Origin of the sequence: Cesiribacter andamanensis AMV16 (genome assembly GCF_000348925.1) — a bacterium.
In the GTDB taxonomy this organism is placed as follows: domain Bacteria; phylum Bacteroidota; class Bacteroidia; order Cytophagales; family Cyclobacteriaceae; genus Cesiribacter; species Cesiribacter andamanensis.
Map to the genome: position 1 here is coordinate 1 of NZ_AODQ01000027.1, position 42275 is coordinate 42275.

General features: G+C 54.8%; 35 protein-coding genes and 1 tRNA gene. 22 read left to right on the plus strand and 14 right to left on the minus strand.

Translation table 11 applies throughout. The features are described from left to right. Positions 1 to 90 precede the first annotated feature (90 nt). Positions 91 to 1479 carry a T9SS type A sorting domain-containing protein gene (locus ADICEAN_RS06985; RefSeq protein ID WP_009194862.1) on the plus strand — a complete coding sequence of 463 codons (1389 nt, stop codon included), beginning with the start codon at positions 91 to 93 and terminating at the stop codon, positions 1477 to 1479. A gap of 22 nt (positions 1480 to 1501) precedes the next feature. Here the strand turns inward: ADICEAN_RS06985 and rfaD are convergent, their stop codons facing one another. Beyond that, entirely contained in the window at positions 1502 to 2467 is a 966-nt protein-coding gene (gene rfaD, locus ADICEAN_RS06990) for an ADP-glyceromanno-heptose 6-epimerase (protein WP_009194863.1), read from the minus strand. 161 nt (positions 2468 to 2628) lie between these two features. Between rfaD and ADICEAN_RS06995 the strand changes: the two genes are divergently transcribed. Together ADICEAN_RS06995 and lpxB are read left to right on the plus strand one after the other, a co-directional pair. Continuing rightward, positions 2629 to 3048 (plus strand): 6-pyruvoyl trahydropterin synthase family protein, encoded by a 420-nt coding sequence (locus ADICEAN_RS06995; protein WP_009194864.1) that lies wholly within the window; start codon positions 2629 to 2631, stop codon positions 3046 to 3048. Between the two features lie 268 nt (positions 3049 to 3316). Further along, entirely contained in the window at positions 3317 to 4432 is a 1116-nt protein-coding gene (gene lpxB, locus ADICEAN_RS07000) for a lipid-A-disaccharide synthase (protein ID WP_009194865.1), read from the plus strand. A 396-nt stretch (positions 4433 to 4828) separates the two neighbouring features. On the opposite strand, the gene clpX is transcribed toward lpxB, so the two are convergent. The 4 genes from clpX to ADICEAN_RS07020 form a co-directional block, all read right to left on the minus strand. After that, positions 4829 to 6067, minus strand: a complete 1239-nt coding sequence (gene clpX, locus ADICEAN_RS07005) for an ATP-dependent Clp protease ATP-binding subunit ClpX (protein ID WP_009194866.1) — start codon at positions 6065 to 6067, stop codon at positions 4829 to 4831. A gap of 45 nt (positions 6068 to 6112) precedes the next feature. Then, positions 6113 to 6808: an ATP-dependent Clp protease proteolytic subunit gene (locus ADICEAN_RS07010; RefSeq protein ID WP_009194867.1), complete on the minus strand. Its 696-nt coding sequence runs from the start codon at positions 6806 to 6808 to the stop codon at positions 6113 to 6115. An 88-nt stretch (positions 6809 to 6896) separates the two neighbouring features. Continuing rightward, on the minus strand, positions 6897 to 8231 hold the full coding sequence (gene tig, locus ADICEAN_RS07015; RefSeq protein WP_009194868.1) for a trigger factor: 1335 nt from the start codon (positions 8229 to 8231) through the stop codon (positions 6897 to 6899). A gap of 84 nt (positions 8232 to 8315) precedes the next feature. Beyond that, positions 8316 to 8397 (minus strand) — tRNA-Leu (locus ADICEAN_RS07020). Positions 8398 to 8514: 117 nt separating this feature from the next. Here ADICEAN_RS07020 and ADICEAN_RS07025 point away from each other — a divergent pair. The 12 genes from ADICEAN_RS07025 (at position 8515) to ADICEAN_RS07080 (ending at position 22200) form a co-directional block, all read left to right on the plus strand. Further along, complete coding sequence (locus ADICEAN_RS07025) at positions 8515 to 10725, plus strand: RelA/SpoT family protein (protein WP_009194869.1); 2211 nt, start codon at positions 8515 to 8517, stop codon at positions 10723 to 10725. A 189-nt stretch (positions 10726 to 10914) separates the two neighbouring features. Next, the gene (locus tag ADICEAN_RS07030; RefSeq protein WP_009194870.1) at positions 10915 to 11403 is read left to right on the plus strand and encodes a Fur family transcriptional regulator; all 489 of its coding nucleotides are present in this window, start codon (positions 10915 to 10917) and stop codon (positions 11401 to 11403) included. Between the two features lie 75 nt (positions 11404 to 11478). Next, complete coding sequence (locus ADICEAN_RS07035; RefSeq protein WP_009194871.1) at positions 11479 to 12768, plus strand: adenylosuccinate synthase; 1290 nt, start codon at positions 11479 to 11481, stop codon at positions 12766 to 12768. Between the two features lie 382 nt (positions 12769 to 13150). Then, positions 13151 to 14206, plus strand: a complete 1056-nt coding sequence (asnA, locus tag ADICEAN_RS07040) for an aspartate--ammonia ligase (RefSeq protein WP_009194872.1) — start codon at positions 13151 to 13153, stop codon at positions 14204 to 14206. A 224-nt stretch (positions 14207 to 14430) separates the two neighbouring features. After that, a complete protein-coding gene (locus ADICEAN_RS07045) occupies positions 14431 to 15189 on the plus strand; it encodes a phenylalanine 4-monooxygenase (RefSeq protein ID WP_009194873.1) in 759 nt (252 codons plus the stop codon). A gap of 41 nt (positions 15190 to 15230) precedes the next feature. After that, a complete protein-coding gene (hisH, locus tag ADICEAN_RS07050) occupies positions 15231 to 15824 on the plus strand; it encodes an imidazole glycerol phosphate synthase subunit HisH (protein ID WP_009194874.1) in 594 nt (197 codons plus the stop codon). 73 nt (positions 15825 to 15897) lie between these two features. Then, complete coding sequence (gene hisA / locus ADICEAN_RS07055) at positions 15898 to 16623, plus strand: 1-(5-phosphoribosyl)-5-[(5-phosphoribosylamino)methylideneamino]imidazole-4-carboxamide isomerase (protein ID WP_009194875.1); 726 nt, start codon at positions 15898 to 15900, stop codon at positions 16621 to 16623. 149 nt (positions 16624 to 16772) lie between these two features. Next, entirely contained in the window at positions 16773 to 17528 is a 756-nt protein-coding gene (hisF, locus tag ADICEAN_RS07060) for an imidazole glycerol phosphate synthase subunit HisF (protein ID WP_009194876.1), read from the plus strand. A gap of 363 nt (positions 17529 to 17891) precedes the next feature. Next, on the plus strand, positions 17892 to 18503 hold the full coding sequence (gene hisIE / locus ADICEAN_RS07065) for a bifunctional phosphoribosyl-AMP cyclohydrolase/phosphoribosyl-ATP diphosphatase HisIE (RefSeq protein ID WP_009194877.1): 612 nt from the start codon (positions 17892 to 17894) through the stop codon (positions 18501 to 18503). Positions 18504 to 18675: 172 nt separating this feature from the next. Further along, entirely contained in the window at positions 18676 to 20598 is a 1923-nt protein-coding gene (locus ADICEAN_RS07070; protein WP_009194878.1) for a RecQ family ATP-dependent DNA helicase, read from the plus strand. Positions 20599 to 20605: 7 nt separating this feature from the next. Then, on the plus strand, positions 20606 to 21205 hold the full coding sequence (locus tag ADICEAN_RS07075) for a biliverdin-producing heme oxygenase (RefSeq protein WP_009194879.1): 600 nt from the start codon (positions 20606 to 20608) through the stop codon (positions 21203 to 21205). Between the two features lie 167 nt (positions 21206 to 21372). After that, on the plus strand, positions 21373 to 22200 hold the full coding sequence (locus ADICEAN_RS07080) for a hypothetical protein (RefSeq protein WP_009194880.1): 828 nt from the start codon (positions 21373 to 21375) through the stop codon (positions 22198 to 22200). 66 nt (positions 22201 to 22266) lie between these two features. On the opposite strand, the gene ADICEAN_RS07085 is transcribed toward ADICEAN_RS07080, so the two are convergent. The 5 genes from ADICEAN_RS07085 to ADICEAN_RS07105 all read right to left on the minus strand — a co-directional run bounded on the left by ADICEAN_RS07085 (position 22267) and on the right by ADICEAN_RS07105 (position 30594). Continuing rightward, positions 22267 to 23403 carry a hypothetical protein gene (locus tag ADICEAN_RS07085; RefSeq protein WP_040396456.1) on the minus strand — a complete coding sequence of 379 codons (1137 nt, stop codon included), beginning with the start codon at positions 23401 to 23403 and terminating at the stop codon, positions 22267 to 22269. A gap of 542 nt (positions 23404 to 23945) precedes the next feature. Further along, on the minus strand, positions 23946 to 25817 hold the full coding sequence (locus tag ADICEAN_RS07090; RefSeq protein WP_040396461.1) for a mechanosensitive ion channel family protein: 1872 nt from the start codon (positions 25815 to 25817) through the stop codon (positions 23946 to 23948). Between the two features lie 99 nt (positions 25818 to 25916). Beyond that, positions 25917 to 27182, minus strand: coding sequence for a hypothetical protein (locus ADICEAN_RS07095; RefSeq protein ID WP_009194883.1), 1266 nt, complete (start codon positions 27180 to 27182; stop codon positions 25917 to 25919). After that, the gene (locus tag ADICEAN_RS07100) at positions 27145 to 28212 is read right to left on the minus strand and encodes a hypothetical protein (RefSeq protein WP_009194884.1); all 1068 of its coding nucleotides are present in this window, start codon (positions 28210 to 28212) and stop codon (positions 27145 to 27147) included. The genes ADICEAN_RS07095 and ADICEAN_RS07100 overlap by 38 nt, the downstream gene beginning before the upstream one ends. Before the next feature lie 63 nt (positions 28213 to 28275). Further along, on the minus strand, positions 28276 to 30594 hold the full coding sequence (locus tag ADICEAN_RS07105) for a nitric-oxide reductase large subunit (protein WP_009194885.1): 2319 nt from the start codon (positions 30592 to 30594) through the stop codon (positions 28276 to 28278). 426 nt (positions 30595 to 31020) lie between these two features. Between ADICEAN_RS07105 and ADICEAN_RS07110 the strand changes: the two genes are divergently transcribed. From ADICEAN_RS07110 to ADICEAN_RS07140, 7 genes are all read left to right on the plus strand, one after another. Beyond that, complete coding sequence (locus ADICEAN_RS07110; RefSeq protein WP_009194886.1) at positions 31021 to 31533, plus strand: c-type cytochrome; 513 nt, start codon at positions 31021 to 31023, stop codon at positions 31531 to 31533. A gap of 34 nt (positions 31534 to 31567) precedes the next feature. Continuing rightward, the gene (nosZ, locus tag ADICEAN_RS07115) at positions 31568 to 33580 is read left to right on the plus strand and encodes a Sec-dependent nitrous-oxide reductase (RefSeq protein WP_009194887.1); all 2013 of its coding nucleotides are present in this window, start codon (positions 31568 to 31570) and stop codon (positions 33578 to 33580) included. Positions 33581 to 33672: 92 nt separating this feature from the next. Next, positions 33673 to 33972: a hypothetical protein gene (locus tag ADICEAN_RS23180; RefSeq protein ID WP_009194888.1), complete on the plus strand. Its 300-nt coding sequence runs from the start codon at positions 33673 to 33675 to the stop codon at positions 33970 to 33972. Beyond that, positions 33920 to 34720 carry a nitrous oxide reductase accessory protein NosL gene (locus tag ADICEAN_RS23185; RefSeq protein WP_009194889.1) on the plus strand — a complete coding sequence of 267 codons (801 nt, stop codon included), beginning with the start codon at positions 33920 to 33922 and terminating at the stop codon, positions 34718 to 34720. Before ADICEAN_RS23180 ends, ADICEAN_RS23185 begins: the two co-directional genes overlap by 53 nt. After that, a complete protein-coding gene (locus ADICEAN_RS07130; protein ID WP_009194890.1) occupies positions 34704 to 35984 on the plus strand; it encodes a nitrous oxide reductase family maturation protein NosD in 1281 nt (426 codons plus the stop codon). The genes ADICEAN_RS23185 and ADICEAN_RS07130 overlap by 17 nt, the downstream gene beginning before the upstream one ends. Positions 35985 to 36083: 99 nt before the next feature. Next, positions 36084 to 36785 carry an ABC transporter ATP-binding protein gene (locus ADICEAN_RS07135; protein WP_009194891.1) on the plus strand — a complete coding sequence of 234 codons (702 nt, stop codon included), beginning with the start codon at positions 36084 to 36086 and terminating at the stop codon, positions 36783 to 36785. Position 36786: 1 nt separating this feature from the next. Then, a complete protein-coding gene (locus ADICEAN_RS07140; RefSeq protein WP_009194892.1) occupies positions 36787 to 37557 on the plus strand; it encodes an ABC transporter permease in 771 nt (256 codons plus the stop codon). Positions 37558 to 37687: 130 nt separating this feature from the next. Here the strand turns inward: ADICEAN_RS07140 and ADICEAN_RS07145 are convergent, their stop codons facing one another. The 4 genes from ADICEAN_RS07145 to ADICEAN_RS07165 form a co-directional block, all read right to left on the minus strand. Continuing rightward, on the minus strand, positions 37688 to 38251 hold the full coding sequence (locus tag ADICEAN_RS07145) for a hypothetical protein (RefSeq protein ID WP_009194893.1): 564 nt from the start codon (positions 38249 to 38251) through the stop codon (positions 37688 to 37690). 243 nt (positions 38252 to 38494) lie between these two features. Then, positions 38495 to 39034, minus strand: coding sequence for a 6-carboxytetrahydropterin synthase QueD (locus ADICEAN_RS07150; protein WP_009194894.1), 540 nt, complete (start codon positions 39032 to 39034; stop codon positions 38495 to 38497). A 110-nt stretch (positions 39035 to 39144) separates the two neighbouring features. Continuing rightward, on the minus strand, positions 39145 to 40344 hold the full coding sequence (locus tag ADICEAN_RS07155; protein WP_009194895.1) for a proline dehydrogenase family protein: 1200 nt from the start codon (positions 40342 to 40344) through the stop codon (positions 39145 to 39147). A 335-nt stretch (positions 40345 to 40679) separates the two neighbouring features. Beyond that, positions 40680 to 42275: TSCPD domain-containing protein (locus tag ADICEAN_RS07165; RefSeq protein ID WP_449384783.1), on the minus strand; the 1596-nt coding region annotated here is incomplete at its 5' end.

Sequence of the window (42275 nt, forward strand, 5' to 3'; positions counted from 1 at the left end):
CCCCTCGCTGCGCACAGAAGGCCTGCGTGTAGTGGGCCCCCAGGGCGATATCCCCAAGGCCGGACAGCGAGCCTATGTAAAAGGCACTTCATGAACTATCTGTGGCCGGCGCAGGATGTGCGCATCCGCCTGAGCTCCCTCCATCCGCAGGTTTCAGTACCCCAGCCCGAGCAGGCGCTGGGGAGCATGGGCATGCTGCAGCAGCTTGAGCTGGCAGAGGAGGGGTTTGTGATCGACCTCCACCCAGACCTGTCCCCCAATGCCGAGATTGTGCTCAGGCTGGACTATTCGGCTGCCGGCTATGAGGATTTTCAATTCATTCGGGTGCTGCTCAACCCCTCCTTCTATACCCTTCGGGAAAATAAGATAGCCACAACCATAAGTGGTACCGGCCGGGTGGGCTATGAAGATGGCGCCAAGACCCGCGGCATAGGTTTTGAGTTTCAGGAAGAGAACATGCTCTATGAGATGGGCCTGATGATTGGGGTTGATAGCCAGCGGGTGGTAAGCAGCGTACGGGCCCAGAGTGGCATACACGATGATTTTGTAGAGCTGGAGCGGCTGGAGCGGCAAGAGCCGGGCACCATTGCCGATGTAGAGGTGAGCGGCCGCTTTACCGATGCCCGGGCCTACCACACCCGCCAGCTGGGGGTAGAGGTAGCCTATCGCATCTACGCCTGGCGGGAGGCCCCGCATGACCAGTCGCTGCTGTTTATCTACAAGATCTATAACCGCACTGCCGCCCCCCTGGAAAAGTTGGTGGTGGGCTACTTTGCCGACTGGGACATCAACCCCCAGGGCTATAAAGATCTGGCCGACTGGGACCCCAACACCCAAACGGCCCTTGTTTACGCTGCCCCCAAAGAAGGGCGGCGCGTAGCCGGCGTCCAGCTCCTGGGCGCTACGCCCAATTACTGGGCCATGGATAATACCACCCATCTGCAGGAAGGAAACATAGGGGTGTATGACGGCTTTACGGAAGCCGAAAAGTACAAGGCCCTCTCCAGCGGCATAGCCAACCCCAGGGCCGGAGAGCCCGAGCAGGGAAGCGATGTGAGCATAGCCCTTGGAGCCGGCCCGTTTAGCCTGGCGCCGGGTGATTCCCTCACCGTAGCCTTTGCCCTGCATGGGGCCGGCTCCATAGACGAGCTGCTGGCTGCCGCAGCACATATACAGGACTTATGGGAGCATACGGCCGGCCTGCATACGCCCACCGGCCTTGTGGCCAATAGCCTGCCGGGGCTGCAGCTGTACCCCAACCCCAGCAGGGGAGAAGTTACCCTCCACTGGCCTGAGCAACAGCAACTGCCCTATACCCTGCGGGTGTTTGATAGGGCTGGCCGGCTGGTACAGGTGCAGCAGGCTACGGGTGCCGGGGCAGGGGGCATACGGCTGCAGCTGCCTCCCCAGGGGGGGCTATACCTGCTGGAGGTTCAGCAGGGGGGCAGACGAGCCCTGCGCCGGGTGCTGGTGCACTAGACAGGAAGGTGCTGAAATGGATCTAGCTGGCTGAGCGGCTGCTTTCCAGCCGGGCAACATACTGCCGCACACCTTCTTCCAGCTCGGTAAAGGGGTGGGGGTAGCCTATGCCTTTGAGCTTGCCCATATCGGCTTCGGTAAAGTACTGGTAGGTGTCCCGGATATCGGCCGGAGTATCGATAAACTCGATTTGGGCAGGCAGCTGCAGGCTGCTGAATACGGCGGTTACCAGGTCTCTGAAGGTGCGGGCCTTGCCGCTGCCCAAATTGTAAATGCCGCTGTGCTGGCGGTGGTGCATCAGCCAGAGACACACCCGCGCCACATCTTCCACATACACAAAATCGCGCATCTGCTCGCCATCCTTGAAATCGGGGTGGTGGGAGCGAAACAGGCGCATCCTGCCCGTTTCCTGTATTTGCCGGTAGGCATGCCAGATCACCGAGGCCATGCGGCCCTTATGGTTCTCGCCCCAGCCGTAGACGTTGAAGAATTTAAGTCCTGCCCAGAAAAAGGGGGCTTCCTGCTGCTGCAGCACCCATTTGTCAAATTCGTTTTTCGATTCGCCATAGGGGTTCAGGGGCTTAAGCTGCGGAATCAGGGCTTCCTCATCTTTGTAGCCCAGCTCGCCGGCGCCATAGGTAGCGGCCGAGGAGGCATATACCAGGGGGATCTGGTAGGCGGTGCATTTTTGCCAGAGGGCCTTGCTGTAATCGGTATTGAGCTCCCAGAGCAGCTGGTAGTCAAATTCGGTGGTATCGGTGCGGGCGCCTAGGTGAAAGATAAATTCCACCTCCTGTTCGTTTTGATCCAGCCATGCTAAAAAATTCCGGCGGTCAACCCGCTGCAAAAGCTTGGCTCCCTGCAGGTTTTTTTCCTTCTCGGGATTATCAAATATATCAACCGCCACCAGGTAGGTGTAGCCTTCGGCGTTAAGCGCATGTATAAGGCGGCTGCCAATAAAGCCGGCCGCACCGGTAACTACGATCATAGACGTATGCGTTGCAGGTTCAAAAATAACGAATTTCTCCTAAAGGCCCGGGTTCCCACCAAACTAAAGCCCTGCCCGGCGGGTTTGCAGAAAACAGGCCCACTTTCAGAAAATAAGAAAAGGCCGTACCTTTGCCCCCTTACCGTATCGGGTACTCGCACATGGTATACATAAGCCGGAAAGAACATTTTAATGCAGCCCATAAGCTGTATAACCCTAACTGGACCCCTGAAAAAAATACAGAGGTGTTTGGCCCCTGTGCCAATGTGAACTGGCATGGCCACAACTTTGAGCTGATCGTTACGGTGAAGGGTACCCCCGACCCTGAAACCGGCTTTGTGGTAGACCTGAAAAAGCTCAGTACGCTCATTCGCCGGGAGGTGATTGATAAGCTGGACCATAAAAACCTCAACGAGGATGTTGACTTTATGAAGGGAAAAATGGCCAGCTGCGAAAACCTGATCCTGGAGATCTGGAAGATCCTGGAAGTCCCCGTGGGCGACATCACCCCCTATGGCCGGCTGCACAGCCTTCGCCTCTACGAGACCCCCCGCAACTATGTGGAGTATTTTGGGGAATAGGGGATGTTGGTCGATGAACAATGGACAATGGACATCAGACAATGGGGAAAGGGTGTAGAGGAATATATCCTCAACTTTTAATAGCAAAACAGATAGCCCAAATAGATGCCATAATCCGGCTTTGACATTTCACCAAAGGCCCAACGTCCATTGCGGATCGCCGCCAGGCCTATCGTCCATTGTCTGATGTCCATTGTCCATTGTCTATTGTCCATCGTCCAATACCCCTTCTTGTCAATCCCCTCATCCCTTCGTACCTTAACCCCCTATGAAGTATTTTCTGATAGCCGGTGAGCGCTCCGGTGATTTGCATGGAGGTAATCTGGTACGGGCCCTGCGCCAGGAAGATGCGGATGCCAACTGCAGAGGCTTTGGCGGCGAGTATATGGCCCAGGCCGGCATGCAGCTGCTGGTGCACTATGAAAAGGGAGCCTTTATGGGCTTTTTGGAGGTAGCCGCCAATCTGCCAATCATTCTGGGCCTGTTTAGGCGTGCCAAGCAGGAAATTCTCAAATTCCGGCCCGATGTGATCATCCTCATTGACTATGCCGGTTTTAACCTGCGCATGGCCAAGTGGGCCAAAGAAAAGGGCTTTAAGGTCTACTATTATATTTCGCCTAAGATCTGGGCCTGGAACCAGAAGCGGGCGCTCAAGATCAAAAAGTATGTAGACCGTATGTTTGTGATCATGCCCTTTGAGCAGGAGTTTTACCAGCGCTGGGGCATGACGGTCGATTTTGTGGGCAATCCCCTGCTGGATGCCATCCGGGACTTTACTCCCAAACCGGAGTTTCGCAGCCAGAACAGTCTTTCCCGTAAACCCATCATTGCGCTCTTACCCGGCAGCCGCAAGCAGGAGGTGGCTAGCCTACTGGAGGTGATGCTGCCGGTGAGCCGCCACTTTCCCGATTATACCTTTGTAATTGCCGGGCTTACTACCCTTCCTGCCATCTTATATGCTCCTGCCGAGGGCTACCCCAATGTGCAGATTGCCTATGATCAGACCTACGAGCTGCTCAGCGAGGCCTCTGCTGCTGTTGTTGCCTCCGGCACGGCTACGCTGGAAACAGCCCTGTTTGAAGTGCCGCAGGTAGTGGTGTACAAAACCGGCTGGACTACCTACCAGATCGCTAAGCGCCTTATAACCGTTCAGTACATCAGCCTGGCCAACCTGGTGGCCGGCGAGGGACTGGTGCCCGAACTGATCCAGCATGAGCTTACACAGGAACGTCTGCAGGCTGAGTTGCAGAAGATCGTCCCCGGCGGCCCCGATCGCAACCGCCAGCTGCAGGGTTACCAAAAGCTCAAATCTGAAATGGGCGAGGAGGCCGCCTCCCAGCGCACCGCCCGCCTGATGGTGGGGTATCTGCAAAAGGGGGGGTAGTCATCTGGCTCGATTGCATGGCATTATAGCATGGCATTATAGCATGGCCCCAAAGCATGGCCCTTACAGACCATGCTCGCATTATGTCGCCCCTTTGGGGCTCAGGGGCTGGCTTGGTGATTCTATGCAATGTTTTTAAATGAGCCGGCGGGTGTCAGGCCGGGAACCCAGCCCTGAAGGGGCGGTATAGTATTAGCATGGTCTGCAAGGGCCATGCTTTGGGGCCATGCTTTGGGGTCATGCTTTGGGGCCATGTATGGAACCATGCGCATGTGCCACGACGGGCCCCTTCTATTGGGCCATGCTACCGGCCCATCCTACGGGAGCAGATCAGAACACAAAAAAAAGCGCCAGATGCTTATCCGGCGCTTTTTTGTTTAGTGCTCTTCGGCAGCCTTAGGCCACCTTCAGTTTTTTGAATTTCGATTTTTCGATCTTCTCCTCGGCATATTCCCGGCTTACCATAAACTCGCTTACCCCCTTCTCAGACGGCAGCTCGTACATGGCATCGGTAATGATGCTTTCGCAGATAGAGCGCAGCCCGCGGGCGCCCAGCTTGTTTTCCATGGCCTTGCTTACAATGTAATCAAGGGCATCGTCGGTAAACTGCAGGGCAATGTCCTCCATCTCAAACAGCTTCTGGTACTGACGCACCAGGGCGTTTTTGGGCTCGGTCAGAATGCGCTTGAGCGTTTCGGCATCCAGCGGATTCAGGTAGGTAACGATGGGCAGGCGGCCCAGCAGCTCCGGGATCAGACCGAATTGCTTCAGGTCCTGCGAGGTTACATACTGCAGCATGTTGTTCTCGTCAATGCTGGTGCGGTCCATCATCTGGTCTACGTTGGCAAAGCCCAGCTGGCGGGTATTCAGGCGGTTGCCAATAATGCGGTGCACCCCATCAAACGCTCCTCCGCAAATGAAGAGGATGTTTTCGGTATTGATGGAGATCATTTTCTGGTCGGGGTGCTTGCGGCCGCCCTGAGGGGGTACGTTCACAATAGAGCCTTCCAGCAGCTTGAGCAGGCCCTGCTGTACCCCTTCGCCGCTTACATCGCGGGTAATGGAGGGGTTGTCGGACTTGCGGGCTATTTTGTCGATCTCATCAATGTACACAATGCCGCGCTCGGCCGCGTCTACCTTATAGTCGGCTGATTGCAGCAGGCGCGTCAGGATGCTTTCCACATCTTCGCCCACATAGCCGGCTTCGGTGAGCACGGTGGCATCGGCAATGCAGAAGGGCACTTCCAGGATCTTGGCCAGGGAGCGGGCCAGGTAGGTTTTACCCGTGCCGGTTTCGCCCACCATGATGATGTTGGACTTCTCGATGATAATGTCATCGTTCTTGGTGCGCTTTTTCTGCAAAATGCGCTTGTAGTGGTTGTACACCGCTACCGAAAGAACCTTCTTGGCATCGTCCTGCCCTACCACATACTGGTCGAGGTGCTTTTTCATGTCTGTGGGTTTAATGAGCTTAAACTCCGGCAGACTTTCTTTATTTTTTGTTTTGAGCTCCTCGGTGAGGATCTGGTTTGCCTGGGTGATGCATTTGTCGCATATGTGTGCGTGGATGCCGGAAATCATCAGATCGACATCTTTCTTGCTTCTCCCGCAAAACGAACAGGTTACTTGCGCCATAGAATCCCTTCTTTTCTCCAATTACGTATGCTTCTAATTATCAAGTTACTCTTTCTTTTTCTCCCGCACCAGTACTTCGTCAATTAGGCCGTATTCTTTGGCCTCTTCGGCGCGCATCCAGTAATCGCGGTCAGAGTCTTTCTCTATTTGTTCATACGATTTGCCGGAGTGTTGCGCCAGAATTTCGTACAGTTCTTTTTTCAGCTGCAGGATCTGGCGGGCGGTGATCTCAATGTCAGAGGCCTGTCCCTGTGCGCCCCCCAGCGGCTGGTGAATCATGATGCGGGCGTGTGGCAGCGAGGAGCGCTTGCGGGCGGCACCACCGGCCAGCAGTACGGCGCCCATAGAAGCAGCAAGGCCGGTACAGATGGTGGATACATCGGGATTGATGTACTGCATGGTATCATAAATGCCCAGACCGGCATATACCGAGCCACCGGGGCTGTTGATGTAGAGTAGCACGTCCTTTTTGGGGTCGGCCGACTCCAGGAACAGCAGCTGTGCGGTAATTACGTTGGCGATGAGATCATCTACCTGGGTGCCCAGGAAAATAATGCGGTCCATCATCAGGCGGGAAAATACATCGATCTCCCGGAAGTTGGTAGGGCGCTCTTCAATCACCGAACGGGTCATGCCCTGGGGCTGCATAAGCTCTACATGCTTAAAGTAGCTGTCAATGGCCGATCCGCTTATTCCTCTGCCGTGTACGGCATATTTTCTAAATTCGTCTCTATTCAACATGTGGGCTGCGAGTTAATTGGTGCTATACAAAAATAAAGAAAAAGTCCTTTGTTGAAAGGACTTTTCTAATAACCGCGTAAAAGCCGGTTTAGTTTACTTGTGCCTGCTTCCGAAATTCTTCAGCAGTTACCGTGTTTTCGCTGAGGGTGGCCTTTTGGCGCACGGCCTCCAGCACCTTGTCGCTACGCAGCTTGTTGTAGACCCGCATGTAATTCTGGCCGTCCTTGTCCTGCAGGTAGTTGGTGGCGTAAGAGTCCAGGGTTTCCTCGATCTCATCGCCCATGCCATACTGGCGGAACTGCTGACGGATTCCGTCCTTCACATCTTCCATCACATCTTTGGGATCTACTTTGATCTCCTGTGTATCGGCAATGCGGTTCTGGATCAGGGACCAGCGCAGGTCGGTGGCAAAGATGGGGTATTCATCCTCCAGCTCCTTGTCGGTGATCTTTTCGTTGGTAGCCTTTAGCCAGCGCTTCAGAAAATCGTCGGGCAGGGCAATGTCGGTACGGCTCAGCAGCGCTTCCCGTATGCGGGCATTGGCCAGACGGGTGGCCTCGCGGTCGTAATTCTCCTGCACGGTTTCGCGCACCTTGATGCGGAATTCCTCTTCAGACGATACGACACCGGGACCAAAAATCTTATCAAACAGCTCCTGGTTCAGCTCGGCGGGCTCGCGGCGGTTGAGCTTCTCTACCGTAAAGGTAAAATCACCCTCCAGTTTATCGGCTTCCTCGGGGTTGAGGCCGGTGGCGGTGGCCAGGGCAGAGGGGTTGGCAAACGCCTCTTTGATGTCGAAAGAAACCGAATCGCCGGCCTTCAGGCCCTTAAAGAGCTTTTGGGTCTCGGCTGTCAGGTCTTCGGGCGACAGCAGACCGTTGTGTTTGAACTCGCCTTCTTCGGCCTTCAGCTCGCCATAGAACATATCACCTTCCTGGGCTGGGCCTTCGGGGTTGGTCATCTGGCCAAACTGCTTGCGCAGGTTGTCAAGGGTCTCCTCCAGCAGGGCATCATCTACCGCTACGGAAGGGCGTTCAATGGTCAGATCATCCAGCTTCACCTCAAAATCGCCGGCCATGCCTACATCAAAGGTAAAGCTCAGGTCTTGTTTGCTGTCCCAGTCAATGCTGGCGGCATCTTCGCGCCGGGGCAGGGGCTCGCCCAGCACATTGATCTTGTTCTCGCGGATATAGTTCTGCAGGGAGCTGCTAAGAAGCTGGTTAACTTCGTCTACCAGAATGGATTTGCCGTACATTTTACGGATCAGGCTATCCGGTACCTTGCCTGGACGGAAGCCTTTAATCTGGGCCTTCTTCCGGTATTCCCGGATTTTTTCTTCTACCTTAGGTTGGTAATCCGCTTCGCTTAGCGTAATTTTAATGGAAGCCTCGGTAGGGTTTTTCTTGTCTAACTGAATGTCCAAAACTATAAGCCTTTATAGGGTGGTACAAAAATATAAAACCCCCGATTCTGATTTTGGATAATCATAACCGAGGGTTCGAATTTGTGCGGATGGAGGGACTCGAACCCCCATGCCTCGCGGCGCTAGATCCTAAGTCTAGTGCGTCTACCAATTTCGCCACATCCGCTGATTGAATTGGTGAGCAAAGGTAGGAATATAAATTCAAATCGTCCACAAAAAAATTCAGGATTTTTTTACTTTCTTTCCGCGTTGTTAAGAGAGAGCCGCTAGGGAGCACACGTTCATGGTAACCATAGATCTCGAAGAAGAAAAAAAGGAAATAATTCGTCGCTATCGAAAGCTGTTACGGCATGCCAAGCCCTTTTTAAAGGATGGGGATGCGCGGATCATCAAAAAAGCTTTTCATACTTCTAATGATGCCCACCGGGAAATGCGCCGCAAATCGGGCGAGCCCTACATCTACCACCCCCTGGCTGTAGCCCAGATCTGCGTGGATGAGATAGGCCTGGGCACCACCTCTATTGTGGCCGCCCTCATGCACGATGTGGTAGAAGATACCGAGCTGGAGCTGGAAGACATTGAGCGCGATTTTGGCCCCAAGGTAGCCCGCATCATCGATGGGCTTACCAAAATAAGCGGCGTATTTGAGCATGGCAGCTCCCAGCAGGCCGAGAACTTCCGAAAAATGCTGCTTACCCTCTCCGAGGATGTGCGGGTGATCCTGATCAAGCTGGCCGACCGCCTGCACAACATGCGCACCCTGGATAGCATGCCGCGCCACAAGCAGCTCAAGATTGCCTCGGAAACCATGTACCTCTATGCCCCCCTGGCGCACCGCCTGGGGCTGTACGCTATCAAGAGCGAGCTGGAAGATCTCTACCTCAAATATGCCGAGCCGGAAACCTACCGGGAAATAGCCCGCAAGATCTCTACCACCAAAACGGCCCGCAGCAAATTTATTCGCCAGTTTATCCGCCCCATTGAAGATGAGCTGCGGCGCTTTGGCCTGCGCTTTGTGCTAAAGGGCCGGCCCAAAAGCATTTACTCCATCTGGAATAAAATGCGCAAGCAGAACATCCCCTTTGAGGAGGTGTACGACCTGTTTGCCATCCGGGTGATCATTGATGCCGATCCCGAGCAGGAAAAAGCCGCCTGCTGGCAGGTGTATTCGGTCGTAACGGACTTTTACAAGCCCAACCCCGACCGCCTCCGGGACTGGATCAGCACCCCCAAGGCCAATGGCTATGAAAGCCTGCACACCACCGTCATGAGCTCTACCGGGCAGTGGGTAGAGGTGCAGATCCGCACCAACCGCATGGACGAGATTGCCGAAAAAGGCTATGCCGCCCACTGGAAGTACAAGGAGACCAAGGGGGGGCAGGGCAAGGAAATGGGCCTGGAAATGTGGATCTCGCGGGTGCGGGAAATGCTGGAGGCCTCCGATACCTCGGCCATCGAGTTTGTGGACGATTTTCGCTCCAACCTCTTTCATGATGAGGTATTTGTGTTTACCCCCAAGGGCGAGCTCAAAACCCTGCCCACCGGCGCCACTGCGCTGGATTTTGCCTTTGATATCCACTCCGAGGTAGGGGCTCACTGCATAGGCGCCAAGGTAAACCAGCGCCTGGTGCCCCTGAACCACCTGCTCAAAAATGGCGATCAGGTAGAAATACTCACTTCCGACAAGCAAAAACCCCATGAGGACTGGCTGCGCTTTGTGGCCAGCTCCAAGGCCCGGGCCAAGATCAAGGAGTGCCTGAAGGAAGATAAGAAGATAGCGGCCATTGACGGGCGCGAGATTGTGGAGCGCAAACTTAAGCAGATGAAACTGCAGCCCACCCAGGAGATCGTAAACCAGCTGCGCGCCTTCTTTGATTGCAAGACCATGCTGGACTTCTACTACAAGGTAGGTACCGGCCAGATCGATCCCAAGGATGTAAAGCGCTTCCGCGAGTTCAGGGACGAGCGAAAATCGCTCAAAAAGCCCGAAATTCAGGATGCGCACACCTTTGAGCAGGAGATCAAAAAGGTGAAAAGTCCCGAGCAGGACTACCTGCTCATTGGCGAAGACATGAATGTGGTGGATTACAAGCTGGCCAAATGCTGCAACCCCATTCCGGGCGATGATGTCTTTGGCTTTGTAACCGTTAATGAGGGCATCAAAATTCACCGCGTATCCTGCCCAAATGCCGTAGAGCTGCTCTCCAACTACGGCTACCGGGTGGTGAAGGCCAAGTGGACCAGCCGCCAGAAGATTGCCTTCCTGGCCGGACTGAAAATAGATGGTACCGACCGGGTGGGCCTCATCAACGATATTACCAAAATTATCTCCGATGAGCTGCATGTAAACATGCAGTCCGTTTCTATTGAAACAGAAGATGGTATCTTTGAGGGGATAATTCGTCTGTATGTAAATGACACCCGCCACCTGGATCTGCTCATCAAAAAACTGGAGCGGGTAGAAGGGGTGCACAAGGCGTTTCGATTTAACTGATTGGATGATAGACAATAGACGATAGACAATAGACGAGATCCTGTAAATGCACCCTGTTGTGGGTGTTTTCACCAACAATATTCCGACTGGATACAAATGTTTTGTTGGTGTAAACACCAACAAAGGGGGCGGGGTGGACGGTCCATAGTCCATTGTCCATTGTCTCACTACTCACTACTCACTACTACCATGGCATTAAACCAAGAGGTTTTTGATAAAGTACGGAAGATCTTCACAGCATACCTGGAGAACAAGGCACTGCGCAAAACACCAGAGCGCTTTGCCATTCTGGAGGAGATCTATTCCCGCGATGGGCACTTCGATGTGGAGTCGCTCTACATCAGCATGAAAAATAAGAACTACCGCGTAAGCCGGGCTACGGTGTACAATACCCTGGACCTGCTGGTAGAGTGCGATCTGGTAACCAAGCACCAGTTTGGCCAGAGCCAGGCGCAATATGAGAAGAGCTACGGCTTTAAGCAGCATGACCACCTGATCTGTACCGACTGCAGCCGGGTGCTGGAGTTTTGTGATCCGCGCATTTACAACATCCAGAAAATGGCCGGTGAAATGCTGGGCTTTAAGGTGTTGCACCATTCGCTCATCATCTACGGCAACTGCATCAAGGAAAATTGCGAGTACCGTACCGAAGGGGCTGCTGCTGCTCCGGTCAATTAAAAAGGGGGGCCTTTTGCCATCCTCCAATTATCGCTTACCTTTGCCCGCGGTACGTACCTTAGTTTCCAAACAATCATGAAGATAGACGTATTGCTAGGCCTCCAGTGGGGCGACGAAGGCAAAGGTAAAGTAGTGGATTTTCTGGCCCCTGAGTACCAGGTAGTAGCCCGCTTTCAGGGTGGGCCCAATGCCGGCCACACCCTGGAGTTTGATGGCATCAAGCATGTACTGCACCAGATCCCCTCAGGTATTTTCCGTCCCGATATCATCAATGTGATTGGTAATGGGGTAGTGCTGGATGTGGTGATCCTGCGCCGGGAGATCGAAAGCCTGAAAAAATACGGCATCGATGCCCGCAAAAACCTGTTTATCTCCAAAAAAACCCAGCTGATCCTGCCAACGCACCGCCTGCTGGATGCCGCTTCTGAAAAGGCCAAGGGGCTGAGCAAGATCGGCTCTACCCTAAAAGGGATCGGCCCGGCCTATTCTGATAAGATTGCCCGCCAGGGCCTTCGGGTAGGCGACCTGCTGCTGCCCGATTTTCAGCAGCGCTACGAGGCCCTGCGGGAAAAGCACCTGAACGTACTGGCCTTCTACAATGAGCCTATTGAGCTTGCCGAGACCGAAAATGCGTTTTTTGAGGCAGTAGAGTACCTCAAAGAATGCAAGATTGTAGATACCGAATACCTGCTGAACGGTTACATTAAAGAAGGAAAGAAGATACTGGCCGAGGGTGCGCAGGGCTCCCTGCTGGACATTGATTTTGGCAGCTACCCCTTTGTAACTTCCTCCAATACCATGGCGGCCGGCGCCTGTACCGGCCTGGGGGTGGCCCCCGCTACCATTGGCGAGGTATACGGCATTTTTAAAGCCTATGGCACCCGGGTAGGCAGTGGCCCTTTCCCTACCGAACTGCACGATGAAGTAGGGGAGCGCATGCGCAAAGAAGGAAATGAATTTGGCTCCACTACCGGCCGTCCGCGCCGCTGTGGCTGGCTGGACCTGCCCTCGCTGCGCTATGCCATCATGCTCAGCGGTGTTACCCAGCTCTTTATGATGAAGGCCGATGTGCTCAACATCTTTGAAGAAATTGAGGTGTGCACCCACTACGAGCTACCCGACGGCAGCCGCACCAGCGAACTGCCCTACGATCTGGAGTCCGTAACCGTAAAACCCGTCTATAAAACCATGAAGGGCTGGAACCAGAGCCTGAAGGGGATTACCGACTATGATGCACTGCCCCAGGCGCTGCAGGCGTATGTTCGCTACCTGGAAGGGGAGCTGGGCCTGCCCATCAACATCATCAGCACCGGCCCGGACCGTACCCAAACCATTTTGCGCACAGCCGTAGGAAAAAGAAAATAAGCAAATACTTGTAGAATTTATAACGATTTGCGTACATTGGTATAAGCACTTGTAAAGAATACCTGAATGCAGTATCAGATCAATAATAATCAGCCCCTGAATGTCCTGAATAATCAGGCCAGCGGAAGGTTATTGTTGATGCCCAGGTACTGACGCTATACAGATACCCCTATCACCAAAGCCTTCCTCTATACAGGAAGGCTTTTTTAGTTTATACCCAGGACAAGATGATCGTTAACAGCACCAATAACCAGAATCTGAATTCTCCCCCTACAAGGTGAGCTGGTCTGTTTGTGCCCTTCGCATAGCCCTCTCACCTGCTGGTAGAGGGCTTTTTTTGTGCTCATTCCATGAAATCTTCTAATAACTACAAAAAGTACGTATGAAAACCCAAGCCACCAAAACAGCTGTCCTCCCGGAATATCCCGCAGCCCCCGCCCTGAGCCCGCTTGCGCTTGAAAAGGCACTGGATCTGATAAAGACCCAATTTGCCGCGCAACTTGCCGATGAACTAAACTTACATAAAGTAAGTGCCCCTCTGCTGGTAAAGAGGGGCAGCGGCCTCAACGACGATTTGAACGGCAGCGAGCGCCCCGTGCACTTTGCTGCGCCGGCGCTGGACCATCAGACACTAGAGATCGTTCATTCCCTGGCCAAATGGAAGCGCCTGAAGCTGGCCCGGCTGGGGCTGCCGGCCGGGCAGGGCATCCTTACAAACATGCGGGCCATCCGGGCCGATGAAGTGCTTAGCTCCCTGCACTCCCTTTTTGTAGATCAGTGGGACTGGGAAAAAGTGATCAGGCCGGAAGAGCGTAGCCTGGACGTGCTGAAGGACGCAGTGCGTGCTATTTACAGGGCATTGCTTGCCACGGCAGCGCTTGTAGACAAGGAGCTGCCAGGTCTGGCCCCCCAACTACCCCACGAAATTACCTTTGTGCATACCGAAGACTTGCAGCGTACCTACCCCCACCTGAGCCCAAAACAACGGGAGGATGCCATTGCCAAAGCCCTGGGGGCTGTTTTTCTTATTGGCATTGGCGGGCGGCTGCAAGGAGGGGAGCCTCATGATGGTCGGGCCCCTGACTATGATGACTGGAGCAGCCCTTCCGTAGGGGGCTACCAGGGGCTCAATGGAGACATCCTGCTCTGGAATGAGCCCCTGGGCCGGGCCTTTGAGTTATCGTCCATGGGCATTCGGGTAGATGCCGGGACACTGCAGCGCCAGCTGGCTATCCGGGGCTGTCAGGAGCGGGCAGCGCTGCCTTTTCATGCGGCGCTGCTGGCGGGTGAGCTCCCCCAGACCCTTGGCGGGGGCATCGGACAGTCGCGCCTGTGCATGTTTTTACTGGGCCGTCGGCATATTGGCGAGGTACAGGCGAGCCTCTGGCCCGATCAGATGGCAGACGACTGTGTCCGGAAGGGTCTTCAGCTGTTATAAAAAAAGCAGCAAAGGAGGTAGCATTTTAAAATTCTGCCTGTATATTTGCCCTACATGACCCTGTTCAGCGCATATCACCACCACTATTATCATCTGCCCGAATCCCCTGGCTTCGATACTAGTTGTGTGTGCGCTTTCTAATTTGCAATAGAAAATTAATCATACCACAACCCGTTCCGAAGCCCGGAACGGGCTTTTTGTTTTATATCCTAATCACAGAAACCATGGCCCGCCAAGAGTACGAAAACTACACCGCCGAAGACTTTGCCGTTTGGAAGATCCTCTTCGACCGTCAGATCCAGAACCTGCCCGGCCGGGCCACAGAAGCCTATCTGGAAGGGCTGGAGCGCATCCGCTTTACCGCAGAGCGCATTCCCAATTTTGCCGAAACCAACCCCCTGCTGCGCAGCCAGACTGGCTGGGAGCTTACCGTAGTACCCGGCATCGTGGCCGATGATCTGTTCTTTAAGCTGCTGGCCGACAAAAAATTTCCGGCCACCACCTGGCTGCGGAAAATGAAGCAGCTGGATTATCTGGAGGAGCCTGACATGTTTCATGATGTCTTCGCCCACGTACCCCTGCTCACCAACCAGGCCTTTGTTGATTTTCTGCAGGCGCTGAGCAAAATTGCCCTCCGCCACATTGAGGATGCATGGGCCATTGAGCTGCTGAGCCGCATTTACTGGTTTACCATTGAGTTTGGCCTGATTCGGGAAGGGGGCGAGCTGCGCATTTATGGGGCCGGCATCCTATCGTCGGCCGGTGAAACGCTCTACTCCCTGAGCGACAAACCCGAGCACCGCCCCTACGAGGTGGCCCGCATCCTGGATACCCCCTACCGCAAAGATACCTTCCAGGAGATCTATTATATTGTAGACTCCTACGAAGCCCTCTATGCCTCTATTCCACTTATAGAGAAGGAGCTGGCAAAACGTATTGGTGCAGCTGCGCCTACAGCGGTATCCCAGGCGGCGGCTAACTGAACAGGCTCTATACTAAAACGCTTTTATTTGCTTTTCGCAGCATGAATGTAGCACTCGTAAAATACAATGCCGGCAACATACGCTCGGTTACCTATGCGCTGCAGCGCTTGGGCATAGAGCCCTGCATCAGCGACGACCCCGACACCCTGCGGGCGGCCGATAAGGTGATCTTTCCGGGGGTGGGCGAAGCCAGCACGGCCATGCGCTACCTGAAGGAGCGTCAGCTGGACAGGCTCCTGCCTACCCTCAGGCAGCCGGTATTAGGCGTATGCCTGGGCCTGCAGCTTATGTGCCGCCATTCCGAGGAGGGGGATACCCCCTGCCTGGGCATTTTTGATGTGGAGGTGCGTAAGTTCAGCCAGGGCCTGAAGGTGCCGCACATGGGCTGGAACCTGCTGCAGCCTACGGAGCACCCCCTGTTCAGCGGCCTGCCTGCCGAAAGCTACCTCTATTATGTTCACAGCTATTATGCCGAGCTGCATGCCGGCACCATCGGTACCACCGAGTACGGCATCCCCTACAGCGCAGCCCTGCACAAAGACAACTTCTATGCCCTGCAGGCTCACCCCGAAAAGAGCGGCAAAACCGGCGAGAAGATTCTTGAGAACTTTTTGAAGTTAGAGGTTAGAAATTAGAAGAAAGACTTCCTATTGAACCTGTAAAAGTTGCCTCCGCCTTTCTAACTTCTATCCTCTAACATCCACAAATATGCACATCATCCCAGCCATAGACCTGATCGGCGGCGCCTGCGTTCGGCTTACCCAGGGCGATTACGATCAAAAGACAGAATACAACTCAGACCCCCTTGCAGTAGCAAAGGAATACGAGTCGGCAGGACTCAGGCGTCTGCACCTGGTAGACCTGGATGGCGCCAAACAGCGTAAAATTGTAAATCTGCCCGTGCTGGAGCGCATTGCCAGCCAAACCGGCCTGCAGGTTGATTTTGGCGGAGGGGTGCAGTCTGATGAGGACCTGCAGGCCGCTTTTGCTGCCGGCGCCCATCAGATTACCGGCGGCAGCATCGCCGTGCGCCAGCCGGAGATGTTTGCCCGCTGGCTGCAGCAGTGGGGGCCTGAGCGCATTATTCTGGGCGCCGATGTGCGGGGCCGGGAAATTGCCATAGGCGGCTGGCAGGAGGGGGGCGGCATTGAGCTGATGCCCTTCCTGCAAAAATACAGTGCCATGGGGGTGCGCTATGTAATTTGCACGGATGTGAGCAAAGATGGCCTGCTGCAGGGCCCCTCCCTTCGGCTGTATCAGGAGATCCTGGCCGAATTTCCCGGACTGCACCTGATTGCCAGCGGCGGGGTTGCTACCCTGGATGATCTGCACCAGCTGCGGGATATCGGCTGCTGGGGCTGCATAGTCGGCAAGGCGATCTATGAAAATCGTATTTCAATTGAGGAGCTGGTGCAGTTTGAATCAGGACAGTAGAGGGGAAATATGAGGCTTCTACCTGTTGTTGGAGTTTTCACCAACAGCGCTCCACGAAGGAGAATTTGTTGGTGAGAACACCAACAATGGGGGCGACCAAACAAGCTCTTTTGTCTTATGTCTATTGTCTCACTACACACTACTACTTCATGTTAACCAAACGCATCATACCCTGCCTGGACATCAAAGACGGCAAAACCGTAAAGGGGGTCAATTTTGTTGAATTGCGCGATGCTGGCGATCCGGTAGAATTGGCGGCCCTCTATGCCGAGCAGGGTGCCGATGAGCTGGTGTTCCTGGACATAACCGCAACCGTAGAAAAGCGCAAAACCCTGGCGGAGCTGGTGAAAAACGTGGCTTCGGTCATCAACATCCCCTTTACCGTAGGAGGGGGCATTTCCTCGCTGGAAGATGTATCGCTGCTGCTCAATGCCGGCGCCGACAAGATCTCTCTTAATTCATCGGCTGTTAAAGATCCGGGGCTGATCGATCGGCTGGCCCGGGAATTTGGCAGCCAGTGTGTGGTGGTGGCCATTGATACCCGGCAGGTAGGCGGGCAGAACCTGGTGCATACCCATGGCGGCCGCACCCCCACGGCGCTGGAAACGGAAGCCTGGGCCCGGGAGATTGTGGAGCGTGGGGCCGGCGAGATCCTGCTCACTTCCATGGACCACGACGGTACCAAGGCGGGCTTTGCAAATGCCCTTACGGCCAGTATTTCCGGCAGTGTATCCGTGCCCGTTATCGCGTCTGGCGGAGCGGGCACCATGCAGCATTTCTGCAATGTGTTTGATGCTGGCAGGGCCGATGCCGCCCTGGCGGCCTCCATCTTCCACTTCAAGGAAATTGCCATCCCCGACCTGAAGCAGTACCTGAGAGAAAAAGGACTGCCGATGCGGATTTAGTTTTTTTTAGAAGTTAGAAGTTAGAAGTTAGAAGTTAGAAGTTAGAAGTTAGAAGGTAGAAGGTAGAAGGTAGAAGGTAGAAGGTAGAAGTTAGATTTTAGATAATGGACAATGGACTATAGACAATGGACCACAACATAGGATCTACCATCTAACCTCTATCTTTTAGCCCCATACCTGATACCCTTCGCTGGTGCGAGCGTTCCGCTCGTACCCCATTCAGTTTGGGAGGTGCGAGCGGGACGCTCGCACCAGCGGTAAGCGATCATTCAGAAGCCGCCTGGCTGGAACCAGGTGACGTTTATAAAGAAGCCTCCGGCTTCATTTTTCATTACGTGTCTTAGACCTTTATTCTATATACATATGTCCAACGATCCCCTACAACCCGATTTTGCTAAAACCGATGGCCTCATCCCCGCCATTGTGCAGGATGCAGTAAGCCAAAAAGTACTGATGCTCGGCTATATGAATGCAGAAGCCCTGCGGCAAACCCAGGAGCAGGGGCGGGTAACCTTCTGGAGCCGCAGCAAAGGGCGGCTCTGGACCAAAGGGGAGAGCTCTGGTAATTTTTTGGAGGTGGACAGCATTTCCCTGGACTGTGACAGGGATACGCTGCTGATCAAGGCCCGCCCTGCAGGCCCGGTTTGCCATACCGGCGCCGATACCTGTTTTATGGAAACCAACAGCAGCCGCACCGGCTTTATCGACCAGCTCAGGAACATCATCAAAGACCGGAAGCTAAACCCCTCGGATGCATCCTATACCACCAGTCTTTTTCAGAAAGGTATCAACAAAGTGGCCCAAAAAGTAGGCGAAGAAGCTGTAGAACTGGTGATTGAGGCCAAGGATGATAACCGGGAGCTTTTTCTGGGCGAAGCTGCCGACCTGCTCTTCCACTACCTGATTCTGCTGGAGGCCAAAGGCATTGAGCTTGATGAGGTGGTAGGCGTGCTGGAACAGCGGCACCGGAAGTAGGGGGCACACAGCAAAGGTAGCGGGTACTAGTAGCTAGTAGCGAGGGAATTAATTCCCTCGCTACTAGCTACTAGTACCCGCTACTATTACTGCTACCCGCTAGGTTTGCTTTTGGGGAGTACTGTGGCGCATCCACAATTTTTCTATCTTTAGCGGTAGATTCTCCTTCTGCATGCAGCCAACACCGCACCACATCCTTCAGCACTACTGGGGCTATACGCAGTTTCGTCCCCTGCAGGAGGACATCATTGCGGCCGTGCTCCAAAAGAAAGATGTGCTGGCGCTCATGCCCACCGGCGGTGGCAAATCGCTCTGCTTTCAGGTGCCGGCCCTGCTGCAGGAGGGGGTATGCCTGGTGATCACCCCCCTGATTGCCCTGATGAAAGACCAGGTAGAGCACCTCAAAGCCCGGGGCATTCCCGCAGAGGCAGTCTATTCCGGCATGAGCAAGCGCGAGATTGATGTAGCGCTGGATAACTGCGTGTACGGCTCACCCAAATTTCTCTACCTCTCGCCCGAGCGCCTGCAAACCGAGCTGCTGCAGGAGCGGGTCAAGCGCATGACCATCAACCTGCTGGCGGTAGACGAAGCCCACTGCATCTCCCAATGGGGCTATGATTTCCGGCCGGCCTATCTAAAGATTGCCGAGTTTCGTCAGTTGATTCCCGGGGTGCCCTGCATTGCCCTTACAGCTACCGCTACCCAGCAGGTGGCCAAAGACATACAGGAAAAGCTGGAGTTTGGCCACAAGGGGGTGCTGTTGCAGAAAAGCTTTGCTCGGGAAAACCTCTCCTACAGTGTGCGCTGGGAAGAAAACAAGCCGGCCAAGCTGCTGGAGATCCTGAGGAAGGTGCCCGGCACAGCCGTGATTTACCTGCGCAGCCGCAAGCAAACCCAGCTGGTAGCCAAAACACTGCGCCAATACGGAATTTCGGCCGATCATTACCATGCCGGCCTGCAGCATGAGGAGCGGGTGCGCCGCCAGGATGCCTGGATGCAGGGCAAACTGCGGGTAGTAGTGGCTACCAATGCCTTTGGGATGGGCATTGATAAATCGGATGTGCGCCTGGTGGTGCACCTGGGCCTGCCCGATACCCTGGAGGCTTATTACCAGGAGGCCGGTAGGGCCGGACGGGATGGCAAAAAAGCCTATGCCGTGGTGCTGGTGGATCAGCAGGATGTAGACGGGCTGCGGGAGCGCATCCGGCAGGAATTTCCCGAGCCCGAGGTGCTGCGCCATACTTACCAGGCCCTGGCCAATTACTACAAGCTGGCCATTGGCAGCAGCCAGTTTTCTTCCTACGATTTTGAGCTGGATGATTTTGCCCGCACCTATAGCCTGGAGCCCAACCAGACCTGGCATGCCCTTAAAAAGCTGGAGGAGCAGGGCTTTATTCAGCTGAGCGAAGCTTTTTTTGCCCCTTCCCGCCTGCATGTGCTCCTATCTCAGCAGGAGCTTTACGCCTTTCAGATCGCTAATGCCGGCATGGAACCCCTGCTCAAAAACCTGCTGCGCATCTACGGCGGCGAGATTTTTAGCGGCTATACCCGCATATCCGAAAATGAGCTGGCCCGGCAGACCAAATGGTCCGTTAATCAGGTGCGCCAGCAGCTGGATTCTCTGCAGAAGATGGATGTGATTGCCTATGAACCACAGCGGGACAAACCCCAGCTTACCTTTCTTACCCCCCGGCACGATGCCGCCAAACTACCCCTGCAACTCCGGCAGCTGGAGGAACGTAAAACGATAAGCCTGCAAAAAGCAGAAGCTGTTATTGATTATGCCGAGCAGGAGCTGATCTGCCGTACCCGTTACCTGCTGGATTATTTCGGTGAGCTGGACTATGAGAAATGCGGCATTTGCGATCTGTGCCTGCTGCACAGGGGCGAGGGCCAGCACGATGAAAAGGTGTTTCGCTACCGCCAGCAGATCCGCACGGCCATAAGCCTTAAGCCCCATAGCCTGCCCGAGCTTGAAAAAGCCCTGGATGCCCATGCGGCCAATAAAAACATTCTGCTGCACACTGTGCGGCTTATGATAGACGAAGGCAGCCTGAAATATACCGAAACAGGGGCCCTTACGTTATCTAACTGATATACGAATGATCACACACCAACCCGATATCCTGGACCGCCTGCGGGCCGAGACCCGGCCCCAGCACGACCGTCTGGAAGAAGTAGCCGCCTCCGACAAACTGGCTAGTGGCAGTCTTACGCCTGAGGAGTACACCCGCTTGCTGGAAGCCAACTACATTGCCCACCGCCGCCTGGAGGGGGCCATCCGGCAGGTAGCCGGTATGGATAGCCTGGTAGCAGACCGGCAGAAACAGGCCCTGCTGGAGCAGGATCTGCGCCAGGCCGGCATTGATCCGGAAGCGGTCTGGGAAAAGCGAAAAGACCTGCTGCCCCATGCCGAGCTGCAGGGGAGCCATCAGGCGCTGGGTGCCCAGTATGTAATGGAGGGCGCTACCCTGGGAGGGGTTGTGATATTAAAGGCGTTGCACCAGCACCCCCAGCTGCAGTCCTATCAGCCCTTTCACTATTATGGCTGCTATGGAGGCGATACCGGCCGGCAGTGGAGCGGGTTTAAGCAGCTCCTTCGCCAGCAGGTGCAGGATACAGCGCAGGAGAATGCAGTGCTGGAAGGCTGTCGCAGGGCCTATGCCCTGTTTGAGAAAGCATTTTTAGCTGTACAGATGTAAGGGATATGCCTATTTGGATGAGCATCCGGTAGGATTTTTGTGTAAGCTTGTAGGTGCTTTTTTGTGCTGCAGGGGGGTATGGTAACTATTTTTTGCTGCTGCCTAAACCTGCAGCCAGTCGGCACATCTACTATAGTAGGCAAAACAACAACCAAACTTCTCTCCTTATGCACCTATTCAAATCCTCTCTTTTGCTGGCGGCAGCCCTGCTGGCCTTTGTTGCATGCGATCGCCAGGACCCTGAGCTGGACCAGGCGGAAGCTACCTCTGCCATGGGCGAGGCCGAAAGCAGCGCCCTGTATGATGATCTGGATGTGATGACGGCCGAAGCAGTAAGCAGTGCCGAAGCGGAAGGCGAACGCCAGCTTAGCAGCCTGTCGGCCATTCCGGCCTGTGCTACCGTAAGCCGTAATGCCGATACCCGTACTATTGTACTTGATTTTGGCAGCGGCTGCACCGATGCCCGCGGGGTGGTACGCAGCGGCAAAGTGATCATTGCCCGCACGGGCCGTTACTTTCAGCCGGGCAGCACCATAACCACCACATTGGAGGACTATACTGTAAATGGCATTGCCCTGGAGGGCACCCGCACCCTAAGCAACATTACCAGCAGCAGCACAGCCAGTCCGCAGTTTTCGGTTAGCCTCAGCGGAGGTAAAGCAACCTGGCCCGATGGCAGCAGTGCCGAGCGGGAGGTGAGCCATATCCGCACCTGGATCCGCGCTACAAACCCTCTGAATGATGAGTGGCACATCAGTGGCACTGCCAGTGGCCGCAACCGGCAGGGGCAGGAATATGCCAGTACCATTACCGAAGAACTGGTGATCAAGCTTTCCTGCATGAGCGAAGGGGTATTTGCGCCCTCCAGCGGGGTACAGCTCATTACCCGTCCTAATAAGGCCACCCTTACCCTGGATTGGGGCGCCGGCAGCTGTGACCGTTCCCTGGTTGTAAGCATGAATGGCCGCAGCCGTACCATTACACTGGGCAGATAGTAGCGCTTTGCTCATTAGATTCTGACCCTTCCGGACAAAGGCACAGCCACTGGTTGTGCCTTTTTTTTATGGATGTCCGGGCTGGTCTTTTAGCCGAAAAAAGCAGGCGGGCGCAGGCAGTTTAAAGGCCGTATGGCTAAGGGGGAGTGTGATTGGCTCCTTTATTTTTTTCTTTTTTTCGTTCAGCACCTGCAGGATGCCCGCGTTAACGAGTGCTGCCAGTGGGGCCAGGACATCCTGCGGCAACAGCTCCTGCTGCAGCAGGGCTTTGTAAAGTTCCTGATTGCTCCATTCCGGCTGCCGGGCCAGCAGTGCCAGCAAGCGATCCTGCAGATTGGCCGGCGCAGCAGGGGATGGGGGAGCCGCAAACAGCCCAAGCTGATCGCCGGTTTCCATCTGCTGCACTTCCCGCTGCTGCAGTTTTTGACGAGCCTGTAGCATTTTTTCCATCATCAGGGCATCCTGGCTTAGGCCAAAAAGCGCCAGCGAATTTGCCTCGGGCTGCTGGAGCAGGGCAAAATGCCCGCAGGTATCCATCAGCTTCTGGCGCAGCTGTTCCAGCAGAAGGGCAGGGCCGGGTGCTTCCTGAGCTTCGGCCAAGGGGGCTGGCAGGTGTGGGGCCAGCCAGCGGGCGAGTGCGGCTACCGCTTCCGGCAGGGGTTGCCTGCCGGGCAGGCCGGCTGTATCCTGCACCGCCGCCAGGGGGAGCAGCAGGAGCACATCCATGCGCTTGGGCAGCAGCTGCAGCAGTTCTGGCAGGGGTGGCAGGGAGATCTCCAGCGGGTCCAGCAGCAGCAGGTTGCGCTCGGCAGCCGGCTGGCGTAGCAGCTGGGCCTGTAGCTGTTTGAGTACCTCCTGCCAGGTGGCTGTGCTGGCCGCCAGGGTAGCTGTGGGGTTTCTGCGGTTGAGCTCCTCCAGCTGGGGCAGTGCCCGGAGAAGCAGCCGGTCCTGCTGCGGGGCATATAGCGAAAGGCTAAGGGGCTTAAGCGGGCGCTTCTGCTGCAGCAGGAACTGGCGCTGCAGCCGCAGGGCCTCCAGTACCATGTAGGGGAGGCCTCCGCTGGCATCCGGCCTTAGCGCCCAGGTCCCACTAAACCAGCCCCAGAGATTGAGCCGGCTTACTGCTCCCATGCCCGTAAGCAGCGGCAGGTACTGGTACAGAAAATCCTCCAGCAGCTGCCGGCTGTGCTTTAAGTGAAGCAAATGGGGGGGAGGCAGGCGTTTAGGCTTAGGCGGCATTGGAGCAGGTAGCGTCAGGCAGGAGCAGAATTTCCCAGTTGGGCTAGCAAAGATAGGGGGTGATTGCTAATAATTTTAGTTTGTGTAGGGTTTTGGCTGAGAATATTCCTGTACCTGGGCTTAAGGTAGCAAAACAGCGTGTACGGCCCTGTTTTTGATGATGGATACTTGGGAATGGAGCTCCAATGGCTGCATCCAAACATGAGTCATCCCGAATCTTGAGACAGGCTAATAGGATTGGAAAATTTAGTTTATATATCATCTTCAAGAAGATATGGGGTCATCCCGACGACAGGAGAGATCTGGGAGACGGCAGATGCCTGCCTCTACAGCCTCATGGATCTCTCCCCTAACTTAGTATGACAGTGTACCTTATAGAAAATAGCTATGAAATCAGCTTCCAGGTCCATATTTATGATAGCATAACCCCAAAATTCGGGATAACTCAAGTTTAACCTGTTACAATATAGCATCTTAAGAGGGGCATCAACCACCACTATACCTTTCTAGCTGTTCTGGGGCTGGTCTTTGCTGATCGTTTCTACCCGGAAGGATGGAGCCTGATAGTCCTTGGGCAGGTAGCTGGGAGGAATGGTAACCGTATTGCCATCGCGCTGTGCCCGGTAGTGGGGCGACAGGATCTCAACACCCCCTTCATTAAAGGCATCCTGTATGTTGCGGTGCAGCTCGGAGTAAATGGCCGCCATACGGTTGGGCTGATCAGAATAAACATTGAGCTGGTAGGAGACATAAAAATCTTCCAGCCCTGTCTGTAGCACAAAGGGGGCTTTTTTGCGCATCACCCCAGTGGTACGCCTGGCGGCCTGCGTCAGTAGTTCATGCACCTGCCGCCAGGGCACATCGTAGCCAATGGTTACAGTGGTGTGCAGAATTACGCCCAGCTCCTGGCTGGAGGTGGTATAGTTAACCGTATGGCCGGACAATACACTTGAATTGGGTACGGTAATGTCCTCATTTTTTGTAGTGCGCAGGCGGGTTACCAGCAGCGTTTTTTCCACCACATCTCCGGTTATATCGCCTATCTTCACCCGATCGCCAATGCGGAAGGGGCGCATGTAGGTGATTACCAGACCTGCCACAATATTGGAAATGGCCGAGGAGGAACCCAGCGAAAAGAGTATACCCAGAAACACCGATACCCCCTGAAAGATGGGCGAATCGGAGCCCGGCAGGTAGGGAAATATCACTATGAACATGAACACATAGAGCAAAAAGCGGATGATCTCAAAGGTGGGCATGGCCCAGTCCCGGTAAAAGCCGGTAATGGTAAGGGCGCCACGCTCTACCTCTGTGGCAAAAAAGTGCAGCGCCTTAATGGTATAGCGGGTAAAGATAAAGATCACTAGAATGGTAAAGAGGTTGGGCAGGTAGTTGAGGATGCCCAGTAAAATGCCTTTAACCGGTGCCAGAATCCACTGCAGCAGCACCCCAGACCAGGCCTGGGTTTGCGGAAAAATACTGAACAGCAGTGGCAGCGCCAGGTACAGGGCCAGCAGCACCACCCCTATATAGCTCCAGCGCAGCACCAGCAGGGCGGCATTGAGCTGCTTGCGGGTATCAAACAGCTGGTAATCCTTGATGCGGATGCCCTTCAGGTACTTGTTGCGCCGTTTGAGCAGCATCAGCTTTAGCCAGCGGAAGAAATTGTGCAGCAGCCGCAGGATCACAAACAGACCCGCTAGCAGCAAAAGGGTTAGGCCGGTTTCAATCAGGATCATGCGCAGGCTGTTCTGCTCCTTGTGCAGGTCTATGGCGATGCGGATGCGGCTGGCATACTCTCCGGCGAGGGACTTCATATCCTTCTCCAGCCAGAGGGCGTCCAGCTCGGTAATGCTCATCAGGATCAGGCTGCGCCCGTGCAGGATATCGATGCCTGATTCTGTTTCGGCCAGTTGGATAGAGTCTGGCGTGTAGTCCCTGCTTTTATAGAGCTTTTCAATCCGTTCGGAGATGGCCCGGGCGCGCTCCTGCACATTGAAGGAACCCACCTTGGTGAACACAAAATAGAGGGTATCGCCAAAGGGGGCAACCGGAAAGCCCTGGGTAGTTTTGCGCAGCTCGGCAATGCGGCTGAGCTTTTCGGCATTTTGCAGGGAATCTTCCAGCGTGATCTCCCGCAGGCGTGCTTCAAGCTCGCTGCGGCGGCTGCTGTTTTCGGAGCTTAGCCGCTCTATTTCCTTTTGCAGTTCCTGCCGACGGAGCGAGTCCAGCAGCTGCTGCTGTTGCTTCTGGCGAAGCAGCTGGGTGGTTTCCTGCAGCTGTTGGTTGAGCAGCGAGTCGGAAGCTGCTTTTTCCTGGGCCCTGCCGGGCAGACAAGGGAGCAGAAAAAGCAGCAGTATAGAAAGGAGGCGGATCATGCGGGATGGATTGATGCGGCTAAGCAGGCAGGCCTGCACTACAAAGTAGGCAAAATACAAAAAGCCCCTCTATATTTTGATGGAATTTATGCCCCCTTCTTACCTATACCCCTGCCCAGCCTGGCCTGATGATCCTCTGGTTCGGGCCGAGCGCATCCCCAGTACCGCCAGGCAAACAAACATTGCCAGCGAAAGGTACAGCATGCCCCGGGCATAGACCGGTGCCAGCAGGGGAGTAAACCCAGGTATATACAAGCCGGTAAGCAGCAGCTGGCTGCCTATAAAGGCCAGCAGAAAAAGGTAAATAAGGATGCGGTTGGCCGGATCGGGCACCAGCCAGCGACGCCGGAATCCCTCAGCCAGCAGCAGGGGGCTTACTACACCCAAAAAGATCAGGTGCAGAAAGGCAATGATAAAATTACGGTTGCTAAAAGCCAGATCAGAAAGGGCCGGCAGGGCAGCTACCAGCTGCAGCACATTTTTGAGCAAAAAGGCCAGCGCGGCAAACAGGAGCAACTGTTTCACTAGGGGGGCGAACCTCCGCCAAAGGTCTTTGGAGGCAGGCTGCAGCGAGCGGTACAGAAAATAGCAGCCAGCCAGCTGCAGTACCCCTGCCAGGGCGGCCAGTGCATAGAGCCATCCCTGTTGCTCGGCCCACAGCACCGAAAGGCTCAGCGATAAGAAAACCCCCAGCGTAAAGAGCAGCAGTGCGGCGCTGGCGGCAGCCCGGGCAATGCGCATGTCCTGTACGTCCAGGTACTGGTACAGAAGCGCCAGCAGGGCAAAAATAAACCAGCCATTGTACTGAAAATGCAGGTAGTAGTAAATGGCTCCGTAGTACCAGGGGCTTCCGCCCATGCCGTTCACCATCATGGGACCCAGGGCAAAGGGGCCCAGGCTGCTGATGATCATAAAGAAAAGCCCCAGCTTCAGGTAGCGGCGCGCCACCTGGCTGCGGCTCTGCAGGCGCTTCCAGGCCCCTGCGGCAAAGGCCCAGGAAAAGAAGATATGCAGGGTAGAAAAGACAATGCTCTCCCGCGCATAGCCCTGTATGGGAAAGAAAATAAGCATGCCCACAGTAGCGATCTGGGTAAGCCAGAACAGCCGCATCAGCCCCCTTTGCTTTCCTTGTGGAATGAAGTAGAGCAGAATCAGCCCAAAGAGCGCATTGTAAACCCAGCCCAGAAAGGCAATGTGGGAGTGCGCATGCAGAAAATGCTTGTAGGTAGCCCAGGCGGGTGGGTCTACAAACAGGTAGCGCAAAAAAGCTCCCAGCGCCGCAGTCACTACCAGAAAGAGAAAGCCCAGCCCAAAGGCTGTAGCCGGCTTATACCACCATTTTTGCTGTACGCTTTCGCTGCTCATAGATCAGGATGCTCGCTATCGTCACAAAATAGAAAAGAATTGCCAAAGCGCTCAGCAGACCGCTCCACTTTCTGGCTTCCGGGTCCGACAGCCCATCGGCAAACAGGCGCAGCACCAGCGATCCCTGCAACAGCGCAAGGGGTACATACAACAGCCAGTGGTAGGGTTTGATCAGAAGGCCCGCCACCGCCGGCAGAATAATGGGGCCATGGGCAAAGATCATGGAAAACACAAAGCCCAGAAAGAACGCATGCAGCACCGCATCATACATGAGCGGAAGCCCATCATCATAAAACAGCAGCCCGCCGCATACCACCAGCCAGCCATAGCCCAGCAGCAATGCCCTGCCGCTAAAGGCAGGCAGTGCACTTTTGCGGGCCGTTTTTCGGGCAATATCGAAACGCAGCAACCATAGGGCTGCACCAATCAGACCGACGCCCAGCACCCAGCGGCCCGGGCCATGATAGGGCAGCAGCACCCCGGCCACACACAGGCCCAGGGCCGCAAACAGCAGCCCTTTTTGCCAGTTTCGCACGGGCAGAAAGCGGCTAAGCTCCAGCCGCTCGCCACTAATGGTCAGCAGCAGAAAGAGTACCCACCAGAAAACAGCCATGGGGTACAGATCAAAGCGCAGCAGCAACACATTGCCAATAAGCCAGCAGGCAGCCCCGCAGAGCATTACCCACATGGAGGCATCGGACTGTCGCTCCAGCAGGCGCCAGAAAATAAGCAACAACCCCAGGCTGCCCCCTATCAGGCAGGCATAGGCAAGCTGGGGAAAGCCCAGCAGCAACAGGGGCAAACTGCCCACATTTACTACCGGTATGGCATAGGCCCACCACTTTTTGAGTACCACCGCCCGCTCCAGAATGATCAGCGAACCCAGAAAAGAGCCCACCATCAGGGCGCCATGGTCGGCCACCCCCCGGCTGACGGGGATCTGCCAGCCCAGCCGGATCAGGCCCGACCACAGGGCCAGCCCCAGGGCCAGTAGCAGAAAGGGCAGGAGCAGCAGTACCTTCTTATTCATGGCATGCAGGTAAAAAGATAGCCTTCTGAACTGTGCAGAAGGCTATCCGGGATTTATATGATATTACACAACAAGTTCTTCTTCTCGTTCGGGCTCCATCTCCCGGGGAGGTTCCGCTTCAGGCTGTGGAGGCGTCTGAACCGGTCCGCTGCCGGCTTTAGGTATGCCTATGCGCAGCACAAACCAGGCCAGGATCACCACCCCTACGGAAAAGACCACATCGCCCGGTACCCGCATCCAGCGCCAGATCTCCAGGATATCGCTCTGCATAAATTCGGCGGAGCGGGCGTACCACAGTCCCCACTTTACCGATGCCCAGGTCTGGATAAGGCCAATGGGCAGCAGGCTGAGCAGCGCCATCAGGGCAAGGCCCCAGTTAATGCTCCAGAAGGCCCATTTCAGGGGGCGCTCGGGCCAGGCAATGCTGCGGTTCATGCCCCGCAGGGCAAACAGCATCAGGCCAATGCCCAGCATGCCGTATACCCCAAAGAGGGCCGTGTGGCCATGCAGCGGTGTGGTATTAAGGCCCTGCATGTAATAGAGCGCAATGGGCGGGTTGATCAGGAAGCCAAAGATGCCGGCTCCCACCAGGTTCCAGAAGGCTACGGCCACAAAGCAGTAGATAGGCCATTTGTAGGTTTGCACCCAGGGGGTGGCCTTGCTCAGCTGCAGGTTGTGGTAGGCCTCAAAGCCGATCAGGATCAGGGGTACTACCTCCAGCGCGCTAAAGGTGGCGCCAAGGGCCAGTACCGCCGTAGGCGTGCCGCTAAAGTACAGGTGGTGAAAGGTGCCGATAATGCCGCCAAACAGGAAGATGATGGTGGCAAAGATCACACTCTCGTTGGCCAGTTTGGCGCGCAGCAGTCCCAGTTTCACAAACAGAAAGGCAATGACCACGGTGGCAAATACTTCAAAGAAGCCTTCTACCCACAGGTGCACCACCCACCAGCGCCAGTACTCGGTAATGGCCAGGTTGCTGTGGCGGCCCCACATAAGGCCGGCGCCATAAAAAAGGGCAATGGCCGCCGAGGACACCACAAACATGGCCAGCAGGTGCTTGTTCTCGGCCTGGTTCTTAAAGGCCGGCAGTATGGCCCGCACCATCAGAAACAGCCAGATAAAGAGGCCGGCAAACAGGAAGATCTGCCAGAAACGACCCAGATCCACATACTCCAGCCCCTGGTGGCCAAACCAGAAGTTAGCCTCCAGGCCCAGTTCCTGCATTACGCCAAACCACTGGCCCACCATGGAGCCCACAACTATAATGAGTAGCGCCACAAAAAGGATATTAACACCCAGTTTCTGGTAGGGGGGCTCATAACCCGATACGGCCGGCGCTATGTACAGGCCCATGGCCAGCCAGGAGGTGGCAATCCACAGAATGCCCAGCTGTACGTGGTAGGTGCGGGTAAGGGAGTAGGGAAGCCAGTCGGCCAGCGGAATGCCGTAGAGCCCGTTGCCTTCTACCCCATAGTGGGCCGTGGTGGCACCCAGCACTACCTGCACCACAAAGAGCAGCGCCACTACCCAGAAGTATTTGAGCGTAGCCTTCATGGAAGGGGTAGGCACCAGGTTCAGCAGGGGGTCGTTCTTGGGCAGATCCGGGTTGATCTCTTCCTCTTTGTGCGAGGCGTAGTAATAGGCCAGCAGCGCTACCCCTGCCAGCAGGATAATGACGCTAAAGCCCGTCCAGATCAGCAGGGTAGAAGGGGGGCGGTTGGCCACCAGCTCCTCGGCCGGCCAGTTGTTGGTATAGCTTACCTCGGAGCCGGGGCGCTCGGTTACGCAGGCCCAGGCCGCCCAGAAGAAGAAGCCGTTGATAAGCCTGCCCCGCTCCGGATCTTTAATGGTATTGTCCTTAAGCGCATAGTGCTCCCGCAGCTCGGCCAGGGCCGGATCATTCATAAACAGGCCGGTGTAGTGCCGGCTGTTGTCGGATATGGCTGCAGCCCGCAACTCCGATACGGTAAGGGTGCCGGTGGCCTTGTCAAAAGTATTTTTGCGCAGCTCTTTCTGCAGGCGGGCCTGCAGGCCTGCTTTGGCTTCCTCATCCAGCTGCTCGTAGCCGGCGGCATAGTCCCGCTGCGCCCAGGCATTGAGCATGAAAAGGGCTTCGCGGTGCAGCCAGTCGGCCGACCAGTCGGGGGCTACATAGGAGCCGTGGCCCCAGACGGTGCCTACCTGCTGCCCGCCAATGGATTGCCATACGCTCTGGCCATCCAGGATTTCGGCTTCGGTAAAAAGCACCTGGCCCGAGGGGGTAACGATTTGCTTTGGAATAGGGGGTGCTTCCCGGTAGATCTCCCATCCGTAAAAGCCCAATACGGAAAAGGAAAAGATAATTACCGCTGCAAAGCCCCACCATAATTTTTTGGTACTCATGGGGTAATGGATAAAGGTGGTTTAGTATTGAGATTAAATGAATGTGTACGCCAGCGCATATCTAAAGGAGAAGCAGGTGCAGACACAGCCAGGTGAGCTTCCCTACTTGTTTCGCCCTTGGGGCCCTGAGAGGATAGCTCCTTAAGGCTTATTCCTAGAGTGCTTCCTCCGGTTGGCAGAAGCCCTTGGGCAAAAACTGACCTACGTCAGCTTTTTAACACCTTCTTTTTCTGCCTGAGGACCCTTTCCAGCCAGTAGGGGGCTTTTCTCCTTTCAATGCCTCAAAGTTCAGCAGGACCCTATTTCTAAAACATGATATTAATCATGAATAAAAGAGATAAATGTCTTTTTTTCTGCTACTCTTCCAGCCTAGTTTTGTATCATCCAAGGGGCCGAAATGCCCCGAGACGTTAAACACTAAGCCTTATGAAACACGAACTGACCACACCGGACACAGCAAGCAAAAGAATTACCCGCCTGAGCAGCCTATTTGTACTGGCGCTGGGGTGTTTCTTCTTTATAAGCTGTTCTTCCGGTACCGACAAGAAAGCAGAGTCGAATGCCGGCGCCCCTGCCGCAGTAGCAGAGCCGGTAGATGATGGAAAGGGTATAGGCCCTGTAAAACATGTAACCCTGAGTGAGCTGGACCCCCAGCTGGCCGAGCAGGGTAAGAATCTCTATGAAGGAAAATGTTCTGCCTGCCACCGCCTGGATGGCACCAAGGTAGTAGGTCCCGGCCTGGCCGGCATTACCGACCGCCGCTCACCCGAATGGATCATGAACATGATCATCAATCCTGAGGAAATGACCAAGAAGGACCCCACAGCCAAAAAGCTGCTGGCCGAGCACCTTACCCAAATGACCAACCAGAATGTAACCGAGCAGGATGCACGGGCCATGCTGGAATATTTCCGCCAACTGGATGCTTCCGCAAACTAATACCAACCCTTATTACCATAAACACCATTGTGCCATGAGTACAATACAAACCTTAAAAACCAAGCTACCCAAAGCAGCCCTGCTGGCATCCATGGCAGCCCTGCCCTTTATGCAAAGCTGCGACATGGGCGACCGTGCCACCGCACAGGCCTCTATGATGAGCAGCGATGCCGCCTCTAAAGTATATGTAGAGCCCGGCAAGCACGATGAGCTGTACGGCTTCCTGTCAGGCGGCTACAACGGCCAGGTATCCGTATACGGCATTCCGTCCGGCCGTCTGCTTAAGATTGTGCCGGTATTTACCCAGCATGCCGAAAATGGCTATGGCTACTCCGAGGAGTCCAAAGCCATGCTCAATACTTCCTTTGGCAATGTACCCTGGGATGACCTGCACCACCCCAAACTGAGCCGGACCGATGGACAAACCGATGGCCGCTGGCTGTTTGTGAATGGCAACAATACCCCCCGCATTGCCCGCATTGACCTCTCTACCTTTGAAACCGTAGAGATCCTGGAGATCCCCAACAGTGCCGGTAACCACTGCTCTCCCTACCCAACCAACAACACCGAGTATGTGGTAGCCGGTACCCGCTTTAGTGTACCCATCAATACCGATGGCACTCCCGCCGAAGCAGGCCTGGATGAATACAAGGAAAAATTCCGCGCCTCGCTTTCCTTTATTAAGGTTGACAAAGAAAGTGGCGACATGAACCTGGACTTCCAGATCATGATGCCCGGCTTTGACTATGACCTGGCCAATGGCGGCAAAGGCCCTTCTGAAGACTGGATCTTCTTTACCACCTACAACACCGAGAAAGCCGGCACGCTCAAAGAAGCCGGTGCTTCCCAAAATGATAAGGACTTTCTGGCAGCGGTGAACTGGAAACTGGCCGAGAAGTATGTGAAAGAAGGCAAGGCCAAAGAAATGCCTGCCAACTACTACCACAACAAGCTGGACAAGAACAGCCACATTGCCAAGTCTGAGGTGAAGAAAAGCGTACGCTTCCTGGATCCTGCCGACTGCCCCGGTATGGTATACCTGATTCCCGTGCCTAAATCACCACACGGTATTGATACCGACCCCTCTGGCGAGTACATGGTGGTAAGCGGCAAGCTGGCCTCTGTGATCCCGGTGCACTCCTTCTCTAAGATGCAAAAAGCCATCAAGGACAAAGACTTTATTGGCGACGTAGCCGGTATCCCCATTCTGCGCTATGAGTCTGTGCTGCATGCCGAAGTGAAAGAGCCAGGCCTTGGTCCCTTGCACACTGAGTTTGACGGCAAAGGCAATGCTTATACCTCCATGTTCGTATCATCCGAAGTGGTGAAATGGAGCCTGAAGGACTTTACCGTGCTGGATCGCATTCCGGTATACTACTCCGTAGGTCACCTGGTAATTCCCGGCGGCGATACCAAAGATCCCTATGGCAAGTACCTGATTGCCATGAACAAGATCACCAAAGATCGCTACCTGCCTACCGGTCCTGAGCTGGCCCACTCTGCGCAGCTGATCGATATCAGCGGCGACAAAATGAAACTGCTGCTTGACTTCCCCACTGTAGCCGAACCACACTATGCCCAGGTGATCCATGCCGATAAGGTGGCGCCCAGAAGTGTGAAGTTCTACGAGCTGGAGAAAAACTCGCACCCCCATGCGGTGAAAAAAGAGTCTGAAGCACGGGTAGAGCGCAAAGGCAATGTAGTACGGGTGTACCAGACGGCCATCCGCAGCCACATGACCCCTGATAACATCGAAGGCATCCATGTGGGTGACACGGTGTACTTCCACGTAACCAACCTGGAGCAGGACTGGGACGTACCGCACGGATTTGCCATCATGGGCGCTACCAACGCCGAGTTGCTGATCATGCCAGGTGCTACCCAAACCCTGAAATGGGTGCCCACCCGCCCCGGCATCTTCCCCATGTACTGTACCGACTTCTGCTCTGCCCTGCACCAGGAGATGCAAGGCTACGTACGGGTATCGCCTAAGGGAGTAAATACCCCCCTTAAGTACTACACCGGCGAGCAAAAACCGGCCCTGTAACAGCTGTTCACTAAAGGCAGAAGCGGTCTAGCCGCCGCTTCTGCTCTTTTTTCCTGTTTCTCTGGACTACTACCCTTTAAACTACCACGGTCATGAGCCAATTCTCAAGAATTTTAATGCTGCTGGCAGCGCTCTCCATGAGTATGCTGTTTTTCTTCCCCCTGTGGAAGATCTACCTGCAGGCGCCGCAGTATCCCGAAGGCCTGGAAATGCACATCTGGGTAAATAAAATTGGCGGCGATACCGAGTATACGCTGCAAAACTTCAACATCCTGAACCACTACATTGGCATGCGGCCCATTGATGCCGAGGCTTTTCCGGAGCTAAAGATCATGCCCTATGTGGTGTACGCCCTTATGCTCCTGGGCCTGCTGGTGGCCCTGCTCAAATAAATGGTTACTGGCCGGCTGGCTGGGCCTGCTGGCAGTGGCCGGAGCGGTTGGCCTGCTGGACTTCTACCTCTGGCTGAGAGAGTTTGGTACTAACCTGGATCCGGCTGCCCCCATCAAAATTCCGGGCATGACCTATATTCCCCCCTTTATAGGGCCCAAGCAGCTCTTAAACTTCCATGCCCTCTCCCTGCCCGCCATGGGCAGCCTGGGAGTGGCCATACCCATGGCACTGGCAGGCTTTGCCGTATACCTGGACTTCTTCCGTAAAAAGCGCCGCATCCTTAACTCCCGGCAAATGGCCTATATGCTGGGCATAGGGGTAACGCTGGCCTGCCTGCCCGGCTGCAGCGTAGAGCCTCAGCCCATTGCCTACGGACAAGCCGGCTGCGAGCACTGCAAAATGACCATTACCGATCCGCGCTACGGTGCCGAAATTGTAACCACTACCGGCAAAGCCTTTTTCTTCGATTCCATCGAATGCATGGCCGCCTACCTGCAGGAGCAGGAGGGAATGCTGGAAAAGGCACAGCTGCTGCTGGTAACTGACTTTAAAAACCCTCAGACACTCATAGACGCCAACACCGCCACTTACCTGCAAAGCGAGCAGCTGCCAAGCCCCATGGGCCTGTATCTGACAGCGCTGGCCGAAGGGGGTGCTGCCGAAGAACTGCAGGCCACCTATGCCGGACGTACCCTAAGCTGGAGCGAAGTACTGCAAGCCGTAAGGAGCCATGAGACCGCTTTTTAGCCTGGAGCAACCAATAGGCTTCTCCCAGCTGCGCAGCCGCTTGGTGGATGTGCTCCTGCTGCTGCTGGTCTCTGCCTCTGCAGCCCTGGCAGCCGATCTGGAGGTGGGCCCCAGGGCCCGCTACACCACCATAGCCGCAGCCATAGCCGCAGCCCAGCCCGGCGATCGGGTGGTGGTGCAGGGGGGCGTGTACCAGGAGAGTGGCCTGCAGATCAACAAAGCCATCAGCCTCATTGGTAAGAATCAGCCGGTGATTGATGGAAATATGAGGGGCGAGATCCTGACCATTACCAGCAGTGGGGTGGTGGTAAAGGGCTTTGTGCTCAAAAATGTGGAGGTAAGTTACCTCAAAGACCATGCGGCCATCCGGGTAATTGAGAGCCGCAACGTTACCCTGGAGGACAACACCATCCTGAATGCCTTTTTTGGCATTTACCTGCAGCGCTCGGTAGACTGCACCATCCGCAACAATACGGTGCGGGGCGAGGGTACCACCGAAACCGGCTCCGGCAATGCCATTCACCTCTGGTACTGCGATAGCAGCCGCATAGAGGGCAACCGGGTGTCCGGCCACAGGGATGGCATTTACCTGGAGTTTGTAAAGGAAAGCAGCGTAAGCAGAAATTTGAGCGAAAACAACCTGCGCTACGGACTGCACTTTATGTTTTCTGATGGCAATGCCTATCGGCACAATGTGTTTCGCAAGAATGGCGCAGGGGTGGCGGTCATGTATACCCGCAACATTGTGATGGAGCACAACACCTTTGAGCAGAACTGGGGCAGTGCCGCTTATGGCCTGCTGCTAAAGGAGATCAGCCGAAGTGTGATCGCCCATAATACCTTTGTGCGCAACACCACCGGCATTTATATGGAGGGATCTTCCCGGCTGGATATCCGCCAGAATAACTTCCGGGAAAACGGATGGGCCGTGCGCCTGCTTTCCAGCTGTGTGCAGGATACCTTTCAGCAAAACAACTTTATTGGCAACACCTTTGATATTGCCACCAATGGCAACTCGCAGCAGAACTACTTTGCCCAAAATTACTGGGATAAGTACCAGGGCTACGACCTCGACAAGGATAGAGTAGGGGATATTCCCTACCGGCCCGTAAGCCTGTACTCCATGGTGGTAGAGAAAGTGCCCCCTTCCATCATGTTCATGCGCAGTTTTATTGTAGACCTGATGGATGCCATGGAAAAAGTATTCCCCTCTTTTACCCCCGAGAAGCTGCTGGACGAGCAGCCCTCGATGGTACGGTGGTAAGGGGGCAGTGAGTAGTAAGTAGTGGGTATTGAGACTAACGACAGAAGTGCGTCTGAAGGGCCTCTAACTTCTAGCTTCTAACATCTAGCTTCTAAAATCATGATAACGATAAAGAACTTAACCAAACGTTACGGCAAGCTCCAGGTCCTGAATGGGCTGAGTGTAGAGTTTGAGCGGGGGCAGGTAGTGTCCATCATCGGGCCCAATGGCTCGGGCAAAACCACCACCATCAAGTGCCTGCTGGGTATGGTGCTGCCCGATAGCGGCGAGATTTACATAGACGATGAACTGGTGCTGAAGCAATGGGAGTACCGCAGCAAAATAGGCTACATGCCCCAGATCAGCCACTTTCCCGAAAACATGAAGGTGCGCCAGCTTTTTGAGATGATGAAAGACATTCGCAAGGATGTGCAGGAGCTGGACGAAGAGCTCATAGGCCTGTACAACATTCAGAAAATGTGGGACAAGCGCCTGGGCGCCCTCTCCGGTGGCATGAAGCAAAAAGTAAGCGCCGCCCTGGCTTTTCTGTTCCAGCCCGACATACTGATTCTGGATGAGCCTACTGCCGGCCTGGACCCCCTTTCTTCCGAGATCCTGAAAGCCAAGATCCTGAAGGAAAAGAAAAAAGACAAGCTTATTCTCATCACCTCGCACATCATGAGCGAGATAGAAGAAGTAGCCGATGATATCATGTGCATGGAAGAAGGCAATCTGCGCTTTTACAGCAGCATTGCAGCCCTAAAGGAAGAAACCGGCGAAAGCCGGTTGAGCAAGGCAATTGCAAAACTAATGATGAGATAAGATGGAAAAGGTAATCAAATATGTGCTGTATGATATTTTGCGCAACCGCATTGTCATTGGCTATACAGGCTTTCTGCTGCTGATGTCCCTGGGGCTTTTTCAGCTGGAAAATGACCCCTCCAAGGCGGTGCTCAGCCTGCTGAACGTAGTGCTGCTGGTAGTACCCCTGATCAGCATCATCTTTGCCACCATCCACTTCTACAACTCACAGGAGTTTATGGAACTGCTGGTGGCCCAGCCCATCAACCGGCAAAAGATCTTCTACAGCGAGTACCTGGGGGTAGCCCTTTCGCTGGCTGCAGCTTTTGCCATAGGGGTAGGGGTGCCGGTGCTGCTCTTTGGCGGCAGCGGACCGGCAGGGGTGTACCTGATCAGTGCAGGCATCTTCCTCACTTTTATTTTTGTATCACTGGCCTTTCTGGCCTCGGTGCTTACCCGGGACAAAGCCAAGGGCATCGGCCTGGCGCTGCTGCTCTGGTTTTACTTCAGCCTGCTGTATGATGGGCTGGTGATGATGGTGCTCTTCTACTTCAGTGAGTATCCGCTGGAAAATGTTTCCCTGGGCATGCTGTCGCTCAATCCAATAGACCTGGGGCGGGTACTGGTGCTGCTTCAGATCGATGTGTCGGCGCTCATGGGCTATACCGGCGCGCTGTATAAAAGCCTTTTTAGCAACTTCACCGGCGTACTGTATGCAGGCCTGCTTATGCTGGCCTGGGTGCTGCTGCCGCTGATGCTCGCTAAACGGATCTTTATCCGAAAAGACTTATAGTTTGGCTTAGTGACTATAAGGGTAGTTTAAAAGGGAAACCCGCCAGTTGGTAGCTGGCGGGTTTTATGCTATAGGGTATTGCCTGATTGCAGATAGGGAAGCAATACGCTATGCGAAACATGAACAGCTGCTACCTGACCGAACCAAAGGATAGGATAGCCGCAAGCCCGTATACGCTGCGTACGGTATTGATATTCGAAAAAAGCGATATTCCCAGGCCAAAGCCCTTTGCAGGGATAAGGCTCAGCTCAGCCCTTACAGGCAGGCCCACGCCAAGGCTGGTCTTGGAGTCATACTCTTCTGTTGAAAAAAAGCCACCGGAAGTATGCTGTAAGTTGGTTCCCCGTATAGTACCCCCCACCAGTCCAACCCCACCCAGCAGGGCTACATGCATGTTTTTTGTATGCTGGGCGGCACCGATCTGCGCGCTCAGTCCTACATAGGTTTCAGCAGGGTTGGGTCCAAAGAGGGTAAACTCCTGATGGATATCCAGTGCAAACTTATACTGTTTACTTTCCTGTAGCACATTTACATCAGCCAACAGGCTTATGCCGCCATCAACAGCCTTGGTGAAGGTGCCATAGCCACCAAGCCCTACATTCAACCATACCTTCTTCTTGTCGGGCGTCAGTTCCTGCCCAAAGGCGGTAGGGGCTGCAGTAAGGAATGCCAGAAGTAAAATAATCGTTCTCATGCCGTATGAGCGCATCTTGATATAAGGGTAGTCTGCGCTACTACAGGCAAAGCTATCGATTTTTATAAATAATTTATGTTTTTATTAAATTATAATTGTACAGATAGGGGCCACTTCCTTTTAGTGTACCTTTGTGTGCGTTACTTCTGGGAGGAAGGCTATGGATCATGTTCATAAAAAAAGCCTGGCTGCATAGCCAGGCAGAGTGAAAAGCCTTTGAGCTTCAAAAGTGAGCACTACTTTTCACCAATGTGAGGTATTTGCTTTGGAAAGGGAGTCCATGATCAGCGCATGGTTTACTTCCGGCTCGTTTTCTTCATCAGCATAGCCAAGATAGGTATTGTCCGCCGAGTTCCATTCCATGTAGGTTGCATCGGTTTCGGACAGGCGCAGGCTGTGCAGGATGGCGCCGGGCGGCAGATGCTCCAGCAGGGTAGTGCGGATATCCAGCAGCAGGTTTTCGCAGGTGGGCTGGTAGGGGAGTAGCACCAGCTTTTTATCGATCTTCTTCCAGCTCTCGATCAGGCCGGCCGGCGCATCCTGGTGCAGCAGCAGAGCACCCTCCCAGGGTTTCACCACAAAGGCTTCGATAAAGCGTTTCAGGTCATCAAAATGCATGCACAGGCCTCCATGGCCTGCGGGGCCGGCAGCTTTTGGCGTACCTAGGAGGGTGACCCGTAGCTTATAATAGTGCGCTTGTATGGGCTTGCAGTGGCCATCGGAGGCCTGCAGGGCGTAGGAGGCATAAAATGCACAGGTACGACTGATTCGGATGGTATTCATGTTGGCTATGGTTAACGTTGGATGGGGGCGAAGCAGCCCCGGTACATACTGCCTGTAATCAGTTGCAGTCAGTGCCAGCCTGCTTCCTGCCCCCTGGAAGCTATCTGCCTCTAGTTTAGTTTTCTTCGTTTCATTTCTTCTTTTAGCAGCGCCAGCTCCCGGCCCATCTGCCCGGCTATGGCGGTGTTTTCTTCTGCCCGGCGGATCAGGTAGGGCAGGGCCTTGTCAACCTCGCCATAAGGAAGGTACTTGGAGGTGTTAAAGCCTGCCCTGGCCATGGCAAAGGTTAGGTTATCGCTCATGCCGTAGAGCTGCGAAAAGTGCAGGTAGGGAATAAACGCCTGCAGCTGCCGCTGTTGAATTTCGCGCACCACCATCTGAATACTCTCCTGATTGTGCGTAGCCAGGCAAAGCTCAACCCGGGGCAGGCGCTCCAGGCACATGATTACCGCTTTATTGAAGCTCTCATCGGTTTTGGCTTTGGTAGGATATACCGGGCTGGTATAGCTGAGCTTTTCGGCACGCTCCCGCTCTTTTTCCCAGTAGGCGCCCCGTACCAGCTTTACCCCCGCCTGGTAGCCCCGCTCCTCGGCCCGTTGCAACAGGTCTTCCAGGTACTCCAGGCGATCGGTGCGGTACATCTGCAGGCTGGTGAATACCAGTACATCCTCCATGTTGAAGCGCTCCATCATCTCTTCGGTAAGCTCATCAATGGGGGCTTGTATCCAGCTTTCTTCTGCATCGATATAGATGTTTACATCAGAATCGGCGGCAAGTTCACAAATGGTCAACAGCCGCATTTTGGTACGCTCATACGATTGTTCTTCGGCATCGCTAAGCACCAGGCCGGCGGCTAGTTTTTCAAAGATGGCAAAACTGCCCAGGCCGGTCATCTTTACAGAGATAGCCCCGATGCCGGTGCTTTTTTGCGCCAGTGTTATATTATGTAGAATGTGGTTAAGGGCCAGCTCATAGCCTTCCTCTTTATCCTGTGCTTCAGCAGCGTAGTCAAGCACAGCGGCTATATGGTGGTCTTCCAGTTTGTCAATGACCTGTAGCGCTTCTTCAACCGACTCGCCTCCGCAGAAGTGTTTGTATACGGTGCCCCTGATCAGGCTCCTGACCGGCAGGTGCAGTCGCATGGCCAGCTTGCTGGCTGAGGTCAGGGCTTTCATCAGCAGGGGGTTGTTCATGAGGCGAAACAGCCAGTAGGCCTCCTTTACTTCACGGTCGCTTTTATGTGAAAAGGTGGCAGCCAGGTCGTTAAAGTCGGGCTTGGCCGGTAGAGGAGCAAGTGTAAGAGGTGCCATATACGCTATCGGTAAGATTAGGTAGTGGAGTGGAGAATTATGGGTTTTGCCCCCTAAAGATCGCATCCTGCAGCCGGCTTATACATGATTCCGATCACTCTAGAAAATGATTTCCATCAGCATGGACCGGCTTCTGATCGGCTGAAGGCCAGCGGTTTTCCATTCCGCCAGCAGGGGGCGAAGGGGCAGAAGTCTTTTAAGAGGACCTATTTTGCAACCAGAAAGACAGCCTCAGGAAAGCTCCTGAGGCTGTACTGTGTATAGTTAGCCAAATCAGAAAAAATGTAAGGAAAAGTGCCTGTGACTTTACTTACATTTAGTAAGTAGTTACTGTCTTAGCTGCAGCCCAGGCTGCTGCCGCAGTTTAAGCATTTGTAACAGGTGCCTGAGCGAATGGTCAGGTGGCCGCAACCGGGGCAGGCCGGCGCATCGCCCATCAGGCTGGCAAGGGCCTGCTGGGTCTGGCCGTAGAGCAGGCTGCTGCCTGCACCGGCACTGCCAGTGGTGGCTAGGGCCACCGGTGCTGGGGGTGCCTTGGCTACACTGGGTTGGGGTTGTTCTTCCGGTAGTGGTGTTGTTTGTACATGCACAAGATCGGTTCGCTGCAGGTATTCAAAGGCTAAGAGCCTGAAGATGAAGTCAAAGATGGAGGTAGCGTTTTTGATGTTGGGGTGGTCTACCTGACCGGCCGGCTCAAAACGGGTAAAGGTAAAGCGGTTCACATACTCCTCCAGCGGTACCCCATACTGGAGCCCCAGTGAAACCGAGATGGCAAAGCAGTTGAGCAGCGAGCGGAAAGAAGCGCCCTCCTTGTACATGTCGATAAAGATCTCCCCCAGCGTACCATCGGCATAGTCGCCGGTGCGCAGGTAGAGGGTATGGCCATCGATCTTGGCCTTTTGGGTAAAGCCGCTGCGCTTATCGGGCAGACGCTTGCGGTACACAATATCGGAGAGGGCGCGCTTAAAACGGGTATCCGGCGCCTGGTTGATGATGGCCTGCGCCGCCTGCAATACTTCTTCTTCCGTAAGCATGCGGGGCGAATCGGCATCGGCGGTTTCCAGGGGCTCAGGGGTGGGGGCTTCTTCCTTCTTCTCCTTGGCGTGGCTCAGGGGTTGGGAGATCTTGCTGCCATCGCGATAGATGGTGCAGGCCTTCAGGCCCAGCTGCCAGGCCTGCGCAAAGCAGTCGGCTACTGCGTCCACCTCCGTATCGTGTGGCAGGTTGATGGTTTTGGAGATAGCCCCGGAAATAAAAGGCTGCACCGCCGCCATCATCTGCAGGTGCCCGCTGGCTTTGATGTAGCGGGTGCCCTGGCCACAGGGGTTGGCACAGTCAAACACGGGCAGGTGCTCGGCTCTCAGATGGGGGGCTCCTTCTACCGTTCCGCTGCCGGCAATGTAGGCATTGGCTTCGCGGATCTGCTGCTCACTGAGCTCCCAGTGGCGGAGCAGGTCAAAGTCCGGACGCTCATACTGTGCCGGCGAGAGGCCCAGGCGCTGCAGGCAGGCATCTCCCAGCAGGTAGGGCGAAAACAGCCAGCGAATGTCAAAGGCGCCGGGCAGGGCAGCTTCTACCCGGGCAATTTCCTCGTCATTTAACCCTTTGGCGATCAGAAAAGCTTTGTTGAGATGGGGGGCGCCCCTAAAGCTGCCGCTGCCCAGCACATAGCGGATGATGGCCTCGCTTTCGGCAGGCCCGTAGCCCAGTTTTTTGAGAGCGGCTGGCAGGGCCCCGTTGATGATCTTGAAGTAGCCCCCGCCCGATAGTTTTTTAAATTTGACCAGGGCAAAATCAGGTTCTACGCCGGTGGTGTCGCAGTCCATCAGCAGGCCAATGGTGCCGGTGGGCGCCAGGGCTGTGGCCTGTGCGTTACGTCCCCCATTGCTCGCCGCCTGCCAGGGCGGCATCCCAGGCCTGGCGGGCAGCCT

Bases quoted from the DNA above. Each gene is read 5' to 3' on its own strand.
- ADICEAN_RS07140 (WP_009194892.1), top strand. From the start codon at position 36,787: ATGGAAAAGGTAATCAAATATGTGCTGTATGATATTTTGCGCAACCGC.
- ADICEAN_RS07070 (WP_009194878.1), top strand. From the start codon at position 18,676: ATGCAGCCAACACCGCACCACATCCTTCAGCACTACTGGGGCTATACG.
- rfaD (WP_009194863.1), bottom strand. From the start codon at position 2,467: ATGATCGTAGTTACCGGTGCGGCCGGCTTTATTGGCAGCCGCCTTATA.
- ADICEAN_RS07150 (WP_009194894.1), bottom strand. From the start codon at position 39,034: ATGAATACCATCCGAATCAGTCGTACCTGTGCATTTTATGCCTCCTAC.
- ADICEAN_RS07035 (WP_009194871.1), top strand. From the start codon at position 11,479: ATGAAGATAGACGTATTGCTAGGCCTCCAGTGGGGCGACGAAGGCAAA.
- hisIE (WP_009194877.1), top strand. From the start codon at position 17,892: ATGTCCAACGATCCCCTACAACCCGATTTTGCTAAAACCGATGGCCTC.
- ADICEAN_RS07075 (WP_009194879.1), top strand. From the start codon at position 20,606: ATGATCACACACCAACCCGATATCCTGGACCGCCTGCGGGCCGAGACC.
- ADICEAN_RS07135 (WP_009194891.1), top strand. From the start codon at position 36,084: ATGATAACGATAAAGAACTTAACCAAACGTTACGGCAAGCTCCAGGTC.
- ADICEAN_RS06985 (WP_009194862.1), top strand. From the start codon at position 91: ATGAACTATCTGTGGCCGGCGCAGGATGTGCGCATCCGCCTGAGCTCC.
- clpX (WP_009194866.1), bottom strand. From the start codon at position 6,067: ATGGCGCAAGTAACCTGTTCGTTTTGCGGGAGAAGCAAGAAAGATGTC.
- ADICEAN_RS07090 (WP_040396461.1), bottom strand. From the start codon at position 25,817: ATGATCCGCCTCCTTTCTATACTGCTGCTTTTTCTGCTCCCTTGTCTG.
- ADICEAN_RS07045 (WP_009194873.1), top strand. From the start codon at position 14,431: ATGGCCCGCCAAGAGTACGAAAACTACACCGCCGAAGACTTTGCCGTT.
- ADICEAN_RS23180 (WP_009194888.1), top strand. From the start codon at position 33,673: ATGAGCCAATTCTCAAGAATTTTAATGCTGCTGGCAGCGCTCTCCATG.
- ADICEAN_RS06995 (WP_009194864.1), top strand. From the start codon at position 2,629: ATGGTATACATAAGCCGGAAAGAACATTTTAATGCAGCCCATAAGCTG.
- ADICEAN_RS23185 (WP_009194889.1), top strand. From the start codon at position 33,920: ATGTGGTGTACGCCCTTATGCTCCTGGGCCTGCTGGTGGCCCTGCTCA.
- lpxB (WP_009194865.1), top strand. From the start codon at position 3,317: ATGAAGTATTTTCTGATAGCCGGTGAGCGCTCCGGTGATTTGCATGGA.
- ADICEAN_RS07110 (WP_009194886.1), top strand. From the start codon at position 31,021: ATGAAACACGAACTGACCACACCGGACACAGCAAGCAAAAGAATTACC.
- ADICEAN_RS07155 (WP_009194895.1), bottom strand. From the start codon at position 40,344: ATGGCACCTCTTACACTTGCTCCTCTACCGGCCAAGCCCGACTTTAAC.
- ADICEAN_RS07095 (WP_009194883.1), bottom strand. From the start codon at position 27,182: ATGAGCAGCGAAAGCGTACAGCAAAAATGGTGGTATAAGCCGGCTACA.
- asnA (WP_009194872.1), top strand. From the start codon at position 13,151: ATGAAAACCCAAGCCACCAAAACAGCTGTCCTCCCGGAATATCCCGCA.
- ADICEAN_RS07025 (WP_009194869.1), top strand. From the start codon at position 8,515: ATGGTAACCATAGATCTCGAAGAAGAAAAAAAGGAAATAATTCGTCGC.
- ADICEAN_RS07100 (WP_009194884.1), bottom strand. From the start codon at position 28,212: ATGAATAAGAAGGTACTGCTGCTCCTGCCCTTTCTGCTACTGGCCCTG.
- ADICEAN_RS07105 (WP_009194885.1), bottom strand. From the start codon at position 30,594: ATGAGTACCAAAAAATTATGGTGGGGCTTTGCAGCGGTAATTATCTTT.
- ADICEAN_RS07145 (WP_009194893.1), bottom strand. From the start codon at position 38,251: ATGAGAACGATTATTTTACTTCTGGCATTCCTTACTGCAGCCCCTACC.
- ADICEAN_RS07080 (WP_009194880.1), top strand. From the start codon at position 21,373: ATGCACCTATTCAAATCCTCTCTTTTGCTGGCGGCAGCCCTGCTGGCC.
- ADICEAN_RS07010 (WP_009194867.1), bottom strand. From the start codon at position 6,808: ATGTTGAATAGAGACGAATTTAGAAAATATGCCGTACACGGCAGAGGA.
- ADICEAN_RS07030 (WP_009194870.1), top strand. From the start codon at position 10,915: ATGGCATTAAACCAAGAGGTTTTTGATAAAGTACGGAAGATCTTCACA.
- hisA (WP_009194875.1), top strand. From the start codon at position 15,898: ATGCACATCATCCCAGCCATAGACCTGATCGGCGGCGCCTGCGTTCGG.
- hisF (WP_009194876.1), top strand. From the start codon at position 16,773: ATGTTAACCAAACGCATCATACCCTGCCTGGACATCAAAGACGGCAAA.
- hisH (WP_009194874.1), top strand. From the start codon at position 15,231: ATGAATGTAGCACTCGTAAAATACAATGCCGGCAACATACGCTCGGTT.
- ADICEAN_RS07130 (WP_009194890.1), top strand. From the start codon at position 34,704: ATGAGACCGCTTTTTAGCCTGGAGCAACCAATAGGCTTCTCCCAGCTG.
- nosZ (WP_009194887.1), top strand. From the start codon at position 31,568: ATGAGTACAATACAAACCTTAAAAACCAAGCTACCCAAAGCAGCCCTG.